Source organism: Candidatus Methanoperedens nitratireducens, from assembly GCF_000685155.1.
Lineage (GTDB): Archaea > Halobacteriota > Methanosarcinia > Methanosarcinales > Methanoperedenaceae > Methanoperedens > Methanoperedens nitratireducens.
In genome coordinates, this window is sequence record NZ_JMIY01000007.1 from 237041 (window position 1) to 294711 (window position 57671).

55 protein-coding genes (1 of these 55 cut by a window edge) are annotated in these 57671 nt (G+C 42.1%); 24 read left to right on the forward strand and 31 right to left on the reverse strand.

Annotated elements, in window-relative coordinates:
• Positions 1 to 255 precede the first annotated feature (255 nt).
• Complete coding sequence (locus ANME2D_RS13185) at positions 256 to 2142, forward strand: DUF2254 family protein (protein WP_048092584.1); 1887 nt, start codon at positions 256 to 258, stop codon at positions 2140 to 2142.
• 25 nt (positions 2143 to 2167) lie between these two features.
• Here ANME2D_RS13185 and ANME2D_RS13190 read toward each other — a convergent pair whose 3' ends face one another.
• The 3 genes from ANME2D_RS13190 to ANME2D_RS13200 form a co-directional block, all read right to left on the reverse strand.
• On the reverse strand, positions 2168 to 2923 hold the full coding sequence (locus ANME2D_RS13190; protein WP_048092587.1) for a 4-phosphopantoate--beta-alanine ligase: 756 nt from the start codon (positions 2921 to 2923) through the stop codon (positions 2168 to 2170).
• Complete coding sequence (locus ANME2D_RS13195; protein WP_048092589.1) at positions 2920 to 3774, reverse strand: pantoate kinase; 855 nt, start codon at positions 3772 to 3774, stop codon at positions 2920 to 2922. The genes ANME2D_RS13190 and ANME2D_RS13195 overlap by 4 nt, the downstream gene beginning before the upstream one ends.
• A 623-nt stretch (positions 3775 to 4397) precedes the next feature.
• Positions 4398 to 5630, reverse strand: a complete 1233-nt coding sequence (locus ANME2D_RS13200) for an aminotransferase class V-fold PLP-dependent enzyme (protein WP_048092591.1) — start codon at positions 5628 to 5630, stop codon at positions 4398 to 4400.
• A 211-nt stretch (positions 5631 to 5841) separates the two neighbouring features.
• Here ANME2D_RS13200 and ANME2D_RS13205 point away from each other — a divergent pair, with 211 nt between their 5' ends.
• Positions 5842 to 6825 (forward strand): glycosyltransferase family protein, encoded by a 984-nt coding sequence (locus tag ANME2D_RS13205; protein WP_048092594.1) that lies wholly within the window; start codon positions 5842 to 5844, stop codon positions 6823 to 6825.
• 12 nt (positions 6826 to 6837) lie between these two features.
• Here the strand turns inward: ANME2D_RS13205 and ANME2D_RS13210 are convergent, their stop codons facing one another.
• The 13 genes from ANME2D_RS13210 to ANME2D_RS13270 form a co-directional block, all read right to left on the reverse strand.
• Complete coding sequence (locus ANME2D_RS13210) at positions 6838 to 8007, reverse strand: RNA ligase (protein ID WP_048092596.1); 1170 nt, start codon at positions 8005 to 8007, stop codon at positions 6838 to 6840.
• Complete coding sequence (locus tag ANME2D_RS13215) at positions 8004 to 8798, reverse strand: CBS domain-containing protein (protein WP_048092598.1); 795 nt, start codon at positions 8796 to 8798, stop codon at positions 8004 to 8006. The genes ANME2D_RS13210 and ANME2D_RS13215 overlap by 4 nt, the downstream gene beginning before the upstream one ends.
• Before the next feature lie 7 nt (positions 8799 to 8805).
• Positions 8806 to 9654: a CBS domain-containing protein gene (locus ANME2D_RS13220; RefSeq protein WP_048092601.1), complete on the reverse strand. Its 849-nt coding sequence runs from the start codon at positions 9652 to 9654 to the stop codon at positions 8806 to 8808.
• Positions 9655 to 9660: 6 nt separating this feature from the next.
• Positions 9661 to 10614 carry a CBS domain-containing protein gene (locus ANME2D_RS13225; protein WP_048092603.1) on the reverse strand — a complete coding sequence of 318 codons (954 nt, stop codon included), beginning with the start codon at positions 10612 to 10614 and terminating at the stop codon, positions 9661 to 9663.
• 10 nt (positions 10615 to 10624) lie between these two features.
• Positions 10625 to 11398, reverse strand: coding sequence for a CBS domain-containing protein (locus ANME2D_RS13230; protein WP_048092605.1), 774 nt, complete (start codon positions 11396 to 11398; stop codon positions 10625 to 10627).
• Between the two features lie 37 nt (positions 11399 to 11435).
• A complete protein-coding gene (locus ANME2D_RS13235; protein WP_048092608.1) occupies positions 11436 to 11990 on the reverse strand; it encodes a CBS domain-containing protein in 555 nt (184 codons plus the stop codon).
• A gap of 181 nt (positions 11991 to 12171) precedes the next feature.
• Positions 12172 to 13443 carry a glutamyl-tRNA reductase gene (gene hemA / locus ANME2D_RS13240; protein ID WP_048092610.1) on the reverse strand — a complete coding sequence of 424 codons (1272 nt, stop codon included), beginning with the start codon at positions 13441 to 13443 and terminating at the stop codon, positions 12172 to 12174.
• Positions 13436 to 14089, reverse strand: a complete 654-nt coding sequence (locus ANME2D_RS13245; protein WP_048092612.1) for a precorrin-2 dehydrogenase/sirohydrochlorin ferrochelatase family protein — start codon at positions 14087 to 14089, stop codon at positions 13436 to 13438. The genes hemA and ANME2D_RS13245 overlap by 8 nt, the downstream gene beginning before the upstream one ends.
• A complete protein-coding gene (ahbB, locus tag ANME2D_RS13250; RefSeq protein WP_048092617.1) occupies positions 14086 to 14544 on the reverse strand; it encodes a siroheme decarboxylase subunit beta in 459 nt (152 codons plus the stop codon). Before ahbB ends, ANME2D_RS13245 begins: the two co-directional genes overlap by 4 nt.
• Before the next feature lie 144 nt (positions 14545 to 14688).
• Positions 14689 to 16101, reverse strand: coding sequence for a hypothetical protein (locus ANME2D_RS13255; RefSeq protein ID WP_048092619.1), 1413 nt, complete (start codon positions 16099 to 16101; stop codon positions 14689 to 14691).
• Between the two features lie 90 nt (positions 16102 to 16191).
• Positions 16192 to 17448 carry an ABC transporter permease gene (locus ANME2D_RS13260; RefSeq protein WP_048092622.1) on the reverse strand — a complete coding sequence of 419 codons (1257 nt, stop codon included), beginning with the start codon at positions 17446 to 17448 and terminating at the stop codon, positions 16192 to 16194.
• A complete protein-coding gene (locus ANME2D_RS13265) occupies positions 17445 to 18707 on the reverse strand; it encodes a COG1361 S-layer family protein (RefSeq protein WP_048092625.1) in 1263 nt (420 codons plus the stop codon). The genes ANME2D_RS13260 and ANME2D_RS13265 overlap by 4 nt, the downstream gene beginning before the upstream one ends.
• Before the next feature lie 12 nt (positions 18708 to 18719).
• A complete protein-coding gene (locus ANME2D_RS13270; protein WP_320408818.1) occupies positions 18720 to 19388 on the reverse strand; it encodes an ABC transporter ATP-binding protein in 669 nt (222 codons plus the stop codon).
• A 331-nt stretch (positions 19389 to 19719) separates the two neighbouring features.
• Between ANME2D_RS13270 and ANME2D_RS13275 the strand changes: the two genes are divergently transcribed.
• The 6 genes from ANME2D_RS13275 to ANME2D_RS13300 all read left to right on the forward strand — a co-directional run bounded on the left by ANME2D_RS13275 (position 19720) and on the right by ANME2D_RS13300 (position 23570).
• Complete coding sequence (locus ANME2D_RS13275; protein ID WP_052368929.1) at positions 19720 to 20178, forward strand: cupredoxin domain-containing protein; 459 nt, start codon at positions 19720 to 19722, stop codon at positions 20176 to 20178.
• A 10-nt stretch (positions 20179 to 20188) separates the two neighbouring features.
• Complete coding sequence (locus tag ANME2D_RS13280; RefSeq protein WP_048092627.1) at positions 20189 to 20884, forward strand: cytochrome c biogenesis CcdA family protein; 696 nt, start codon at positions 20189 to 20191, stop codon at positions 20882 to 20884.
• Positions 20885 to 21006: 122 nt separating this feature from the next.
• Positions 21007 to 21711, forward strand: coding sequence for a DUF1538 domain-containing protein (locus tag ANME2D_RS13285; RefSeq protein WP_048092629.1), 705 nt, complete (start codon positions 21007 to 21009; stop codon positions 21709 to 21711).
• A 1-nt stretch (position 21712) separates the two neighbouring features.
• Complete coding sequence (locus ANME2D_RS13290; protein ID WP_048092632.1) at positions 21713 to 22036, forward strand: P-II family nitrogen regulator; 324 nt, start codon at positions 21713 to 21715, stop codon at positions 22034 to 22036.
• A gap of 61 nt (positions 22037 to 22097) precedes the next feature.
• Positions 22098 to 22682, forward strand: coding sequence for a DUF169 domain-containing protein (locus ANME2D_RS13295; protein ID WP_241763374.1), 585 nt, complete (start codon positions 22098 to 22100; stop codon positions 22680 to 22682).
• A 51-nt stretch (positions 22683 to 22733) separates the two neighbouring features.
• Entirely contained in the window at positions 22734 to 23570 is an 837-nt protein-coding gene (locus ANME2D_RS13300) for a proline dehydrogenase family protein (protein WP_048092638.1), read from the forward strand.
• A gap of 18 nt (positions 23571 to 23588) precedes the next feature.
• Here the strand turns inward: ANME2D_RS13300 and ANME2D_RS13305 are convergent, their stop codons facing one another.
• Positions 23589 to 24845, reverse strand: coding sequence for a M20 family metallopeptidase (locus tag ANME2D_RS13305; RefSeq protein WP_048092642.1), 1257 nt, complete (start codon positions 24843 to 24845; stop codon positions 23589 to 23591).
• 63 nt (positions 24846 to 24908) lie between these two features.
• Between ANME2D_RS13305 and ANME2D_RS13310 the strand changes: the two genes are divergently transcribed.
• Genes ANME2D_RS13310 through ANME2D_RS13320 form a run of 3 tightly spaced genes read left to right on the forward strand, consistent with a single transcriptional unit; the run spans position 24909 to position 26702 of the window.
• Positions 24909 to 26003, forward strand: coding sequence for an OBG GTPase family GTP-binding protein (locus ANME2D_RS13310; protein WP_048092644.1), 1095 nt, complete (start codon positions 24909 to 24911; stop codon positions 26001 to 26003).
• The gene (locus tag ANME2D_RS13315; RefSeq protein ID WP_048092646.1) at positions 26000 to 26449 is read left to right on the forward strand and encodes an NUDIX domain-containing protein; all 450 of its coding nucleotides are present in this window, start codon (positions 26000 to 26002) and stop codon (positions 26447 to 26449) included. The genes ANME2D_RS13310 and ANME2D_RS13315 overlap by 4 nt, the downstream gene beginning before the upstream one ends.
• Positions 26394 to 26702 carry a transcription factor S gene (locus ANME2D_RS13320; protein ID WP_048092648.1) on the forward strand — a complete coding sequence of 103 codons (309 nt, stop codon included), beginning with the start codon at positions 26394 to 26396 and terminating at the stop codon, positions 26700 to 26702. The genes ANME2D_RS13315 and ANME2D_RS13320 overlap by 56 nt, the downstream gene beginning before the upstream one ends.
• A gap of 3 nt (positions 26703 to 26705) precedes the next feature.
• On the opposite strand, the gene mch is transcribed toward ANME2D_RS13320, so the two are convergent.
• Positions 26706 to 27656 carry a methenyltetrahydromethanopterin cyclohydrolase gene (gene mch, locus ANME2D_RS13325; RefSeq protein WP_048092650.1) on the reverse strand — a complete coding sequence of 317 codons (951 nt, stop codon included), beginning with the start codon at positions 27654 to 27656 and terminating at the stop codon, positions 26706 to 26708.
• A gap of 114 nt (positions 27657 to 27770) precedes the next feature.
• On the opposite strand from mch, the gene ANME2D_RS13330 reads away from it, so the two are divergent.
• The gene (locus ANME2D_RS13330; protein WP_048092652.1) at positions 27771 to 28460 is read left to right on the forward strand and encodes a thymidylate synthase family protein; all 690 of its coding nucleotides are present in this window, start codon (positions 27771 to 27773) and stop codon (positions 28458 to 28460) included.
• A gap of 321 nt (positions 28461 to 28781) precedes the next feature.
• Here ANME2D_RS13330 and ANME2D_RS13335 read toward each other — a convergent pair whose 3' ends face one another.
• On the reverse strand, positions 28782 to 28970 hold the full coding sequence (locus tag ANME2D_RS13335) for a CxxC-x17-CxxC domain-containing protein (protein WP_048092654.1): 189 nt from the start codon (positions 28968 to 28970) through the stop codon (positions 28782 to 28784).
• 146 nt (positions 28971 to 29116) lie between these two features.
• Here ANME2D_RS13335 and ANME2D_RS13340 point away from each other — a divergent pair, with 146 nt between their 5' ends.
• Positions 29117 to 29902, forward strand: a complete 786-nt coding sequence (locus ANME2D_RS13340; RefSeq protein WP_081810334.1) for a helix-turn-helix domain-containing protein — start codon at positions 29117 to 29119, stop codon at positions 29900 to 29902.
• A 14-nt stretch (positions 29903 to 29916) separates the two neighbouring features.
• On the opposite strand, the gene ANME2D_RS13345 is transcribed toward ANME2D_RS13340, so the two are convergent.
• The 4 genes from ANME2D_RS13345 to ANME2D_RS13360 form a co-directional block, all read right to left on the reverse strand.
• Positions 29917 to 31341, reverse strand: coding sequence for a (Fe-S)-binding protein (locus ANME2D_RS13345; protein WP_081810287.1), 1425 nt, complete (start codon positions 31339 to 31341; stop codon positions 29917 to 29919).
• A gap of 5 nt (positions 31342 to 31346) precedes the next feature.
• Complete coding sequence (locus ANME2D_RS13350; protein ID WP_048092658.1) at positions 31347 to 32168, reverse strand: respiratory nitrate reductase subunit gamma; 822 nt, start codon at positions 32166 to 32168, stop codon at positions 31347 to 31349.
• Between the two features lie 155 nt (positions 32169 to 32323).
• Positions 32324 to 33673 (reverse strand): (Fe-S)-binding protein, encoded by a 1350-nt coding sequence (locus ANME2D_RS13355; protein WP_081810288.1) that lies wholly within the window; start codon positions 33671 to 33673, stop codon positions 32324 to 32326.
• 62 nt (positions 33674 to 33735) lie between these two features.
• On the reverse strand, positions 33736 to 34554 hold the full coding sequence (locus ANME2D_RS13360) for a hypothetical protein (RefSeq protein WP_052368930.1): 819 nt from the start codon (positions 34552 to 34554) through the stop codon (positions 33736 to 33738).
• A gap of 80 nt (positions 34555 to 34634) precedes the next feature.
• Between ANME2D_RS13360 and ANME2D_RS13365 the strand changes: the two genes are divergently transcribed.
• Genes ANME2D_RS13365 through ANME2D_RS13380 form a run of 4 tightly spaced genes read left to right on the forward strand, consistent with a single transcriptional unit; the run spans position 34635 to position 40226 of the window.
• On the forward strand, positions 34635 to 36185 hold the full coding sequence (locus ANME2D_RS13365) for a hypothetical protein (RefSeq protein ID WP_157834126.1): 1551 nt from the start codon (positions 34635 to 34637) through the stop codon (positions 36183 to 36185).
• 35 nt (positions 36186 to 36220) lie between these two features.
• The gene (locus ANME2D_RS13370) at positions 36221 to 37204 is read left to right on the forward strand and encodes a DUF362 domain-containing protein (RefSeq protein WP_206741777.1); all 984 of its coding nucleotides are present in this window, start codon (positions 36221 to 36223) and stop codon (positions 37202 to 37204) included.
• A gap of 9 nt (positions 37205 to 37213) precedes the next feature.
• Positions 37214 to 38230 (forward strand): Gfo/Idh/MocA family protein, encoded by a 1017-nt coding sequence (locus ANME2D_RS13375; protein WP_048092663.1) that lies wholly within the window; start codon positions 37214 to 37216, stop codon positions 38228 to 38230.
• Positions 38211 to 40226, forward strand: coding sequence for an ArnT family glycosyltransferase (locus ANME2D_RS13380; protein WP_048092665.1), 2016 nt, complete (start codon positions 38211 to 38213; stop codon positions 40224 to 40226). Before ANME2D_RS13375 ends, ANME2D_RS13380 begins: the two co-directional genes overlap by 20 nt.
• Here ANME2D_RS13380 and ANME2D_RS13385 read toward each other — a convergent pair.
• Positions 40203 to 41660 (reverse strand): B12-binding domain-containing radical SAM protein, encoded by a 1458-nt coding sequence (locus ANME2D_RS13385; protein ID WP_048092667.1) that lies wholly within the window; start codon positions 41658 to 41660, stop codon positions 40203 to 40205. The two genes, ANME2D_RS13380 and ANME2D_RS13385, sit on opposite strands and share 24 nt — an antisense overlap.
• 155 nt (positions 41661 to 41815) lie before the next feature.
• Between ANME2D_RS13385 and ANME2D_RS13390 the strand changes: the two genes are divergently transcribed.
• The 3 genes from ANME2D_RS13390 to ANME2D_RS13400 are packed head-to-tail and all read left to right on the forward strand — an operon-like array spanning position 41816 to position 45406.
• Positions 41816 to 43015, forward strand: a complete 1200-nt coding sequence (locus ANME2D_RS13390; RefSeq protein WP_048092669.1) for a COG1361 S-layer family protein — start codon at positions 41816 to 41818, stop codon at positions 43013 to 43015.
• Positions 43016 to 43019: 4 nt separating this feature from the next.
• Positions 43020 to 43838, forward strand: coding sequence for a hypothetical protein (locus ANME2D_RS13395; protein WP_048092671.1), 819 nt, complete (start codon positions 43020 to 43022; stop codon positions 43836 to 43838).
• A gap of 50 nt (positions 43839 to 43888) precedes the next feature.
• Complete coding sequence (locus tag ANME2D_RS13400) at positions 43889 to 45406, forward strand: flippase (protein WP_048092673.1); 1518 nt, start codon at positions 43889 to 43891, stop codon at positions 45404 to 45406.
• A gap of 37 nt (positions 45407 to 45443) precedes the next feature.
• On the opposite strand, the gene ANME2D_RS13405 is transcribed toward ANME2D_RS13400, so the two are convergent.
• The 3 genes from ANME2D_RS13405 to ANME2D_RS13415 are packed head-to-tail and all read right to left on the reverse strand — an operon-like array spanning position 45444 to position 49439.
• Positions 45444 to 47012 carry an alkaline phosphatase family protein gene (locus ANME2D_RS13405; protein ID WP_048092676.1) on the reverse strand — a complete coding sequence of 523 codons (1569 nt, stop codon included), beginning with the start codon at positions 47010 to 47012 and terminating at the stop codon, positions 45444 to 45446.
• Between the two features lie 2 nt (positions 47013 to 47014).
• Positions 47015 to 48319, reverse strand: coding sequence for a hypothetical protein (locus ANME2D_RS13410; protein WP_048092678.1), 1305 nt, complete (start codon positions 48317 to 48319; stop codon positions 47015 to 47017).
• Position 48320: 1 nt separating this feature from the next.
• Complete coding sequence (locus ANME2D_RS13415) at positions 48321 to 49439, reverse strand: NAD(P)/FAD-dependent oxidoreductase (RefSeq protein WP_048092680.1); 1119 nt, start codon at positions 49437 to 49439, stop codon at positions 48321 to 48323.
• 33 nt (positions 49440 to 49472) lie between these two features.
• On the opposite strand from ANME2D_RS13415, the gene ANME2D_RS19100 reads away from it, so the two are divergent.
• Entirely contained in the window at positions 49473 to 49793 is a 321-nt protein-coding gene (locus tag ANME2D_RS19100) for a 4Fe-4S dicluster domain-containing protein (RefSeq protein ID WP_157834127.1), read from the forward strand.
• On the opposite strand, the gene ANME2D_RS13420 is transcribed toward ANME2D_RS19100, so the two are convergent.
• Positions 49769 to 51622: an ArnT family glycosyltransferase gene (locus ANME2D_RS13420; protein WP_048092683.1), complete on the reverse strand. Its 1854-nt coding sequence runs from the start codon at positions 51620 to 51622 to the stop codon at positions 49769 to 49771. The genes ANME2D_RS19100 and ANME2D_RS13420 overlap by 25 nt on opposite strands.
• A gap of 82 nt (positions 51623 to 51704) precedes the next feature.
• Positions 51705 to 52631, reverse strand: coding sequence for a UbiA family prenyltransferase (locus ANME2D_RS13425; RefSeq protein ID WP_157834128.1), 927 nt, complete (start codon positions 52629 to 52631; stop codon positions 51705 to 51707).
• Between the two features lie 236 nt (positions 52632 to 52867).
• On the opposite strand from ANME2D_RS13425, the gene ANME2D_RS13430 reads away from it, so the two are divergent.
• Genes ANME2D_RS13430 through ANME2D_RS13440 form a run of 3 tightly spaced genes read left to right on the forward strand, consistent with a single transcriptional unit; the run spans position 52868 to position 56105 of the window.
• The gene (locus ANME2D_RS13430; protein ID WP_048092687.1) at positions 52868 to 54085 is read left to right on the forward strand and encodes a glycosyltransferase family 4 protein; all 1218 of its coding nucleotides are present in this window, start codon (positions 52868 to 52870) and stop codon (positions 54083 to 54085) included.
• Positions 54082 to 54969 carry a class I SAM-dependent methyltransferase gene (locus tag ANME2D_RS13435; RefSeq protein WP_048092689.1) on the forward strand — a complete coding sequence of 296 codons (888 nt, stop codon included), beginning with the start codon at positions 54082 to 54084 and terminating at the stop codon, positions 54967 to 54969. Before ANME2D_RS13430 ends, ANME2D_RS13435 begins: the two co-directional genes overlap by 4 nt.
• On the forward strand, positions 54966 to 56105 hold the full coding sequence (locus tag ANME2D_RS13440) for a DUF362 domain-containing protein (protein ID WP_048092694.1): 1140 nt from the start codon (positions 54966 to 54968) through the stop codon (positions 56103 to 56105). The genes ANME2D_RS13435 and ANME2D_RS13440 overlap by 4 nt, the downstream gene beginning before the upstream one ends.
• A gap of 15 nt (positions 56106 to 56120) precedes the next feature.
• On the opposite strand, the gene ANME2D_RS13445 is transcribed toward ANME2D_RS13440, so the two are convergent.
• The gene (locus tag ANME2D_RS13445; RefSeq protein WP_048092696.1) at positions 56121 to 57197 is read right to left on the reverse strand and encodes a radical SAM protein; all 1077 of its coding nucleotides are present in this window, start codon (positions 57195 to 57197) and stop codon (positions 56121 to 56123) included.
• 22 nt (positions 57198 to 57219) lie between these two features.
• Positions 57220 to 57671, reverse strand: partial view of a glycosyltransferase gene (locus ANME2D_RS13450; RefSeq protein WP_052368931.1) — the final stretch only. The gene runs 787 nt beyond the window's last position; 452 of the gene's 1239 nt are visible here — the last part of the coding sequence; its start codon lies off the right edge, out of view; the stop codon is at positions 57220 to 57222.

Genomic DNA, 57671 nt, shown 5'->3' on the forward strand with positions numbered 1-57671 from the left:
GTGAAAGTCGCATGTACCGTTCTTAGAAGAGGAAGGGCGGGAAACCGCTCTTTCTTATTCGACTTTTGAGTTCGTTGTTAATTGTCTCTTTCGTGTTCATTTATGAACAGCGTTCATAGCAGACTCAGTGGTTTATATACTGTACATTATTTATAAATAATATATGTAAAAATTGGTTAACATACTTTGCTGTTTTTCCCAAGATAAGATGGGTCCCCATTATATTGAAAAAGAATATACCTTAGTGAATATAATATGAATGACAAAATGGAAGCTAAAAATCATACTGCACAAAATAATGTATTAAAAGATAACCTCAAAAAACAAATTGATAAAGCCTTACATCCATTAAGGTGGGGAGGGAAATGGCGCTGGATTTTTACAGTTTTGCTATACTTGGTAGCTATCGTTATTGCTTATTTTATATTTATTTTTATAATTATCGTTGTTGATTACATAAGTCCAACCCTGTATTTGAATGATATAAGTAATCCCAATAGTGCAAGGTATTTGCTAAGCTCTTTGATTCAAAGCCAAGCCGCAATACTTGCGATCGTAACAACGATTACTTTGATTGCAATTCAACTCGCTGCATCATCTTACTCCCCACGTATAATCGAAATTTTTTTTAAACGTAATATAGATTTTGCAATTCTTCTGTTGATATATGTATCATCTATTTTCTATATGGCTGCAATTTTACGAATCATACCTGAGATTGAAGCAACCTTTCAAAGTCAATTACCACTACAGAGGCGTATTGACGGTGCGCTACTAATTTCTATTTTCGCATTTACACTTTTACTTCCATATTTTTGGAGAACAATTAATTTATTAAAACCTTTGACAATCATCAAAGAATTGTCAAAAGACCTCACAAAAGAAAATATTCTTCAATCGGCTAACTCTGATTATAATTTTAAAATCGAAAATAATCCCTTAGTGCCAATTTTTGAAATTATTCGTGGTTCATGCTTAAGATACGACTTTGAAACAACAAGAAAGGGATTGAAAGAAATTGGAGATAAAGGAATTGGCTTAATAAATAACAATCTTTCAGAATCTGAAACTGATAGCATAATACTATTATTTGCAAATGAACTTGAAGACTTTGGTAAATTGGCTGTAAATAGAGGAGATGATAAAACTGCTAAAGAGACAATTATCGTCCTACGAAGTATAAATAAAGCTTTAGTTGAGAAAAAAAATCAAAAATCTGTTATTCGGATAAACGCTTCATTAGAATTGATAGGAATTGCCGCAATAGAAAATAAATTATTAAAAACATCACAAGAGGCAATAAGTTCTATTTATGAATCTGGGATGACATCTATTAAAACAAATCCAGACGTACTGGAACAATCGGTTTTACTTTTAGGCGACCTTGCTAGAGGTGGAATATATTCTAATCTTGAATATCCCACTTATCGGGCTATTAGATCTATAAGGTCTTTAGGACTCATGGGAGTAAAAGAGAGGTTAGAACGGGCTGCAAGGATGGCATTATGGTCACTTGAACTCATTGGAAAAACTCAACGAATATATGAACTGAGACTAAGGGAAGAAAAATGGGAAGAAATTCCTCAAACTTATGGATGGGAAGGTGAAATATATGAAGAATCTGTCCTTTCTCAAGGAGTTGAGAATGAAATATCTTTGTTCGATGAAATTGTAATAGCTGTGTTTTACGTAGGTAGATCATCTATTAAAGAAAAATTGTACACTGTGTCTTCAGATGCTATACGCACTTTAGAAATTATAGGAGAAACGACTATCAAAAATAGATTTGATGAAAATGGAACTGCAATCTTTTTAGGTCATCTGGGAATAATTGCATTGGAAGCAGACAATAAAGATCTTGTAAAATCATCTGTGGAGGCTTTGAAAACCTTTAGCATAATTGTTGATGCTGATTTAGAGGACACGGTACGAGATACAGCCTGGTCTTTAATCAGAGTGGGCACAGTTGCGCTACAAAAAGATTTAAATGAAATAGCCACTTCGACGGCGCAGATTCTTGTAAATTTTCCAGGCACCAGTCGTAAGAAAATTACAATTGTTAAAAATTCATTTGATGGATCTCTGACAGGTATACAAGAATTTAAAAAAATGTATCTCAGAAAAAAAGTTAGGCTGTTGTAAGGAGTTATCTTACTCAAGATTTTTATTATGGTGGCATCAAATTCCCGTGATTCGATAAATAAGTGATTATTTCTTTTATTGAGTTATTCAGGTTTTTCTTATTATCAAATTCCCGAATTATCCTCAAAAGCTCATCTTTTTCTGAGTCTTTAAGCTCTTCTGCGAATTTTGATATGTTCGGTATTGCACGGGTTATATTATCCACGATTGTTATCCCTGCGCACTGCGCTGTTCTTGATAAAGGATTCAGGTCTATTGCAATAACAGATTTTCCCATCTCAACCAGCGCTTTGCATCTATCCCCATCCTCAAGAGGGACAAGAACAACATCTGCATTGAAAATGCCATCAGTATCCACCTTTGCCCTCTCATGCTCCAGGCCGGGTATTAACCCATCGCTCTTTGTATACATTTTCTTTGCCCCGAGGGAGCGCAGGCATTCGATGATTCTGTTTATCCTTTCCTCGGTCCTGTAGAATAGATTGACCTCAAGAGGAGCATTAACGATATCACTTAACCGAATAATCTCCCCTGGAACAAGGGCGGCAACATTCCCGTTAACTGAGATAACAGGTCTTTTCGCAAGCAGCAGCATTGCTGCTGTGACCCTCTCAGCCTGCAATGCACACGTTGATGTTTTTTCTCCGATTAAGTAATCAAATGCCTCACCGCGCCCCTGTGCAATCAATCCCTGCATGCTTGTTATTCCATTTCTTATACCCTCAACTATCAGTTCCCGCGTCAATAGCGACTCATACCTGGGATGGCTCTCAGGGATCATAATAAATGCACCCCGACATTACTTATCCTGCTTGTATGGACCTCCCCGAATTCCAGAAGCGCTCCCTTATCATTCATGGCAAAAACCGCATCTCCAAGCATGGCCTGACTTGCAAGCCCTCCTTTTGCCTCGACTGCTTCTATGGCATCCTTTACTTTCGGGCTCATTAACTCAATCTCCTTTGCAAAAGCGCTTGATTGCCAGAAAAAATTCTCAAGTGTGGGTTTTTTTAAGAGTTCCTTTAGCCTGAGTTTCCCTGTCTTATTGATCGCTCTCTTTTTCATATCATCAGATAGAACAGATCCTGTCGGGATCTTCCCGAAGCTCACCCATGAGATTGTATTATCTTTGCACGGGATCTTATCAATTACCGCTGTGAAAGGTGCGCCTGCTTTTTTCCTGATAACGATGCCTCCGAACGTCTGGCCTGTAACATCACCAAGTCCTGTCCTGTTGGTCACCTCGGCTATATGTGCAGCCTGGGATAATTCGTTTAAGGTCAGACTCAGGGAAAGCGCATCATTTAATGCCAGCGCTGCACTCAGGGCTCCGGCGCCGCTTGCTCCAAATCCGCAGCCTACAGGAATACTAAGTGCGGTCTCAACTATTACTGGTTGTGATGTCAGGAGCTTTATAGCCGATAGGGTCGTAGCTGCTTCAGTAAAAGCGCCGTTGATACTTATTGTTGTTCCTTCTGTTTCTTCTGCCAGGCGTACTTTAGTGACCGCCCCATCCTCAAGACATACGCCACAGCCTGTTGAACCTGAAAGTCGGGCATCCTTTTTCATGTCGATTATGAAGATACCCGAGATGTGAGCAGGAGCGAATGCGCTCCCAGTTTTCTGTTCCATTAGATTACACTGTATGGACTTGTTTAGCTAAATTATTTACCACAGGATTTCATACTGAATAACAATCATTATATCTCAATAAATAAATTATATTTATCATGCAAATTAAAGTTATGCTACTTAGGACTCTTGAAGTGTTTGATATAACTAACTCCAAAAGTGAGAAGTTAAAATTCATTTAACTTTTTGTTATAGAATCGGTGATTACCAACGCCTGCCCAAAACCATTGGTAATTTATTCATACACCGTAAAGTCGGCTATAAGCTGTGGTTGTTCATAGATAACAATGAAAAAGACGATTAACAACGAACTCAAAACGAACTTAAACGAACTCATCAGCCCGAGTTCGTATCGAGTTCGTACCAGTTCGGTGTTTATATTAACTGAACCACATCCGAGTCTAAAATGCGATATATATTGAACTTTTCCCATGAAAACTTAAATCTATATGTTCAAGCATTACGGTTTTTCATGCTTTACTTAGTAACAAAAATCTTTGCGCTCTTTGCGTGAGAGCACCGTATTCCCGCGGCAGGCAACTGGAGACTAACGCTAATCTATGTTTTAAAAACAGTTAAGTTTAAATGGCTAACTCATGAATTGGTAATCACCGCTATAGCTATTATGAATTAAATAAACTAACCGTCTTTCCAAGCGCATCTATGAATTTTCTGGCTTCCTCTTCGGAATTATACAGGTAAAGAGAAGCACGCACGGCAGCTTCATATTTTCGGTAATTGAACCATGAGTGCACGCAGAATGCGCCTGAGCGTACCGCGATATTCTCGGTCTCATCCAGAATAATCGCAATATCATGGGCATCGCCGCCTTTTGGAAATTCAACTGTGAACGTGGTGATACCGCTCCTCTGGCCCGGGTCCTGCGGCCCTATGATCCTCAATCCAAGCAGATCCTTTATACCATCTGTAATAATCCTTGAGAGTCTCTCCTCATGTCTCTCTATATTCGAGCGCCCGATCTTCTCAAGGTAATCCACGGCTGCTCCAGAGCCTATAATGCCTGCATAGTTCTGAAGCCCTGCTTCGAACTTCTCAGGCGGAGGTAAAAGCCTTGCAGTCTCGAACGTGGTCTCGCTCACGGTATCTCCTCCTACAATGAAAGGTGCCATTTCCTCAAGTAAGTGGTACTTCCCGTATAGCACACCCATGCCTGTTGGCCCGAGCATCTTGTGCACGGAAAGAGCAAAGAAATCAACATCCAGAGCCCCAACATCCACCGGCCTGTGGGGCGCGCTCTGGGCACCGTCGAGCATGACAAGCGCGCCATGATCATGGGCAATCCTGATAATCTCTTTCGCCGGGATGGTGTAGCCGTCAAGGTTTGAGGTGTGAACCATACTCACAAGCCGCACGTTCCTGTTCTTATTCAGTGTTTCCTCAAACCCTGTAAGATCAAAGGTATTATCCGGGTTTGAGTACACAACCATATGCTTTATGCCTCTCTTATGAACCTGCACCTGCCACGGGACAAGGTTTGAGTTATGCTCCCTGTCCGTGGTAAGGACTATATCCCCTCTTTTGAAATCTTTTGAATTGGCAACCAGGTTCAGTCCTTCTGTTGAGTTACGTGTGAATATGATCTCCTCAGGGCGTTTTGCACCGAGGAACCTCTGGAACTTCTCCCTGCTTTCAGATACTTTCTCATCCACTTTCTTTGCCATCTTGTGAAGAGAACGCCCGCCGCATACTGGATATTCGTTATAATATTCATTCATTGCATCTATTACCTGCCCTGGCTTTAAGCTCATGCAGGCGTTGTCAAAATAGATCGGGTACCTGCCGTTCCATTTTTTCGTAAGTGCAGGGAAATCGAGGCGGATCTTCTGGATGTCCATAATGAATACAAAGGTTCTGGATACTATATATTTTGTTGTATGATAGTATTATTATCAGCTAGAGATCAATTTAATCCAAAAGGCTTATGTGTACTGAAATTATAATATCTATAGTAGATTAAAGGTATGCTTATACCTTGATCTGTTGAGGGAGTGTATATATTTGGGAATTATCGGGGCCATGCCCATCGTTGTATAAGTAGCGGGTCAGATGCTATATACAGTTTGCAGTAAATACCATCCTGGCGTTGATACCCATCTTAGAAATGTGGAATCATTAGGCCTGAGTAAACATCTTTACATTGAGGATCTGTCAGAGATACCAGGCGATATCACTACGATTATCTTTGGTGCCTGGCATATATCTTATAAACCAGTACTCAAATTCGCAAAAAGAAGGGGTATAAAGATAGGATTCCTCTGGACATCAAGTCCAACAGAGACTGAACTGCACTCGATAATAATAAGCCAGCACCAGCACGAGATGCTATATCAGTCCTCAAGCCCGACAGAGACAGGGATGCAGGGGGAAATATCGCTTCTAAATCGGATCATTGCAATGAAACAAAACAACGAGATCGATTTCATATGGTTTGCTAAAAAGGACTTCCTCGCCGCTTTTGGAGATGATGGCATCTTCTATGCACCCCATCCTGTACATGATAGAACCAAACGAACATCCATTCCTGATAAAAATAACATAAGCCTGTTCTCATCGCCTGCAATAAAAAAGAACACATTCTCCCAGTATCTTGCTTTTATAGCAGTCAGACGCCGTATCCCGACCCTTCATCTCAAAACCAACCTCTCTTTCAAACCTATGACCTATATAACAGCCCTGGGATGGATGCCGCAGGACATATACGAGCAGGAGATCAACAATACATACGTTGCGCTCCATGTCAGCCTTGCAGAATCATTTGCATACGGGGCATACGAGTTCCTTGGAAGGGGCATACCGTGCCTGGTATCTCCTACTATAGCCAGAAACTTTAACCTGCCCCTTCAGGCTGATATTGTTATCCATAATGTGGATTCTGTAAAAGAGATAGCTGACAGGATACAGTACATAGTGGAATCAGACGAAGAATATTATAAAAAATTAAGTGACACCATATATCAGGCAATGAGAAAGTTAAAAGAACACAATAACACTTCTCTAATCAAAATATTCAGGGAGCAGGATATACTGTGACGTTAAAGAATCCTAGCTCCACAGCTCTCCACGAAGTATTGATTCTGTTTTATCGTTTGTACTCTTGAATAATTTTCTTATTTTTACCAGGTATTCATTACCTATTTTCTCGGGTCTCTCGAAGATAGCATCCACACCCAGCAGTCTTAAGTGCTCTTCAAAGTTCTCGACGGTTCTAAGATCTCTAACCCTTATCTGCACAGTTTCAGTTATTCGCTCCCCTTCTTCTTTCTTTTTGATGGTCTTGATCATAGGGAGTATAATGCTCTCACCGAGCCTCTGGCACCTCTGGGCAATGCTCTCTTCATCCTCGTCCCACTCCACTGACTGGAATGCCTCCCTGCATACCCTCGGGAAGAAAAAGTCCCTGCCATAATCGTTATAGAACTCAAAAGCGTATCTTAAATCAGCGCAGTTGCTCTGAGAGCTTGTGTATTTTACAGGCTGTACCTGCATCTGCGGATCTTTGATGACCACCCCTTCATGCTGTAAACTACCTAACCCTTTTATTATCTTCGTAATCTCGATATGCGCTTCATCCACGTCATATTCTCCAAAAAGCCTGACCGATCTTATCCCGTACTCATCCATGAGCGCTCTTCGCCTCATAACAGGCATGGGTTTTCCAGTTATCTTCTCCATAATATCAAATACAAAAAACTCAAGTGACTCGATATCGTAGATTGTTTTAGGAACATACGGGCTGTCAGGGCCAACCATCTCACCGCACAGGACAAGATCTGGATGATCCAGAAAGAATTCACGGTTGACTAACTCATCCGCCTTCTCTGTCGTATAAGGACACACAAAACCGCCCCGGGTAATCCCTGTGATCCGATCTCCTATAAGCGCCACTCTTGCATTGTAGCCGTTCATCTTCTCTTCGACAATAACCTTCTCGCATGAGGAGAAATGGCTTACAACACCGGGATAAAGCACAAGTGTACGCCTTATTTTAGGAAAACCCCGCACTATATCAAAAGGCTCAAGGAATATAGAGGTACCGCCCTCGATACCTGAGATCGGCTTATCAAACCTGAATAACTCAGGGGGTGAAAAAACATATTGTAATGTTCTTCTCTGTATCGCACCTGCAATCCTGTGCTCAGGTACCTCAAGTAGTCTCGATACTCTCTCAATATCCAGTCTGTTAATAAGTTCAGAGGAGATATCCCGTTTCATTCTCTTTTAGAGTTCATCAAAGCCAGATGCTTTATAATCCCTCTCCTGCTGATAACACCCACTAACTCATCCCTGAGATTCAAAACAGGTACTCCACCAATGTTCTCATTCAGAATCAGAGAGACAACATCGGGTATGGGGGTATTTGTTCTAACATATTTCACATCACGGGTCATGATATCCCCTACAATGAGATTGCGTATCCTCTCAACCTGCTGATTATCAGGTACCAGTGTCCTGAAATGCTTCATTCCTTTTGCAATATCTCTTTCAGTAATGATCCCGACAAGATCGCCATTCTCGATCACAGGAAGTCTTCCTATATCGTTATCCAGCATTATACGCCTTGCATGTGCTACACGGTCATTAGCACCTACTGTTATAGGTTCATTCATTATTTCTGCTGCATAGCCTTTTACAGCACGAATGGTCTTAAGGATCTCATGCGGTGTTACCCAGCCCTGGACCTTACTGTTATCGGTCACAACAACAATCCCGCCTGTTCGATCCATCAATGCTATTGCATCTTCCATACTTGTATCAGGGAGTACCTTTGTGAACGCATCTGTGGTTGCAGTTGCAACGTGCAGCGAGGATGCTGGAAGATTTGATTTCTTCCACGTCCCCAGTTCTCTGGCAATGCTCCTCATCGTAATCACACCCAGAAGCTCGCTTCCGTTGATAACAAGAAGCCTGCGCGTGTCGAGTTTATCCATCAGTTCCATCGCGTGTGAAATCGTATCTGATTTATGCACCAGAATTGGATCTACCATTATGTTTTTTACTTTCATACTCTCCTCACATTGTCAGTATTGATTTTACAATGCTGTCTCCTGTCAGTATCCTTGTAAGCCCGTTGCCCATCACAGGTAATCCTTTGATTCTCTTCTCTATCATTATACGTGCTGCATGTGTTGCAGTATCCTCTTTATCTACAGTGATAAGCGGGCTTGACATTATATCCTCAGCAACCAGAACTACATCTCTTATATACCTGTATTTTTTTATTCCTGCATAGGAATCCTTTCTCGCCATTTTTATGTCTTTCTGGGGCAGTGCATCGGTTTTATCCCTCATCTCTGTAAACGTAAGGTTTGATCTTGTGATTATCCCCACAGGCATTTCATTGTCCTCCATAACAACAGCTCTATCAATTTGATTCGTCTCAAGCTCATGGATTATATGGCTTATCGTATGGTGCCTGTGAACTGTAAGAGCAGGCTCAAGGTCCATATCCTTTACTTTCAGATCCAGGTCCAGCTCTGAGAAATACCTTATCAGGTCCCATTTTGTGACTATCCCTGCCAGTCTATTTTTATTATCAATTACAGGCAATCCGCTTATATTATTCTCAATCATCAGTTCTGCAAGCTGCCTGGGGGTTGCATCAGGAAATATCGTAATCAGGCTCTCTGTCATGACCACTCTGACAGGGATCGCATCGATCGGACGACGGCGCCACTGTGGCTCTGCCTGATCAAGCCTCATGCTGATATCTTTCTTGGTCACTATTCCAATGGGACTGTTGTCCTCTATGATCACCAGTCTCCCGATTCTGTGGCGAAGCATCAGATTCCTTGCTCTGGCCACGGTCTCATTAGACGATACTACGTAAACAGGTGATCGCATTAATTCCTTGATTTTCATGATCTTCTACTCGGCTATTGCCCGAACAAAGTCGCGCTCTGTTATTATCCCTCTCAATTCGCCATCCTCCAGTACCGGGAGTGAGCCTACGTTCTTTGAGAGCATAATACCTGCTGCCTCTCCCAGATCAACATCCGATCTTATAGAAACGATATCCCTTTTTATGAGGGTGCGGACAGGTACCTCGAATACCTCGCTTGCGTTTCCCGTGACAAGTCGGTCGAACATATCGCCGCTGCCAAGAAAACGCAGAATATCAGATGCGGTTATTATACCTATAAGTACGTTGTCGCGAATAATAGGAAGCCTCCTGAAACCATTATTTATCATGGATTTAGCTGCAGTCCCGACAGGCATATCGGGCAGAGCGGTCACCACATTTTTATTCATGTATTCACTTACGGTCTTGCCTGTTATAACACTGGCTATGAGAAAGACAAAATCCCTCTCTGAAATGATGGCCTTCACCCTGTTATTATCATCAACAATCGGAACTCCCCCCACATTCTCCTTTAACATGGTGTCAAGTACATCTTTAAGCGAATCCTTCTCATTCAGGCTCACCACGTTCTCTTCCATAATCTCACCTATGCTCCCGTTGATGGCCGCAAGGAGATTTCCATCATATCTTTTCTTTACAATCAGGTGTCTTAAGCCCCCTCCCAGAAAATCTACGATATCCCGTGAGGTCACTATCCCTTCAAGACGCTTTGTACCTGCATCTGCAACAGGAATCCTCCTGAAACCTTTATTCAGCATGGTTTTAACCGCATCTATTATCGGCATTGTAGGAGGGATAGTCACGACTTCCTTTGATGCTATTGTCATTATCTCTCCTGATCTCTGGGCTATCCTGGTCTTAAACTCAAGAGGCCCGGCATTCCTGACATATGCATCACGGATCTCCTTTAGAGTCCCTGTTGTGAACTTCTGGTTTTTTGCAACAATTTGCCTTTTCATAAAACACCTTTTAAATAAATGCTTTAATTATATCATTTCTATCAACTATACCTGCCAGTTTACCGTTATCGACTACAGAGAGCCTGCCTATATCAAGCCTCATGAGCGACTGGGTTGCTTCTTTTAAAGTAGCATGCGGAGATATGGTATATGCAGGAGAACTCATGACCTTTTCAACAGGTGGAGACATAGTAGATTGAGTCCCATGCTCATCTTCCCTCTCAATCCTTGCATACCCGGCTTTGATAATATTGCGCCTTGTTATCATTCCTACCAGATGATCATCTTTCAACACAGGAAAACCGGATAGACCTGATTCTCTCATACGCAGCCAGACTCTGGCTATACTGTCCTTTGCAGAGCATGTTTTTACATCTCTGGTCATTATTTCTCCTACTTTCCTTTTAGGTATTTTTTCCAGGTCCAGGTTCCTGAAAATATCCGCTGTGCTCAAAATACCAACCAGTGTCTTATCCTGGATGGATCTTATAACTGGAACGCGCCCCAGACCTTCGTTGATCATCAACCTGGCAGCGTGTATCATATCCATATCTGGATATACCTCAGGGAACCCGGATGCTAAACCCTCTACAGTAACGTTTGATTTAGTGGAATATATGCCTAATATACCCCTTTCGGTCAGGATTCCGACAACCCTGTTGTTATTATCCACTACAGGCAGGGTACGCTTATGCCTGTCCCTGATCACCTGACGCGCATGTGTCATAAAATCAGTGTCACGAATAAAAATAGGATCCCTGGTCATTACCTCTTCCACTTTCATAGCAAATACTCTTCTATTATGTATATATATGTTCTATCTAGGTAGTCTCTCTACAGTCCTCACAGAGAATTGCCCCGTCAACCAATTTCAGATCAAGCTTAAAGATTTGGCACCGCTCACAGATGCCCTGCCTGAGACTAAACTGGGAAACTGACTCTGAGGCAATCCTTTCCCTGTGCATTCCGATAAGATCCGAGCATACACTGCCCATCTCTACTGAGGCGGCTATGAGGTCGGTATCTGTTACGATACCAATAAGCCTTGCACCTTCAACAACAGGCAATCGCCGTATCTTCATCTTAACCATCTTGAACATGGCATTTGTAACATCCTCAGTAGCAGGTATGGTTATAAGAGGGCTTGTCATCAGCTCTCTTATGGAGATATCATTCGGCAAAATGTTCTTAGATACGATTTTTCTGACTATATCTCGCTCTGTGACAATCCCTACCGGGCGCTCCCTATCTGTTATTATGATACTGCCAACATCAAGCCCGAGCATTTTTATCGCCAGAGCCTGAACATCGCTCTTTATGTCTATCGTTGCGACATCCCTTGTCATTATGTCTCTTACAGGCATCCTGAATTCCATGTGCGTTCCTCCCTATTGTTTAAGTATGTATTTTGAAGTTTTATATGTTGTGCTTTAATTCAGGTATCTAAGATTATTAAGCTTAAAACAGATATATACTGGAACAGTGGTTATTAAACTTTATGTAGTTCAGCAATATTATTAATAAAATCGGTGTTATTTTTCAAAATGCCTTAGAGTCTCATGGTTTGGAATCAGAGCATTTTTCCCTCGCACCGTTTAATTTAAATAACTCAGCCACGGTGTCCAGAAATAGCTCATCATCATGCTCTGCCGCATCCCTGAGTATCTTTGTGGGTTCTGCAAGGATCTGGTTTGCAAAGGAATGGGTCATGTCATTGAGCACCTCGCACTCGATAGTCCCGATCGTGTGCCGTGCTTTGAGTTTATTTATTGCCTCCTCGCATTCCTTTTTCCTTATATTCTCAACCGTTGAATAAAGAGCCGAGATGATCCTATCAGCCTGCTGACGCTTGTACTGCTTTTTAAGTAATTCAAGTTCTTCTTCGATGAGGAGCTCTGCCTTTTTAGCTTCCTCTTTTCTCCTTGCAATATTTGCTTCGCTTATGCTTTTCAGGCTATCTATGTTATGCAGGCTGATACCGGGGATATCAGCTACACTGCTCTCGACATTTCTGGGATTCCCGATATCTATAAGCATGAGTTCATTTTCCCGATTATCCATTGCCTGGCAGATTATTTCGTGAGTCAAAATAAAATGCGGCGCCGAAGTAGCACTGATCACCGCATCTGATACCGGAATGTATTTCTCCATCGATTCATATGTTATGGCTTTACCATTTAACTCACAGGCCAGAGCCTCAGCCCGCTCAAATGTCCTGTTCGCAACATAGATAACCCTGATATCCTTATTCGCAAGTGCTTTTGCTACAAGCGTTCCCATCTCCCCGGCACCGATGACCATCATGGTCTTTCCGCTTAATCCTCCAAGGCTCTTCTCAGCAAGTTCCACAGCAGCAGAACCGATTGAGACCGAGCCTTTATTAATCCCGGTCTCGTTCCTTATGCGTTTTCCAACCTGTATTGATTTATTGAAAGCAGTATCGAGTATCTTTCCGGTAGTGTTCGCTTTTTTTGCAAGTATGTATAATTCTTTCACCTGGCCGAGAATCTGGTCTTCTCCAACGATCATGGACTCAAGACCGGATGCGAGTCGCAGAAGATGACGGAGCGATTCATCATGATCAAGAAAATCAATAATTCTTGAGGAAACTTTCATATGTTTGGCAAATTCAAGAAGTACCTTGCTTCCTTTTGGCGAAACAACATATACCTCAACACGGTTGCACGTTTTAAGTACAGCGCACTCCTCGACAAGTGGATGCGATTTAAGACGCATCAAAAGCTGGTCAACACCGCCATGCCATGCGGTTTCCATCTCCTCTATGGTCGCTTTGGTATGCGTGATAAGCATGCTTGATATCTCAGACATTATGCTCTCCTATCTCTAGATGTTTTAGAGCTACTTTATATGCCTTTTCATATGATTCTCCAATAGCAGTCCATACCTCATTATCATTGATGACACTCCACAGTATTTCTTTGCGTTTTGTCTGATCTTCTACCTTTGATTTCAGTATTTTGCGAAGATCATTCTGAAGCCGTGACATCTGTGCAAACTCAGGTGTAATGACTTCCTCGATTCTCTTGCGGATATATTTTGAGATAGCAGGACTCTGGCCAAGAGTTGAGATCCCGATCACAATATCCCCCCTTCTGATGACCGATGGTATAATAATATCCCCCAGGTCATCTACTCTGTTAACAAGTATTCCTCTCCTGTCTGCCAGACTGGCGATTTTCTCATTCAGGAGAGCATTGTTTGTAGCCGGGATTATAATAAAAGCATTTTTCATGTACTGTAGCATCTCTTTTTCAGAGATGTCTTCTACCTTAATAGTTTTTATTTTTTTTCTCTCAGACAACTGACCCAGCAGAGGTGTGAAATCTCTGCTTATAACAACCACCCGGGCGCAATCGCAGAAGAGCGAGGCCTTACGTTCACCAACTTCGCCGCCTCCAAAGATGACCACCTCTTTTCCTGCAAGATCAAGCATAAGGGGAAGAAAATTCCTCATAACCTTACACCGGTTTTCTTAAATTCCCTCTCGCTGAAGAGTATGCTGTAATCCTTAATACCCGTGGCAATAGAGATCTCTTTTGCTGTTCTTTCGCATTCATCACGCGAATAGGCATGGATCATGGTAAAGAGGTTGTACTTCCAGTCAGGGAAACGGGGGCGCTCATAACAATGTGTTACTTCTGGAAAGCCTGCCATTATTGCTCCGACTTCTTCTACCCGCTCATCAGGGACGTTCCATGTGCACATGGCATTTGCAGTTATTCCGATAGCCCTGTGGCCGATAGATGCACCAAAGCGCCTGACCACTCCTTCTCTAATCAGATTTTCCAGCCGGTTCAGAACTTCATCCTCTGAGATCCCTAGTTCCATTGCTATTCCTCTAAACGGCTCAGCGATTATCGGGAGCCCATTCTGGGTTAATTTCAACAGGCGTATATCAATCTCATCCATATTACCAGATATGTTTACTAGATAGATATACATATTATAAATTAGTATGGTAAATGTGAACACAGGAATATCTGACGTTTGCACACAACACTCAGCCAGATTAAAAACTCAAAAACGCATTTTGGCGGGCATTTCAATATATTATCACTTTTCATTCTTCCTTCTTAAGTACGCTACAAATATTATCGATGCAATAACAGAGCCAATCACTATGCTCAGGAAGATCAAATTTGGTTTTGTAAAAGAGTCGGTTAGATCATCATTTACTTTTATGCTCCTGCTGAACTCCCAGTTCCTGCCGCTGTATTCCCCATGTGAAAAGTATATATCGCCGGCATCAGTCCCATATTCCCCGTATTTAAATACGGGGTCGTTATACGGGGTTTTTTCAGCCTGCCATACGATATAAATATTATCTCCAGAAATCCCTATCTGTGGATCGTAATGCTTGCCGTTGATATCGTTTACCCTGATGTTCTTACTGAACTCAAGGCTGTTATTCTTTCGGATGCCCTTTGAGAAATAGATATTCGAAGCGCCTTCTCTTTCGTCCTCCCATACTACAAAAATTTCTCCATTCCTAACCGCAACTGAGGGATGCATCTGGCTTGTATTTCCTGTATCGTCGTTTACACGAATGTTTTTATCAAATATCCAGCCGTTATTCTCTAATCTGCCTTTTGAGAAGAATATATCAAAATCTTTATTCCTGTCATCATACCATACAATGTATGCGCTTCCATTTTCAAATGCTATCGAAGGAGTATAATGGGAAGCATTCGTGAGATCATTTACCCTGACATTATTGCTGAACTTCCAGGCTCCGTTTTCTCTTATTCCATGCGAGAAATAGATGTCATAATTGCTGTTTCTCGCATCCAGCCATGCAATACATACGTTGTTTTCATCATCGACTGCAAGTGATGGGGCATAATGCCAGTTGCCCGAAGGGTCATCGTTAACCCGTACCGGTTTACTGAACCTGTAAATGCCGTTAATAGAGTGCCCTTGCGCAAAATCAATATCCCAGTTTTTCTTGTTCATCATTGCGATATACACAGTCCCGTTCACGACCGCGACAGACGGCAGTACCTGACTTCCAGCATCTGCTACAACCGGTATATCCTTTTTGAATTTGATATTATTCTTTGACGAAGTTGAAAAGTAGAGTTCTTCGAAACCGAATCTGTCATCCTCCCACAGCAGATAGAGGTTATTATCATCCACCGCTATTGAGGGAGAGCCGTGTCCCGTGCTTCCTTTTATTTCGTTTATCCTGATGTTCTTATCAAAAACCCATCCGTTCTGAAAGCTTCCCTTCGAAAGATATATGTCCCCTGCCTTGTGGGGCTGGTTGTTCATTATCCGTGTGTAATTGCCGTTCCTCTCATCAGCCCAGACGATATAGACCGCATCGTTATCAGCAGCTAAAGCCGGGAACCACTGGAGGGAATTGCTCTGTACTCCAGAAGAAAATGCATTCCCGCTTATACTAAGATTCAGAGTAATAAATAATATTAGTACAAGCATCAAAATGCTATGTTTTTCTTTTTTCATGAGATTTTGCTTGTTGTACGGTTATCCTATACCATGACATATAGTGCAGCAAAAGAAATAATCCTTATCATCGAATTTCTTTCTGATCCTTCACTGATCATACCGTATAGCATCCACAGGCCTCATCCTGGCTGCATATCGGGCAGGGATGATTCCAGATAATATGCCTATTACAACTGAGAATCCAAGGGCAAAGAGAATTGTTTCTGCAGTGATTGTCGCTCTCATATCTCCTCCAAAGCCAAGTGCCTGTACTCCTAGAAAGGGAATAAGTAAGGAAATAGCAGAGCCGAATACTACACCTATTATTCCTCCCACAAATCCGAACATTCCTGCCTCTATAAGGAAGAGCTTCATGATCTCACGCTCACCCGCGCCCATCGCTTTCAGTAGTCCTATCTGTTTGGTGCGCTCCATGACAGACATGAACATGGTGTTGGCTATGCCTATTGCCCCGACAAGAAGCGAGACCGCAGCGATTGCACTCAAGAACAGAGACAGAGTCTGGGTCACACCACTCATCTGCTCACGGATAAGGGCTGAAGCTATGACCGTAAAATCTTTTGTTCGCGGGTTTACCTGTCTTGAGCTCATAAGCTTCTGATCGATATCATCTTTGATTGATTCCACGAGAGAGGCATCAGAAGCTTTTATAACCATAGATGTGAACTGATTATTTGCTACTTTTTCCGTAATAACCCCTCTTGCCATCTCAGCAGGCATATAAACCGCTGTATCACTGCCGCCTCCAAATCCGCCAGACTGCTTGAGTATACCCACAACCCTGAAATTTTTACCTCCAACTGTAAGGGGACGATTAAGCGTTACAGGTTGAAGGAAAGTCCCATATGCAAGATTATATCCCACCACGATCGAATTAGAATCTCCTGTCTGGAGATATCTTCCTTCATCTATTCCTGTAGTATCCATCAGCCTCCAGACTGAGGTATCTACACCTGTTACAGATACTACTGTCTTCTCATTATCATATACTATGTCGGCTTTGCCAGAGACGATGCCATTTACATACATAACACCAGGTACCTGTTTAACCACCTTATAGTCTTTATCTGTAAGGTTAATTGAAGAGCTTGTACTCACAGATCTATCAGTATGCATCTCGCTGTGTACACCTGTTGCTCTGAAGTAGCCAGGGATTACGGTTATAATATCAGCACCGAAATTTCCAAGCCTCTCCTGCATATTTTCCTGCATCCCCTGTCCTATTGATATAATGGCTACAACAGAGGCGACGCCTATAATAACACCTATGATGGTAAGCCAGCTTCTCATTCTGCTTTTCTTTACATGGGAAAGAGACAACAGGAAAATATCCAGAAGCCTCATTTTCTTCTCTGCCTCTGGAATTTCAACCTCTGGTACATTCCAGAAATGCTCTTTCGCTGCCAGAAGCCAATGATACCGAGTAATACAACCCCAAGATATGGAGCAAAGCTGGCTGCAAGCTTTGAGGTATTCGATCTATTATCGCTGTGCATCGCTTCATGTTGATCGCTGGTAGCTCTGGATGCCGTACCAGCCATCGCACCTGAAAGTTTCACAGGCAGCCTCTTTTCTATCGACCGCCGCATACCGGTAGCATCGGTATACTGTATTCTGATGTTCATATCTGAACCTCCCCTCTGAGCTACCTGGAACGTTGCTGAGGTATAGTCTCCAGCATTCAGATTACCTATAACCTGTGTACTGCTTCCCAGTACGCCAAAACTGTTTTGAGGAGGTATCTCCACGCTTACTGCTTTAGCTGGATTGACCCCTATGTTAGCTACACTGAGCAGAAAACTACTTCCAGATTCCTGGTAGCTTAACTCAAAATCTGTTATTCCTGCAATGCTTATACCAAGGTAATCGGTGGCTGAGTAGTTCATTCCTGATATTTGTAAAGGTATATTGTAAACTCCGGTCTGAGCAAGCGCATCAACCACGAGATTGAATTTGATCTCTGTCTCGTCTCCGGGGCGAAGACTGCCAAGGGAAAAGCCTGTACCTGAACCAACTATTGTAAATACATTTGCCAGGTGCTCGTGGGCAGTATTTATATTAGCATACAGGTTTTTTGCAGTACCTGTTCCCTCATTTTTGAATTTTAATACAACTTCATTTGTAGAGCCTGGGGTAGCAGTCCCGATAGAAGTGTTGATAAGTGTTATCACTGGTATGCCTTTAACGACCAGGGTTTTATCTTTCAGCACTACAGTAGTAGGCTGGCTGCTGCCTGAACCATCCTTCCCTTTCGTAGTTACATAGATATTAAACTCATACTCTCCCTCTACTGCGTTTTGATCTATATGGATTTTAAACTTGGCTGTCCGTATATCGTTCCAGTCTTCAATGCTACCGAGAACCGCCTGATTATCAAGTACGTGTATTGCTTTATCTGTAGCATTGTTTGCCGGAACGAGTCTCACGGTGGTATCAGTCCACCATGTACCATAACCAATATTTTTAATCGGAACCCATACAAAGAGTGTATCCCCGGGATACACAGGCTCATGCTCGGTTATAAGATACTCATTCGATGCCGCCGCAGCCTGTAAAAATAGCAGCGGAATAAGCAAAACAATACATTTTCCTATAGAACTCATATTTACTCCTAATTATGATGCAAGCGCTCCATCTATCATCCTCACGATTTTGTTCGCCCGCTCTGCAATTTTTTCATCGTGAGTGATCATAACCACCGTGACGCCCTGTGCGTTTAGCTGTGCGAAAATATCCAGAACCTCGCCTCCAGCTTCTGTATCAAGATTACCTGTTGGCTCATCTGCCAGAAGTAAAAGTGGATATGTGGACAGGGCTCTTGCAATCGCTACCCTCTGGCTCTGGCCTCCTGAGAGCTGGGAAGGGTAATGATTGGCGCGGTCGGAGAGGCCCACAAGCTGCAGCAACTCCTCTGATCTATCCCATATCTGCACTTCACTGAATTCATGTATTCTCATTGGAAGCTGCACATTTTCAAGGGTGGTTAATGTTGGATAGAGATTATGGGACTGGAAGACAAAACCTATTTTTTTGCCCCTTATCCGGGCGAGTTCTATCTCGCTCAGGGCAGCAATATCCTGTCCTTCAAGTAGTACCCTGCCTTTTGTGGGTATGTCAAGACATCCTATCATGTTCATAGCAGTTGATTTCCCGCTTCCGCTTGGCCCCATAACTGCCACAAATTCTCCCGGCTTTACTTTTAAGCTTAAACCCCGCAGAGCCGGGATCTCGACTTCACCTATCCTGTAGATTTTCCACACATCTTCAAGTTCAATAATGTTCAAAAGAGATCTTCCTCATTTTATTTTTAAACGGGCTATGTTCCGACATCCTACGATCCCTGCAGCATTTTTATAGCCCGTTGGTATCTTAATGACTTTACAAGCAGTGTAAATCTAAGTAGTTTACGCTTTAAAAAATTAAAGTTGATGTATTTTCTTATCTTAATTTTTAAACCATAAATTAGATGAATAACGAAAGAAGAAAGTTAGGTATAAACAAGGAGAAACAAATGACGTCTATAATCGAGCTGGTGGTTTTTTTGATCAACCTGCCCTCTGGATAATAGATGAAATACAAACAGGCTTAAATAAAATCTGATCAGGAGGGTTTGGTTTGTCAAAATCAAAGAAACATAAGGAAAGGGGAAAGAAACAAAATAATAAGACTGCGCTCATGAGCATTTTGTTCGTACTTATAATCATCGCGATTTTTGGCTCTGCTGTGTATATACTAATGAGTAAAACGGCATCTTTGGAGCCTGTGGACAAAGATGCTATTAAAATGACCGTTACCATGGCAGGCTTTGATCCCGGTATAATCAGGGCACAGGCAGGAGAGCCAGTGACCATAAACTTGATAAATCCGGATAATTCGCATCATACCGATGGTGGTGGCTTTCATAACTTCATTCTTACAGCAGGATTATCCAGCGTGAATATTACAGTTCCTCCCCTGAGCCAGAAGGTGTTTACCTTTACTCCTACGCAGCCAGGGGAATACCACTGGTACTGTGACATATGCTGTGGGGGCAAGGAGAACCCCAGCATGCACGGGACACTTATAGTGGCCTGATGGGAGAACGATGGCTATCGACCCCCAGACGCTGACACTTCCCCTTGTAATTACTGCAGGTTTAATTGATGGATTTAACCCGTGTGCTTTCGCTGTACTACTGCTGTTCATAACATTTACCATGGGCATGCTTCAGATGCAAACAAATTACAGGTTCGGGTTGTGGAGGACGGGTTTGATATATATAAGCGGTATATTCATAACCTATGTGCTAATAGGCGTTGGGTTTCTTGGTGCTATATCCTTCTTCTCCACAACACATGCTGTTGGTAAGGCGGCAGCTTTTGTTTCCATGATACTTGGCGTGGTTGTCATGAAGGATTACTTTATACCAGGCGGATTCGGGCTTTCAATACCCAAGAGAATGCACACACCTATAAACAACTGGATAAAGCGCACCTCTGCGCCAGGTGTCTTTGGTGCCGGAGTACTTGTAGGTCTGTGTACCGTACCCTGCAGCGGCGGGATATATCTTGCTGTTCTGGGGCTTCTGGCACTGCAATCAACACTGGCTCAGGGCATACTGTACCTGCTGCTGTACAACCTGATGCTTATCATGCCGCTTGTGGCAGTGCTGCTTGCTTCTTCAAACAGGGTTGTAGTTGATAAGATGGTAGCATGGCAGTCACGGAACAGTACAAGGGTGAAACTGGTAATGGGCTCATTCATGATAGCAATGGGATTTGTGATACTGGTGATAATATAATTAGCGGATATAGATCTCGTGATGCACATGTACACCTTGCCTGTTCCAGCCGCACCAGGTCATCTTACTTTTATAATAGCAGTTGAAATCTATAAATATATTGTAAGGCAAAGGTAAAGATCATGTCACTATCCTGGTTGAGGGATTCAGCAATCGCAGATGTGCTTCTGGCAGTATTATCTGTAGTCATCTTCATGTTTGCTTATCAGTTTCTCATAATTAGAAAGCCTGTTGAGAATCTACCCCAGATACTGATCGGCATTGCGCTATCCACTGCCGGACTTATCCTGTTCTTAGAAGGACTCAAACTTGGATTCTTGCCACTGGGACGTCAGGTAGGTGCAGATCTCTCTGGCACTGGCTCGGCCTACCTTGTAATTATTTTTGGCTCTATTTTCGGATATGTGATTACACTTGCAGAGCCCAATCTGCGTGTACTTATCAACCAGGTTGAAATGGTCTCCTCAGGCGCCATACCGGGAAACCTTGTTATGCATGTTGTAGGCATAGGGGTCGGGATGGCGCTTGGGATATCGATGCTGAGGATACTTCTTGGTATACCCCTCTGGAAGATTATAGTCCCTGGATACATTCTGGCATTTGTGCTCATTTATTTTGCGCCTGTATATATAGTTCCACTGGCATTTGATGCCGGGGCTGTTGTAACAGGTCCCCTGGTTGTACCGTTGATTCTCACCATAGGGGTAGGGCTGATATCGGTTCTGGGCGGAAGGGACCCGCTTATTGAGAGCTTCGGGCTGGTTGCGACCGTAACCCTTGCACCCGTGATCTCGCTTTTAATACTTGGTATCGCAATAGGAGAATGAAATGAAATATCTCACAAATTATAATGTAATATTCACGATTGTTGAGAGAGGAAAAGGTGAAACGATAATTAAGGCAGCGCATGAGGCCGGAGCCGAGGGAGCTACCCTGTTCTTCGGAAGAGGAACAGGGGTTCACGAGCACAAAAAGATCCTTGGAATCCCAATCGAGCCTGAGAAGGAGATCGTGATAACACTGATCGAAAAGGAAAAAACCGATGCAATCCTTGAGGCTATTGTGAGGGCAGGGAAACTGGATGAACCGGGCCATGGCAGGGCATTTGTTTTAAATGTTGAGAAAATGGCAGGTGCGGTGCATCTTGAATAGAAACGCTGGCTTTCAGGATTCGGGGACTTAAAACAATATGCTGCATCGCATCACAGGATTAATGGATAAAGGTATGCCGGTAAGCGTACTATTTACTGAGGAGATGGGTGAGGATACTTCCCTGCTGTACTGTGAGTTAATCCAGAGGGCCAGGTCTGGAGAATCTTTCCTTATCCGAGACCAGGGCTGCAGGGCAGGAGCGTTTGTGCTGGGGGATACGCAGATAAGTCCTGAAGATTATTACTATACATCAAAACGATACAGGGATAGAGATGCAGCAAAAAACGCTGTTTCCAACCTTCACAGGATCGCAAAAAAAGAAGGCTCAATAAGAATAGCCCCGTACTCTGGCAGGGATTTTGATATCCTGATCCTCTTCCTGAAACCTGAGCGGGCGATGCGGCTCGTCCAGGCCTTTACCTATGAGGACGGGAGCGCAGTTGAACTTAAGACAGGCGGCATAGCCTCAGTCTGCAGTGACTGCACAGCCTATCCAATGAAGGGGAAGCTGGGAATATCACCAGGCTGCAAAGGATCAAGGAAACACAGCAGATATCCTGATGACGAACTTGTGGTCGGGATACCCGCTCAATTGGCACGGAGGATCGAGACTGCCCTTGGGAAAATCCCCGGGACTGTTGAGTAAACACAGACCTCAGGTTTAAGTATTAACACGCCTATTTTTTAATTTGAAAAAATGGAATTTTTAATAAGGTTTGCACGTCAGTGGGTCGCAGGCGAGACACTGGATGACGCCATAGTACAGGCACAAAAAAGGAACAGCTCAGATATAGGAGCCATAATAAATTATCTCGGGGAACATGTAAAGGAAGTACCAGAGGCAGAGAGAAACCTGGAAGAGAACCTGAGGATACTTGACAGAACAGAGAGATCAAAAATCAATGCTTCCCTCTCAATAAAGCTCACACAGCTTGGGCTTGATATCGATAAGGGCCTGTGTCTCTTGAATATGGAAAAAATTACAAGCAGCGCAACATCAAAAAACATCTTTATCTGGGTCGATATGGAGAACTCGCCTTATACAGAGGATACTGTTGACATATACCTCGAAATCCTTAAAAAATATAAAAATGTTGGCATTGCAATACAATCCAACATGAGAAGAAGCGAGGATGATGTTAAGAGGATAGCCGCAGCAGGGGGTATAATCCGTCTTGTCAAGGGAGCATACAAAGAGAAAAAGGAGATAGCATACACAAGCGGAAAAGAGACATCGATTAACTTCTCAAAGCTCATGGGCTACCTTTTCTATAAGAGCCCCTTTCTTGCCATCGCCACGCATGATGAGCTGTTGATAAACGAAGCAATCGAGGTGAATAAAGCCCATAAGAGGAGAATAGAATTCCAGATGCTCATGGGAGTGAGGGACGATCTTAAACGCAGGCTTGTAAAGAGTGGTTTTGCAGTAGTAGATTACATCCCCTATGGAACGCACTGGTTCCCTTATACTACACGCAGGTTAAGGGAGAGGAAGAGGAATATACTGCTGATACTGCGGTCTATATTTGAATGATATACTCCCTGACCAGTACTACCCGCATATTAACCTTGCCAGGAACTTCATATACATCACAAGATCTTCCATCCTGATATTCTCATCATCTGCATGGGCATTGCTCTCTGTCCTTCTTCCGATCCCGAAGCAGCATGCGGGCAATCCTGTGACCCTGACCGCGTACGCCACATCCAGGCTTCCCTGCGCCCCTGCAAACCCGATCTCCCTGCCTGCCACTTCACTGGCGGCACTCTGTACTTCCTTTACCCAGGGATGGCTCATATCCGTAAGCATGGGCGCGTATATCTCATCACAGCTCCATTTAAGAACGATGTCCGGGTTATTCTGCCTCGCTCTGGAGATGGCCTCTGACATCTCTTTGCATACATCATCGAATCTCTCTTCCGGGATAAAGCGGCGATCACCCTTCAATGTGCACCTGTCAGGGATTATGTTCTGTTTAACGCCTGCGTTTATAATATTGATATTAAGAACAGGTACGAGGGTTCTGAGACCTGTTCTCCGGGTTATCGCCATGCTTGCCGGCACCTTTGAGCGCCTTTTTTCGATCTCTGCCTTTAGCTTCATCAACTCATTCATGACAGGAATGGATCTCTCTATGGCATTCACGCCAAGAAAACTGCTGCCGCTGTGGTATGATCTTCCAGAGATATCGATCTGCCAGTCCACGTTCCCGTTTGAGGCAATAGTGATATCATCGCTGTCCCCGTCCATGCTAAGGAAATAATCCGCCCCAAGCTTTCCAAGATCTGCAAGGTAGCACAGGCCGGAGTAAGGCCCCATCTCCTCATCTGTTGTCAGGGCGATATTCAGGTTATACTCTGGCTCTATATCCAGTTCCCTCATCGCAGAAAGAACTGTTAGTAGCGCAGCAGGTCCTCCTTTTGAATCTGCTACACCACGTCCGAAGATGCGCCCATCCCTGACCGTGCATTCAAACGGCGGCACGCTCCAGTTTGCACTTGCAGGGACAACATCGAGGTGCGTATTGATCAGGAGTGTTTTCTCGGCGCCGACGTTTCTTATGGCAGACAGGTTCGCCCGCTCCCCGGGAAGGTGCGAGAGGCGTGGGTTTTTCTTCTCAAATAACTCGCGTGGCATGATGAGCTTCTCAACCTTAAAACCAAGGTCTGCGAGTTTTTCAATCATGAGATCCACTGCTCTCTCGTAATTTTCACCTGGTGGAACCTGAGTGGGAATGCGCACAAGTTCATCGAGTGTATCAAGCGCCTGACTGGAGCAGGATTCAAGATAATCAAATAATGCCTTCATCCATGTTCAAGAAGGCTTTTATAACCCAAATCCTTTTTGCCTTATCTACATCTATAAGAGCAGATGGCACTTGAAGAAGATATAAAGGCAGTCGAAGATGAAATCTCCAAAACAAAATACAACAAGGCTACCGAAGGTCATATAGGCCGACTTAAAGCAAAGCTTGCAAGGTTGAGGGAGGAGGTACAGAAAAGGGCATCATCAAAATCAGGCGGTGAAGGATTCTCAGTTAAGAAATCAGGAGATGCATCGGTTGTGCTTGTTGGATTCCCGTCAGTGGGCAAAAGCACGCTGTTAAACAGCCTGACAGGGACGCAGTCGCAGGTCGCAGCATATGAATTTACCACACTGGATGTGGTTCCTGGTTCAATGGAGTATAAGGGGGCCACAATCCAGATACTGGACGTGCCCGGCCTTGTAAAAGGTGCTGCATCAGGGAGAGGACGGGGTAAAGAAGTCATCGCAGTAGTAAGGAACGCTGATCTGGCAGTGATACTGCTGGATGTTTTTCAGCTTGTCCATTATGATGTTCTTGTTGAGGAACTGAACGATGCGGGTATTCGCATCAATTCAAGACCACCTGATGTCACAATCAGGAAAAAACCAAGGGGAGGCATCAGCATCAACAGTACGGTTAATCTTGATCTTGACGGGGACACGATAAGATCGATAATGGGAGAGTACAGGCTCCATAATGCGGATGTAGTGATACGCGAGAATATCGATATAGACCAGTTAATAGATGTGATCCTGGGCAACAGGAAATATATCCCGGCGATAGTGGTTATCAATAAGATCGATCTTGCAGATGAATACACACTGCGGGCATGTAAAGAAAAATTCCCTGATGCACTGCTGGTATCGGCTGATAAAAAGATTCATATCGACGAACTAAAAGAGATACTGTTCAACAGACTTGGATTCATCAGGATATACCTGAAACCACAGGGAAAGCAGCCTGATATGGATGAGCCCCTGATAGTCAGATACGGATCTACCATAGGTGATATATGCGACAGGCTCCACCGTGATTTCAGGAACAGGTTCAGATATGCCCAGGTCTGGGGAAGATCTGCAAAACATAAGGGCCAGCGTGTGGGTCTTGATCATATACTGTACGATAATGATATACTGACGATAATATTGAGGAAGCAATGAAACCACAAACACCACTTCTGACAGTAGATGCGATTATAATCTACAGAGGAAAACTTGTGTTAATTATGCGTAAAAACCCGCCGTATCAGGATCATTTCGCACTTCCTGGCGGGTTTGTAGACGTGGGGGAAACAGTAGAGAGCGCTGTGATCCGTGAGGCAAAGGAGGAGACAGGGCTTGATATTCGACTTATCAAGCTTCTGGGTGTGTATTCTGATCCCTCACGCGATCCGAGAGGACATACCGTTTCCATATGCTACCTTGCAAAAGGAATCGGAACACTTAAGGCAGATTCTGATGCTAAGGATATAGGGCTTTTCGATTTAAACGAAATACCTGAATTGGCATTTGACCATAATAAGATCATAGAAAACGCTAAGAGTGATATCAATGGAGTTTTGTCCAAAATGCAAGAGCATGATGATGCCTGCGAACAAGATTTTTAAATGCAGGAATCCTGATTGCGGGTTCGAAAAAGAAATTAAAGAAAGCTTTGTCTCAAAGTCTGAGCGAAAGGAGCGCGAGGTCTCCGTACTGGAGGGGCGCGCAATGGGAATGCCCACAACCCGGGCCATATGTGAGGAATGCGGCAACGACACAGCATACTGGTGGTTGCGGCAGCTTCGGGCCGCTGATGAGAGTGAGGTACGGTTTTTCAGGTGTACAAAGTGCGGAAATACGTGGAGAGAGTATAGTTAATACTCAAATCCTGTTTATTCCATACGATTCAAGTATTACTTCCCCGTTCAGATGACCTGTGTGATAGGTTTTTCCTGTCTCAAGGTCGTTCACTGTTATCTCAGCAGGCGCGAAGACATTTGCATCTATCTTGAAGAAATCATAACCTGCATCCTTGAATGTCCTGTAGAATGGTTTTCCGTAGTCCCTGGATGTGGATGATGGTACCTGCTTGAATCTCTCCTCATCGATCCCTCTGACCGTCAGGTATACAGAGCCGTAGTATATCACGCTGTCATTGGTACTGCCCATGGCTTTCACATCATCCTTTACAACAGGTGCTATTGGAGCACTTCCTGTGCCGCTTACGATCCTGGTTGTATCATATCCAAGTTCGTTAAGCTTGAATACCGCAGTCTCAACCACGCGTCCTGAGACCTGCACAGAACCAACTATGCTTGCAGTTGGGGCAACTAATGCTATTACATTGGAAGATTCGACATGACATGCGTCTGCGATAGTATCTATGACCTTTTCATCAGGGAGCTGGTTTGATTCAAGGGCAATAACAGCATGATCGTAATCATCTTCATATTTAATGCGTTCATACGTCTTCTTCGGCTTTAGCGCAAGGGCTCTTGCCGGGCCTGAACCCATTGCGAAGTACTTATCTACGCTGATCCTCCAGCCTGCTTTCTGGGCACCGAGGCAGGATATTGCAGGATGATCTGTAGTAATATCTATAAAAGCAAACGGGATATCATTTACTTTATGCACTGTGATCGAACTTGATCCAAATCCTCCCATACAGATATCAGTAAACAGCAAGCCCGCCTCATAGCTTCCGTCTACGTTTATCCCGCAATCTATGATCCTGCTTCCGTTTTTAAGTTCGATCGCCTTTACTTTTAGCTCATCTGACCAATCAATCATTTCCTCTGCAATTTCCATTGCTTTTTCATTGACACTTAACAAAATAATTCACCACACAGTACACATAGTAGGTAGAATACATTAATAAGGGTTTTGAAACTATCAAAACCAGAACATCAATAACCTTTAATCCTATGTACTCAAGAATAGGCATTCATGAGATATCCTCCAACCAACCTCATTCAGGCCATCAGTCTTGCCGATGCATGGGCGCAGGCAGTGAATTTTGTCATGAAATACGGTATGGAGATAAAGACAGAATACGGTCCAATGTCAAAGGATATATGTTCTGTTATTGAAATCCAGAAGCCTTATATGGAACCCATGCTGCACCCCCAGTTTCCCACAAAGGAGATGCATGTAAAGGAATATTTGAAGCAGTGGGAGCGGGATTATGACTGGAAAAAGCAGGGTTTTGAGTATAACTACATGGACCGGCTGGTAAACTATCCATCACGTGACATGGATGTGGATCAGTTAAAAGCAATAAGAGATTTTCTTTCTCAGGGTGTCTCACGCAGACGGCAGGCGATCACATGGATACCCCAGCGCGATCTTTTTGTGAAAGAAGACCAGCCCTGCCTTCAGCGGCTCTGGTTTAGGGATCTTAATAATGGGAACGCTGAGATGCACTGTATGTGGCGCTCACGCGATTTATATGCAGCATGGAATAGCAACATGGTCGGCCTCCTTACGATGGTAAGAAGAGAGATCCTTGAGCCTAATAATCTAAAACTTGTTAAGGTCGTGGATTTCTGCAATTCACTGCATATCTATGAAGCAGACTGGGAAGCCGCATCAGCGGTAAAGCCCCTGCCGATTAGCCCGCAGATGATGCGGTTTTAGGCCATAACTGGAGCATTGAAGTTTAATTTCAGTGATTACAACAGTATTTTGTTTTCTTCAAATAATCACATGTATAGTCAAGAAAGCCCCTGCGGGGGCAAAATTATTAACAACGAACTTATACTAACTCAAAACGAACTCTTGGAGTTCGTTCCAGTTCGTTTATGTTCGTTGTTTTTAGACTATCAGATTTCAAGATGAGGAGGAAGAAATGCGTTTATACTTTCCTATACGTTAAAAAAAGTTAGCGGGCAGCAATATTGTTATATTAGCGCCCATTTTGTCCTAAAATAGGAATCTAATCTATTCTATTATATAAATTTAATATTTTCTTGGTTTGTGGTTCTGGTAGCATTCTCTGCAGTATACCGGTCTGTCACCTGATGGTACAAAGGGTACTTCTGTCTCTTCATGACAGTCTGCACAAGTTGCTTTGTGCATCTCCCTCGGACCGCTCGGTCTGAAACCGCCTCTTCCACTGCGGAAGCCGCCTCTTCTTTCGTTACTCATATATATCTCCGTAGTTATAATCAATCAACCTAAAATAAGCACACACAGACGGGATAACCCCGGGCTCTATACCTTACCTAATAAGCCAACTGATATAGTGTCAATAACAACACGTTCATATATAAACTCTTTGTAATATGTATAACATGACTGAAAAGACATCTATTACTTCCACACTCTCCTCTTCTCCTCCTGGTATTAACAGTCATTATCAGGTTATCAGGAACAAATTAGCTGAAAAAATGGCCGGGGAGATCACACTTTCAGATAAACCGGGAGAGGTATTAAAAAAATGGCGCACAAGTTTTGATATTTCCCAGTCCGATCTTGCTTCATTTCTGAAAATCTCTCCTTCTGTGATAAGCGACTATGAGTGTGGAAGAAGAAAATCTCCGGGTATTTTTATCATAAGCAGAATTGTGGATGCTATCCTCCATATTGATATGGGGCGAGGGGGAGCGAAAATACATTCCTATGAGAGCATGCTACGAGAAGGTTTTAGTGCAGATACAATTTATGTTATTCATGAGTACCTCTCACCCATATCTGTTAGAGAATTTACAAAACTGATCATGGGAGAAGTTGTATACAATCCAGGCAGTGAGCATATAAAACCATTATATGGATACACTATAGTTGATAGTTTAAGGGCTATTCTCCAGCTCTCCAGCAACGAGTTTATGAAGCTATACGGATTGAGTTCTGACAGGGCTATGATTTTCACAGGAGTATCCACAGGCAGATCGCCTCTGGTAGCCATCAGAGTGACCAACTTAAAACCTGCTTTAATTGTAATTCACGGAATCCGTGCATCTCAGGTTGATAAAATAGCAGCCAAAATCGCTGAGATAGAACATATACCGCTAATTACTACAGCCATGCAGACTGCCGATCTTGTTCGTGCACTTCAGTCGCATGACATAAATAGTTAGAAGCAGGCTTACGCCTACTTCTTCTCAGCCTCTTTTTTGGTCTCATTGGAGGCCTCTTTCTGCGCTTTCTCTGTGGCCTCCTTGGGTGATTCCTTGGGTGCTTCTTTTGGAGCTTCTTTCTTTGGCTCTGCAGGCGGCTTGGGAGGTATGGTCTGCGTCCTGAACAGGTCGCTTATTGTTTCTTTTGGCGCACCTGGTGCTGGAGATTTAATATCTGTTGAGAGCCCCATCAGATGTGCTGACAGCACCACAAGGTCATCCACTCTCATCTCAAGCTTGAGTTCATCCCTTCCGTCAATGAGGTTTCGTCTGCAGAACGGGCATGTACTGATCAGTACCTCTGCTCCTGTTGCCCTGGCATCATTCACACGATCCTTGGCAATATTCAGCGCAAGGTCGGGTATTCCTGCCTTAACACCTCCACCCGCACCGCAGCATCTCTGCTCATGTCTGTTTCTCTCCATTTCGATAAGCTTCACGCCAGGCATGCTCTTCAAAACTTTCCTTGGCTCTTCGAACACACCAACATGCCTTCCAAGGTGGCACGGGTCATGGTAGGTAACAGTCTTATCAAAGCTCTTTTCCCATTTTATCTTCCCTGCATCAAGCTGCTCTGCCAGCAACTGGGACATGTGGATTGTCTCAAATGGCAGTGCTTTCCCATATGCCCGCGGCCAGTCTATCTTTGCAGCCCTGAAGCATCCTGCACATGCAAACACTACTCTTTTTGCGCCTCTGGCTTTAAGTGCCTCGATATTGTGCAGTGCAGTCTGTTTTGGTACATCACCGAGGTGCTGCTGCCCTGTTCTTATGAGCGCTGAGGCACAGCACCACTCATCCTCACCAAGAACCATAAAAGGAACATCGAGCTTATTCAGTATCCGTGCCGTGTTGACGCACAGAACCTGCTGGTTATATCCTGCCGTGCACCCGATGAAATACGCAAGATCGGATTTCTCTGCGATCTTGATATCAGGCGTCATCCAGACAAGACGGTCTTTTTGCTGTTTGAGATACGGGTTGTGTCCATCTCCTATGAGCTTGGGGAAGAGACTCTGCTTGCCGTATGGGCCTGTTCCGTGCTTCACAAGGTTTGCACGTGTGGATTCCCACAGTTCTATCGTGTCTATGCCCGCACAGCATACTGTGCCGCACATCCCGCATGTGGTGCAGTTGTAGAGATCATCCGTGAACTTCTTGATCTCCTCCTCAGGGATCGAAGCAGGCCCGAAGAGCTTTGCCCTCCAGCCGTAGCTTCTGGTTACAAAGTCCCTCCACCGCAGGATCTTATCCCTTGGCTCAATGGCCTGATCCTTATCTCTTGCATTGTATGCCGGACAGTACTTAACACACTCGCCGCATCGTGTGCATGCGTCGTATTCCATAAGCTGTATGGGTGTGAGATTCTCAAGTGAAATCGCGGGTTTATTTTTTGTCATTTTTATCACTCCTGAGGATTGACCTCTGCATAGCCGCCTTTATTGATCATTATTACAAGCGGAGTAACAAACATGTGGAATAACTTACTGAAGGGTAGATAAGCAATGAATAGAAGGGAGAATACCTCATGGAACAGCACTAAAGGATTATTGAAAAATCCAGGTGCTACTGTCTCATATGCGCTTACCAGCATTCTTTCCTCAACACCATAACTCACACGCAGACCCTGCGCCCAGAAGCCTGTAATTATAATTATGCTTAATCCTGCAAGAGCTATCCAGTCAACACTTGTATCTCTTGCTGAAGGTACGTCCGCAAAGGCAACTCTCCTCACTATTGCGATCACTATTCCCGCAAGGAGTATGTAGCCAAACACATTATTAGGGAGTTCTAGTGTTCTCCAGAAGTCTGCAAAGAATTGAAAATCAGTGCCTTTCACAAACGGACCGTAGAACTCAGCACCAGCCGCCGCTACTGTAAGTATGAATAACCCCATCCATCCCCAGAAAATGAGCATATGCATCAACCATTCTGTCTTTCTCCTGCGCCATATCCTGCGCTGTAGAAATACGTCCAGAGCAATAATCCCGAGGGCGGGTCCTATACCTTTTTCAAAGGTTTTTTGGAACATTAATTTAAGGGTACCCCATGCACCTACCGGTTTTGTGGCACCTTCAGGGACTCCTCGTCCCCATTTATCCAGTTGCATATATATTCCGACAAGGAACAAGATTATCGAAATGATCGCTACAACAACCATTATTCTGTAATCTATAAAGAGTGCATCAAATACTGTCTTACCAAATATCTCAAGGCCTTCTGTCATTTTTATCCTCCGTATCTGCCTGAATGGCTTTTCTTCTCCTAAGAATCACTTTTATATTAAGCTTTCGTTGTAAACGGCTGTGGGGTTATAAACAAATACGACAGGATTAACTCACCATATAATAACTTCCTTAACAATTTTATTTATAATCAGATCTATTTCTTCTCTTCCTTTGGCGCTTCTTTCTTTGGCTCAGCAGGCGGTTTGGGAGGGATGGTCTGCGTCCTGAACAGGTCGCTTATCGTTTCTTTTGGCGCACCCGGAGCTGGAGACTTAATATCTGTTGAGAGCCCCATCAGATGTGCCGATAATACCACAAGGTCATCCACTCTCATCTCAAGCTTGAGTTCATCCCTTCCATCAATGAGGTTGCGCCTGCAGAACGGACACGCGCTGATCAGTGCCTCGGCGCCTGTTGCCCTGGCATCATTCACGCGGTCCTTGGCGACATTCAGCGCAAGGTCGGGTATACCTGCCTTCACGCCTCCACCCGCACCGCAGCATCTCTGCTCATGTCTATTCCTCTCCATTTCGATAAGCTTCACGCCAGGCATGCTCTTCAAAACTTTCCTTGGCTCTTCGAACACACCAACATGCCTTCCAAGGTGGCACGGGTCATGGTAGGTAATAGTTTTATCAAAGCTCTTTTCCCATTTTATCTTCCCTGCATCAAGCTGCTCTGCCAGCAACTGGGACATGTGGATTGTCTCAAATGGCAGTGCTTTCCCATATGCCCGCGGCCAGTCTATCTTTGCAGCCCTGAAGCATCCTGCACATGCAAACACTACTCTTTTTGCGCCTCTGGCTTTAAGTGCCTCGATATTGTGCAGTGCAGCCTGTTTTGGTACATCACCGAGGTGCTGCTGCCCTGTTCTTATGAGCGCCGAGGCACAGCACCACTCATCCTCTCCAAGAACCATAAAAGGAACATCGAGCTTATTCAGGATCCTTGCCGTGCTGACGCACAGAACCTGCTGGTTATATCCAGCCGTGCACCCGATGAAATACGCAAGATCGGATTTCTCTGCGATCTTGATATCAGGCGTCATCCAGACAAGACGGTCTTTTTGCTGCTTAAGATACGGGTTATGCCCATCTCCTATGAGCTTGGGGAAGAGACTCTGTTTTCCATACGGGCCTGTTCCGTGTTTCACAAGGTTTGCACGTGTGGATTCCCACAGTTCTATCGTGTCTATGCCCGCACAGCATACTGTGCCACACATCCCGCATGTGGTGCAGTTGTAGAGATCATCCGTGAACTTCTTGATCTCCTCCTCAGGGATCGAAGCAGGCCCGAAGAGCTTTGCCCTCCAGCCGTAGCTTCTGGTTACAAAGTCCCTCCACCGCAGGATCTTATCCCTTGGCTCAATGGCCTGATCCTTATCTCTTGCGTTGTATGTAGGGCAGTATTTAACACACTCGCCGCATCGTGTACACGCATCGAATTCCATAAGCTGTATGGGTGTGAGATTCTCAAGTGAGATCGCGGGTTTATTTTTTGCCATCTGTATCTCTTCTGTTTATATAGATTATATTGTTCGATAGGTTGCTAACTATTTAATATCTTCTACGGATTTACCTCTACATAGCCGCCTTTGTTTATCATTATTACAAGCGGGGTCACAAACATATGGAAGAGCTTGCTGAAGGGTAGATAGGCAACGCAGAACAGCAGCGTAAATACCTCATGGAACAATACTACAGGATTATTGAAAAACCCTGGTGCTACTGTTTCGTATGCGCTTACCAGCATCCTTTCCTCAATACCCAGATTCATCCGAAGACCCTGCGCCCAGAAGCCTGTAATTATAACGATGCTTAATCCTGCAAGAGCTATCCAGTCAACACTTGTGAATCTTGCAGGCGGAACGTCTGCTAAGAAAATTCTCCTCACTATTGCAATAGCTATTCCACCCACAAGCATATAACTGAATATATTATTGGGAAGTTCAAGTGTTTTCCAGAAGTCTGCAAAGAATTGAAAATCAGTGCCTTTCACAAACGGACCGTAGAACTCAGCACCAGCCGCTGCTACTGTAAGTATGAATAATCCTACCCATCCCCAGAAAATGAGCATATGCATCAACCATTCTGTCTTTCTCCTGCGCCATATCCTGCGCTGTAGAAATACGTCCAGAACAATAATCCCGAGTGCGGGTCCTATACCTTTTTCAAAGGTTTTTTGGAACATTAATTTAAGGGTACCCCATGCACCTGCCGGTTTTGTGGCACCTTCAGGGACTCCTCGTCCCCATTTATCCAGTTGCATATATATTCCTGCAAGGAACAAGATTATCGAAATGATCGCTACAACAACCATTATTCTGTAATCTATAAAGAGTACATCAAATACTGTCTTACCAAATATCTCAAGGCCTTCTGTCATTTTTAGTCTCCGTATCTGCCTGAATGACTCTTCTTCTCCTAAGAATCGCTTTTATATTAGGCTTTCGTTGTAAACTACTCATGGCTAAAACCCTGAGTTCCCTGAGATTTATCATGCTACCGGAAAGATGGGTTGATATTATCACTAATAGATTCCTGATCTATATATTTGTATTGATCATACTAAGTATTTACATAACTGGCAGCCCTCATTTTAATTACAGGTTCCCATTTCATGCAGATGAATGGCATAATATAAAAATCGCCCAGGAGATATTAAAAGAGGAAAAAATAATCCTGTATAATCCATTTCTCGCCGGGAATCCATATTATATCAATTTCAATGAAGAAGCACACGGGGTTACAAATACCAACTCTGCTATGTGGCAGATTAACTACAATCTCCTTGTTGCGTTATCAAGTCTCTTCACAGGAATCCCTGCCCTGGAGATGGGACTGATCCTTCCCACACTCTTTACCTTTATAATGTCTTTTAATACCTTTATCCTGGTGCGGTATCTTACAAAGAACGATCTTCCTGCATTTATGTCGGGTGTTTTTGTCATGACCCTTAAAAGTAATGTAACTTTTCTTGGCCCGTGGTTCCTGGTGGCATCCTCTTTCGGCCTTGCATTTATACCCTTAATTCTCTACCTTTTTCTAAAATCACTGGTCTCAGGTAAATATCTTCCGATACTTCTGTTTGTCTTTGCAGCCACTACGTTAGCGCATCCAGCCTCAGCGATCATATTCATTCCGATATTTGGCCTCTACATGATATTTAATCCCAGGATAGTCAAACATAATAAAAACAGATTCCTCATCTCCATTGCCATATTACTTATTTTGCTGCTTGTGATCGTCCCTTTTGAGGGTTCTGTTATAAGCTATATTGTAAAGATACTTAAGGTACTGATCTTCCCGCGCTCAGACCCGATCAATGGGTTCGTCGCTGTAATGCAGTTCCCGGCGTACATGGGAATAATAGCCTTCGTACTCTCAATTTTCGGCCTCTTTAAAACAATGACGGAGGATGAGGCAAAAATACTTCCTTTGTCGGTGGATGCGCTTCTTCCCCTTATACTGGCGTACATCTACCTTGGATATGCCTTCTTAGCCCCGTATGAGCGGGTGGTTCTGTATATCTCTGAGATCCTGATGATCCTGGCCGGGATCGGGCTGTACCACATATATCGATCAATCGGGAATAAAAGAACTGCTGTAATACTTATTGTTATGATCTTAATTCTTCAGATCAGTTCAATACCTGCTTACAGGGATGATATACCGCTGATAATGGGACCGGAGGAATACGGGGCGATCCTGTGGTTAAGAGATAATGCTCCACCAGATGCGGTTGTCCTGGCAGCTCCGGGAAGCTCTGAAGCAATCGGTGTGATCGGTGGCCAGAAGGTAATATCCATTATGCGGGGAAGGCTGGGATCAAGTGAAGAGAGTATTAATAAGAGCATGGGATTTTTCAGAGGAAATACTGAGATGAAAGAGAAAATCCTGTTAGAGCTAAAACCTGATTATGTGTACAGCAGGGAAGAGATAAGTCTGGAATCCCTGGAATTAGTACATAGCGAGAATAAGATATATATCTACAAGGTAAGATGGCAGAGCTATTAAAAAGCTTAATTACATCTGACTCTTATTATTATCGCATGGGAACCGGGACTCCATCAGTAATCATCGGAAGGACATCAGAAGAGGTGATGGCAGCAGCTTTTAAAAACCTTCCTGAAGTTAATAACTATGCTATCAAAGTAAATCTCTGCACAATAGCATCTTCTCCAGTAACAACGAGCGTTGAATCCGTGAGGGATGTGATAACGCGCATACTGGAGATCAACCCGGATGCCAGGATAAAGGTTGTTGAATCCGATGCCACAGCTCTGAATGCTGATATCGCTTTTAAGCGTCTTGGATACACAGAGCTCGAACACACGGAGGTTGTAAACCTATCAAAGGATGATTCGGTAAAGGCGGATATAGATGGTCTGATTATTGGCACGCTTAATATTCCCCTCACACTGTACGAATGCGAATGCCTGATTAATATGGCACGATTGAAGACCCATGTTTTTACAAAGGTGAGCCTGGGAGCAAAGAATCTTTTTGGCCTGATCACAAGGAAGGATAAGGAGAGCCTTCATCCTTTTCTTGATAGCATTATTGTTGATCTCATAGGATTCTATAGACCGGATCTTACCATTATTGAGGGGAATATGGGCATTGAGGGCAGAGGACCTGTGGATGGGCTGCTCAGGCAGGATAACGTTTTTATAGCAGGAGATGATGTTCTATCTACAGACCTCGTTGCAGCGGCTTACATGGGAATAAAAAAAGTACCTCATCTTGAACTGGCAAAGAAGGTTCTTGGTAAAAGAGACATACAGATCACAGGCAAAGCAGAACTCCTTAATAACCCGTATCCATATAAAACGATGGGGTTTCTGCCCTGCAGCACTACAGGGCTTGGTTTTTATGTCGCATCCATCGGGAGGCGTCTTGAGATGCTCGGGAACTCGATTGCGTTTGTCGGTGATGTCCTTGGAGCAGTAGACAGGGAGATGCTGAAGCAGAAGATATCATATCGTGATGCTGCCTCAATGCTGCTTCGCAGAGCGACTAAAATTGATATATAGGATGGAAAAATGAAGATCAACATAGGGATCATTGGCTGCGGAAACATAGCACAAAGTGTTCATCTTCCGATTCTCATCAAAAACCCAGATATAAAATCTATCTTTGTCTCGGATACCGATATGAGAGCCCTGGAGAACACCTGCAAGCGCTTTGGTATTAAGGCATGCAGAAGCTTCCAGGATTACAGGAAATTCCTTGACCAGGTGGATGCTGTTTTTATACTGACCCCTCCCCATACCCATCATGCCCTGGTAATAGATTGCCTGAAGTACGGCAGGCATGTGTTTGTTGAAAAACCACTATGTATGACGGCAGAAGAGGCAGTTGATATTAAAAAATTAGCAGAGGATACCGGCCTTATTGTCGAGACAGGCTATAATCTCAGATTCATGCCGCAGTTAAGATTAGCCAAGAAACTCTTGAAGAGGGGACATATCGGCAGGGTTATCACAGTGAACGGGTATTATCTTGCCGAAGCAGCCTATATGCGGGAGAACAAAACATTCTATCTGGATCCGGATAAAGGAGGCGGTGTGCTAATGGACGGCTTATGCCACCTGATCGATATAAGTTCCTGGTTCATGGACAGCACTATCGTGGAGGCCTATGGATTCACAGGTATATACGATGATCTGCCTGTTGATAATATCGCCAATATCTCTATAAGATTTGAGAACGGCATTACAGGTCACCTGCAGGCCATATGGGCACCGCTTTCAGAGTACCTGCATACGGGTGATCTCAAGACAATTAAGATTGTAGGCGACCAGGGGGTTCTTGCTCCTGAAATATACAGCGGCAGGATAAAGGAATACAGGACAAGGAAAGGAACCCATACCATTTATCCAAAGAATATGGATCTCAGGAATCCCATGTGGGCTCTGGGCAGATCCTATCTGGACCAGGATACGGATTTTATTAATCGTATTAAAAAAGGATCAAATAATTTAAATAAGCTTAAAGAATCTGCACGCATAGTAGAGATACTGGATTCGATTAAAAAATATGGAGCATTTAAAAAATAGATTCATCGTATCTCTTGTGCTGCTATTTGCATTCACTGTACGGATCATCGGTATAGGTGATCGTTCATTTGTTTTTGATGAAGCCATTTATGTAAAGATCGTAAAGGACATGGTAGCAAACGGTTACGACTGGCAGAGCATGAGGATGCTGGGTACAGCCCATCCTCCAGTTTATTTTATACTGATGGCTGTTATCTATAAGATTTTTAATTTTATGAGCGATGAGTTTTTATTCCGCTCAGTAACGGTATTGATATCAGTAATCGTTACTTACTCTGTCTATAAATTAGGCTCGGAATACAGTACTCTTACAGGGATTATAGCCTCGTTTATTTTTGCTCTTAATCCTTACTTTGTGGCTTATTCCAGGTTTGCGACCCTTGATATGCTTACGGTCCTTTTCATAACATCGGGTATTTACTTTTATTCAAAGTACATATCATCTGATAGATTATATCTCCTGCAGATAGCAGGGGTCATGTTTGGCCTTGCGACATTCACCAAGGTCTATGCCGGTGTTTTTCTGCTTATAACCATTATCCACCTGTTGATAATAAACCAGAAACCCCGGAGGATAATCCAGTTCATGATTCCGTACGCTGCTGTAATACTCCTGATATCCCTTCTCCTCGGGCAGAGCATCTATTTTCCGTGGGTTATCCTCAAAACTTCTTATGGATGGAGTGTAGGGCAAAAAATTGCTTTTAACTGGGCACTGATAACTGTAAGCACTCATATAGGGTTCATATCCTTTGTTATCTCTATGATTGGGCTCGGATTGCTGACCGAGAAGGCTCTTCATGAGCGGCATTACCTGAGCGCTTTTTACGTGCTGGCTTTTATATTAAATATAATTATCTTCACAACTTTCTCCGGGACGTATTTCGCACGCTATCTTCTGATCCTCATGCCATCTATTTGCATATTTTTCGGATATTCAATGGAGAAGATAATTTATAAAATAAAAACCTTCAGAAGGTATACCGCAGTCATATTGATAGTATTCCTGCTGGCAGGATTATCCTCTGATTACAGCAGCACTGTTGATGGCTCTATCTATTCTGCTGCTCTTATCGATGACTGGTGGCATATAGATTCCTTAAAAGATGTGGCAGGATATATCTCAAACAATAATACCCCTTATTATATCACAGATAATAAAGACTTAAGCAGAGGCGGAGAATTCTTTATTACAAATGCCCATTACCCTGTTCTTGAGGCCTACAGCGGTATAAAAGGCGCGTTCTATATGGGCAATACACAGGACAACATCTATCTCTACTGGCTCGGGTATAAGGGCAGTGCACTTGGAACATTTCCACTCGATTCCCGGAGTGAGCTAAACGCTACCTATATCGTACTTGTGGATAAATACACGAAAGTTGCTCCTGAATATGTGCTCTACACCACCGATATCTCCTTCTCCTGGTCTATGAATGACTTCCTGAATGAATATCTTGTATATTATGAGAACGAGGGAAAATTCACAGATCGGTACGGTATCTCTTCCTATCTGTTCAAACGACATTCAAATAACACCTTTGCCAGAATGGAGGAACCAGCGATATTCATAGGTGAACCGGCAGATAACTGGACCAAAAGTAATAATGGATGGATATATGGAGAAGCATGGAGCGAGGCAAAAAACCATTCAAGATATATCCAGAACCCCGGATCCGGGGGAATAGTTTTAACGATCCCTGATTCAGACTATGATTCCATGTTTGAGATCACGCTGCAGGATGTGGGCTATGATACCCTGGTTTTTGAGGTTGTCAGGGGTAGAATGAATATAACCCTTGGAGAGCTAAAACTTAATAATACAAAAAAGATAATCCAGCCAGAGTTCAGAGTCCCTGAAAAGGTATACTCGGATGCATATCATACCAGGGACGGGGTTCAGCAGCAGTTCCTCATATGGAAAAAGGGCAATACCAGCGCAATTCCTGTATTTAAGGTATCGATATCCAGACTACCATATCCCGGCCAGCCTTGAGAATTTTCCGGTTAAAAATCGAAGATCAGATATAGATCTAATGTTCCTGGCTCTTCTCAGTATGTTATTCGGTTTTATCTCTTCACAGAAGCGGAATTTATAGAAATCTCTTATTAACCTTCTCTGAATACTTACAATCTCATCTTGCGTGAAATTACCTGTACCTGTTATTGAATCCATATTCCTTAATCTTGAGAAATCATCAATCCTTATACCTTCTTTAGTCAGAAGATTATGGAGTTCCGTGCCAGGAAAAGGAGTGGCAATAGAAAAAAAGGCAGAATCAAGCCCGGAATTCCGGGCAAAATCAAGGGTATCAATGATCATCCCATCCGTCTCGCCAGGAAGACCTATAACAAAAAAACCATGCGTCCATATACCCGCATCTCTTGCATACCTGATAACATCCCTTGTCCCTGATAAAGAAAGCGGTTTACGTATTATCCTGCGCAGAACATGCTCATTCCCGGACTCGATCCCGAAGGCAAGCTGATAGCAGCCGCTCTTTTTCATCCTGTATAAAAGATCCCTGGACAGGGTTGCTACCGAAACGCCGTTGGGTGTTGTCCAGGAGATATCCAGGTCACGCTCGATGATCAGATCGCAGATCCTTGCCATTCGCTTCTTATTCAGCGAGATATTATCATCTACAAAATGGATCTCTTTGATTCTATATTTGTTTACAAGCTCCTCGATCTCCCGAACTACGTTCTCAGGACTTCTTGACCTCCATCTCTGTCCCCATACTGTTTTTATAGAGCAGAAGATACAATCATTAGGACAGCCCCGGCTTGTAAGCATGGTGGTGAAGCGGCGGTTCTTCTGGCTTCCAGGGGCCTTTCCCATACGAATATACATCTCCATATGTACCAGGTGCCGTGCAGGGAAGGGAATTGAGTCAAGGTCCTGGATATGTGGTCTTGGCGGGTTTAAAACTGCTGAGGCTTTATCTTTAAAAGCCAGCCCCTGTATCTGTGAGAAATCCGGGTCTGAATACGAATTGACAAGCTCTAAAAAAGTCTCTTCCCCTTCACCGATAACCACACAATCTGCATCAGAGTTCTTTAAACAATCATAAGGAAGAGAAGAGGGATGGGAGCCGCCGAGCACCTGAAGGGTATCTGGCATAACACACCTTAATATTGCTGATAATTTAGCAACATCGTCCCACATCAAGCTATATGCGCAGCCTATCCCTACGATATCAGGATTAGAATCTGATATTCTGGAGGCTAATCCCTCAACAGTCATCCCGATGTGCCTGAGCCCGTCCTCATCATGGGTTCCTTCTTCCACCATACCATCGATTATATTAACAATGTGACCTTCTTTCTCCAGGACCGCTGCTATGTAACACAGGCCGAGGGGAGGGGCAACCCCGTAGAACTCCTTTCTCCCAACCTTAATGGAGGGCTGAACAAGCGTTACTCTCATTTTTAAATTCCTTAGTAGCTTTTATTGTCTTCCATATATCAATACCTTCGCCAATAGAAAGCTTATTATCTACCAAAGCCCTTATCCGCATAATTATGCTATATAGATATATTGTTATCATTATTATTTTATTAATCTCTAGCATTCAACCGACCATGGCCCTGTTTGAGCCCGGTGAGGTTGAGCCTGCTAAATACCATCAATTTGTAATAACAAGCGTTTCACCTGTTGAGTTCTATCCATCAGATGTCAGAACGATCAATATAACTATACAAAATATTTATGGATATCCAGCATTCGGTGTCACGACATTGACCGATAAGAATAAGGCAGATCCAATAAAATTTACACATGAATTGAAGAAATACGTTGCTGACGAAATAGGCCCGAACCAGAACTTTACGGTTCAATATGAGGTCTACATCCAGGACACAGTTCCAAGAGGCACATACTACATTCCTCTCACGGTTTTCTGGTCAACAGTAAAGGATGGAACAGTAAAACGCCAGGAAGATCTATATATCGGGATTAAAATAATCGAGAACCCGGAAGTAATTAAAATTGGTATTGTAAATATTACCACAATTCCAGAGAATATAAAACCTGGGGATACATTTGGACTAAAGGTTACACTGAGAAATATAGGCAATAGTAAACTTAACCAGATAAGAGCTTTACTTGATGTACGGATGCCGTTCTCAAGCGTTGGATCAAGTACTGAACAATATATTTCTTTACTGGAGCCAGGCCAGAGCGAAGAGGTTTTATTTAATCTGCTGGTGGATAAACAAACGCCCAGCCGGTTATATAATTTCAATTTTACACTTGAGTACAGGGATTATACAAACAGATTGCAATCACAGCATAGCAGCTTCGGGATCAATGTGGAGGAGGTATCAGAAGCATACATTCAGGATGTGATCCTTAGTCCCACTACTCTCAACCCGGGAAGTGAAGGGATTATTATGGTCAAGGTCGCCAATGCCGGGACAAATGTAATTAAAAATGTAAGGGTTACTGTCTTCGGGGGGGAGAAGATATTGACCCAGACCCAGAACTTTATAGGGATTATACGTCCCGGGACATCAGCATTAGAGACCACATCTTTTGGAGTACGCGTGGACCCTGAGATAGAGGTGGGGAATTACGGATTAAATATCAATATAAATTACGATGATGTGAACGGTGAGCACCGCTCCAGGTCAAACCTGTATATTATTAAAATTAGTGAAAAAAATTCAATAATTCCTGTGTCCAGTGAGATATTGGATTACATGCTCTACACATTTATATTTATGGCGATGAGTTATGGGATTTTCCTTATGGTTGGCTTCCAGATAAAGAGAAAGAAGTGAAAAAATGTCGAAAACCAAAAAACTAATATCAATTTTAATAATAATTATCTATCTAATTTCACTTGTTCCTTTTATAATCGCTTCAAATGCCGGAGAGGCAGGCATTGTTATAGGCAATCAAAATATTGATGTGAACTCTTTACCCGATGATATCCAGGACATTCTGATATATAAGAAAGGCTCGTATAATGCTATTTTAATAGAAGATCCTATCACAGAGGTAAACAAACTAAAAGGTCAGGTAGCAAAAGAAAGGAAATTAGTCCTATCTAAAGAAACCCAGGATAAGGGCAGTTTTGTCAGTATAGCAGATATAGAAATGATTGTATATGTAACATCATACAACATAATAGACCAGCCATTTGAAAAACTAATTGTAGGAGATGTAAAGAAACCAGAGTTCGGAGACATAATAGAGACTATAAATACTAAAATAGGGCAGATAAATAACTATATTTCAAGCACTGTTTTAACTCTCCCTCTAGTTCTGTCCATCTCCAAAGTAGCTTTCCTTGCAGGCGGACTGCTTGTGGTGCTTATACTGACCTTCTTACTCAACAGTATGGTTGCTCTATGGAATATACCTGCTATTATAGTGTTATATTCTTTCCAATCTTTCCTTGCAAATCTGGTTGCATTTCTGAACAATCTGGATGTTGATAGTACGAGTCTTATGTTTGGGCTTCTGTTTATAGTTGCTCTGCCCCTTACATTCTGGATACAGAGGTATGAGAGATCTGAAGAAGGCAGGCAAAAAATACATGAATTATATGAAAAAAATAATCAAATATTATCAAAGATAAAAAGTAAATTTGGGATGTAGTTTAAATAAGGATTGTATAACAGGGTGGCTGCGGGAAATATGTCGGGATTATGAGCGGATCTTTAGGAAAAATCGCAAAGGGGGCAGCGATTGCATTTATTGGAATGCTAGCCTTCACTTTTTTTGAGTTTGTCACCAGGGTGATCATTGCCAGATATACGACCCAGAGCGAGTACGGCGCCTTCAGTATCGGGTTTGCGCTGCTGAATATCTTTGTTATTATATCCTGTCTGGGACTGCATGGAGGAACTACACGGTGCATTGCGTATTTCAGAGGGAAGGGTGAGAATGAAAAAGTTGCCGGGATAGTGTATTCATCTCTGCAGCTTTCTGTTGCAGCAGGACTGTTTTTCTTTCTGGTTGTTTTCTTTTCATCTGATTTTCTAAATGGGATATTCAATCTGGAACAGTCGATTGTACTGAAGCTGTTTGCAATAGCAATCCCGTTTCTTACGGTTATCGAAATCCTGTCATACGTTTTTATTGGATATGATAGAATAAAAGAAAAAGTTTATTTTAGAGATATCCTGATGTACCTGTTAAGGGTTTCCGGTATTATACTTGCCTTTGTTTTAGGATTTGGTTTTTTTGGCATGATGTATGCATATCTGCTTCCGACCGTGATCGTTGCAGTGGTATTTGTCTGGTATACTGTCAGGAAAATATCTCTATATAAGCCAGATGATAATGCACCTGTAAGAAAAGAATTACTCCGCTTCTCCATACCATTGCTTGTTACATCCTTATCCACACTGATAATGTTGCGGACAGACACGCTAATGCTCGGGTATTTTAAGACCTCGGAGGTTGTAGGCCTGTACAATGCCGCCTACCCTGTTGCGCAGCTCATCCCCATTTTTTTATTTTCAATGATTATTATATATGTCCCAATCTCTTCACAATTGTATTCAAGGAATCGTACCGAAGAGATGCGAAGAAACTATGTAGTGTTAACAAAATGGATACTTGCTGCAACGCTTCCATTTTTCTTTGTGATATTTCTCTTTCCTGAAGCCGTGCTGTCTGCTATCTTCGGTTCTTCTTATGCGCATGCGGGCGATGTGCTGCGAATACTTGCAGCAGGGGGGTTCGTTCAGGCTTTCCTTGGACCGAATTCAGCTACGCTGGTGGTGATCGGGAAGACGAAGCTTAACATGATCGATGATGTGACCGGCGCGATCATGAACGTATCTCTTAACGTGTTACTTATACCCGCGATGGGCATTATCGGCGCTGCTATTGCATCGACAGTATCTTTTAGCATGGTCGCTGTGCTGAAATCTGTACAGATTTTTAGCTCTCACAGGCTGCATCCGTTCAGGGGAAATTATTTGAAACCTGTGATGACATCAACTGTTCTTATATCTATTATCTATCTATTCGTCAATCCAGTAAACCTGATATGGATGCTGATTTTGCTTTTCTTTTTATTTATTGCTGTATATGGCATAAGTCTGGTTATTACAAGAAGTCTTGATAATGAGGATATATTGATGTTTCTGGAAATCGAAAAGATGACAGGTATAGATGCTTCGAGTATGAAACGGATATTGAAAAGGTTTATCTGAGTCGCAGGTGAAATTTGTTATGATTTCAGGGTATTATTTATATTTTTACTTTTGATTTTAGAATTCTTATTCCACTCCTTATTCTTTCTCTTTCATCTACCTGTTTATATTGTATCTTTCTTTTCATTAGCAGTGAATCTACACTAAAAATCTCCTTCAAAACCCTGCCATCCATATCTTTTGGAACCGGCATATCGAACATATGCAAAATAGTTGGCGTTACATCACATATTTTCGCATCTATTTCACTTTTCTCCTTTATATCGGGTCCTCGGGCAATGAAAGTTCCATTGATCCTGTGCGATCCACCCTGCCATTCTACGAATTCGCTACCATAACCAACTTTCGCAGTAATAGAGTTCACATAATCATCCGTATCAAGAATAATATCCGGTGCCAGATTTAAATATTTCCCATGATACAGTTCTTCTCTTCTATATGCCCTCACAGATATCTTTTCCAGTCCATCTATAATCTCACTTCTCAGTTTTTCATAATCTTCTTCTTTAACAATTCCCTGCGGCTCCCTGCCGGCTAAATTTATGTAAATAGTACCCCATGTAGCATAGCTAAAAGCCTTTGTTCTATCCCAGCATATAGGAGTTCTTCCGGTTTGCCGGGTTACACTTCGATACAGGCGCCTTGAAAAAGATAAGTTGAATAATGGGGTAAGCATTTTCAGGATGATGGGCTTTCTGAGGACTGAAACCAGTGCCTTGATAATCTCCAGGGTTGGTATTCTTTTTATATCTAAGAGACCCTTATTTATCAGGTACTCATTTACAAGGAAGGCCCTCTTATTTGGCCCAAACCCATGATCCGATACTATGAATATATTAGGTTTATCACCGTTCTGCTCGATTTTATTGATTATCTGATCTAATTTACTATCTATATTTTGATAATGACTCAAAAGAATGTCTTTTTTATCCCAGAACTGATGTTGTACCCTGTCAAGCTCTGTAAAGACAAAAAAACCAAAGTCCCAGTTACTATCTAAGAACTTAAAAAGGACTTTACAATGTTTCTCAGTTATCTCCTTATGCCTTCTTGAAAATTCTTTATCATTAAGGCACCCAAAGATATCCGGATCTGTCATGTCCATTTCATAATTTAGATTATGCAGATCTTCACTCAATTCTTTTGGATATGTCAACCTGTCATCAGATGTACACAGGCTCCCTGCGACCATATGCCCGTTGATCCTGTATGCGCTAAGAATGTTTGGTGCGTTTAAGACAAAAACTTTGTTCCCGCTATCACTTAAGATATCCCATATATCTTTCTCTTTCTCAACTGTCTGGGGAAATACCCTAAAGTCATAACTTCCAGAAGCTTTCTGTATAAAGCTGAAGCAACCTATCCTGCCCGGGTTCTTACCTGTTGCAAGACTGTTCCATGCAGGGATTGTAATCGCTGGCCTGGTGCTTTCCAGATCTCCATAACAACCTTCTGACATCAATCTCTGAAACGTTGGCAGTTTACCTTCACTTGCCCAGGGTTTTATCAAATCCATTGTTGCGCCATCCAGCCCTATAACAAGTACTTTCAATTTTATGCGCTCCTGAGATGCGGGAACTAATGTTATATCAGGTGTCAGGTTCATGGTTATTCACTGCTTGAAATTTCATTAATGGTGTTAAAAGTTTCAAATTGTGGTGCAACACTGTCGTAAACTTTAGAATTGCCAAACGAGAGCACCCTTGCATTGTTACCCATAAAACCTCCATGGAGTGGAAGAACAAATGTCATTCCCTCGCTTTTGAAAAATTTGTGCATCTCAGCCAGCATTTCCTTCTGTTCCGTTTTACTTAATTTCTGACTGAATGTCACCAGGGGTGAGTCATCGTTTGCCCAATCGATAAACACGAAGATTTTAACATCTCCCAGTTCTTCTCTGATTCTGGCTTTCCTACTGGACCATTCTGCCATATTGAGGTTTTTACGTGCAATCATATCTGAAGTAGGGCTCAGGGTAACAAAATCCAGTTTCGGCTGAGGATACGGAAGATTTATGCTGTCTGTCCAGCTTCCGACATAGATATATTTTCCTTTTGAGTCTCCATAATCATGTATATCATCTACTATCTTTGAAGAAGCTTCAAAAGACTCTTTTACCGCAGGATGATCCGGGTCTTTGGTATATCTCTCCATGATTACTGCTTGCGTGAACAGCATATCAATCCAGATTGCATCTGCTCCGGAGTCTATTTGTTTTTTTGCCATATCAACAAGGAATTTCTGGTAGTTCGGATTTGTTATGTCAGGATAATATGCATCACCTTCACTCCATCCCAGAGCCTCACCGAGCTTTTTTTGTGCATCTTTTTTTGAAACAGCAATACCCCATTTCTCAGGGTCTAATGCCATTTCCAGGGTTTTATCCCTGTCTAAAATCTCACCTGTCAGGTCATTTTTATCTATCCCGTTAATTCTTTGGGCAGGTATGGCTCCAACAAATATAACGTCCGGCATTTCCTGTTTAATTCCTGCTATGGCATTTTTCAAATCTTCATAAGTATAATTGTAATCCAGAACTGCTTGTAGATCCGTCTGAGTCCCACCTAATTTTAAAACTTCTTCCGGGGCTGATTCCCTGGTATCCGGGACCGGCCTCCATCTCCAGAAGCCCCTGAATATAAGATCTGTTTTTGTTTTCTTAAGCAGTTTGATTACGTCATCATTGCTTCTTCCGTATAATGCCCCATCGGTTATTCGTTCATAAAGAACAGCCACTTTAACTTCAAAGAGGTCTGATCCAGCGTTTTCATTCCAGTCAGACACAGTTATATCTGTCGGGGTTAGAGCTCCTGGTGCTTCTTCTTCGCTGTTCGAACGCTTAAAGCACCCGCTGACCAGAATTAACCCGACTATCAACAAAGCAATTATAACCGTTTTTTTGCCTTTGTCCATATCAGGTTCTCTGGTGTTTTATATTTGTTAATAATTTTCCAATTCCTTCCCGTGTTATCGCTGCAAGTTTTGGATATGCATTCCTGTCAAATCTGGAAAGGTATAGAAAAACATTTGAAGCTAAAAACTTATGGTAAATCCAGGAATAATCGATCGTCTTATGCCACATGCGCTGGTATTGAGATAAGAATCTGGCTGAGAAGTCCTCTTCCTCTAAAGATAAGGCACATATTTTTCCAGCAAGCTTGCCTCCATTAATAGCATGAATGATTCCACCCCCGGTTACTGGATCAACCATTCCGGCAGCATCTCCCACAACCAGTGTGCGCTCACCAAAGGTTCTCTTTGCTGGAGCCGCTGGTATCAATGCTGAGCTTCTCTGTAAAATTTCCTTTTCTTTAAACTTCTCACCAGTTAATGGATAATTCCCAAGCATATAATTCATTGAATCTATCAGGTTTGAACTAAGCTTACTATAAAGACATCCTACGCCCACATTAACCGTATTTTTCCTCGGGAATACCCAGCCATATCCCCACGGGACGATATTTTCTCCGTAGTGGAATTCGCATTGATCAAAAGGATTGTTCTCCCATTTCACCTCACATGTCACTGATACGAATGTATTGTCTGACTCAGGTTTGAAACCAATACCAAACTTTCTATATACTAATGTGTTTGGTCCATCAGCAAAGACAACAAGCTTTGATTGTATAATATTTTTTTCAGAAAACAGGTGCACCCCGTCATTTTTAACAGAAACATCCTTAATTTGATGATTCTTCAGCATCGTTGCACCCTTCTCTACTGCCTTTTCTGCCAGGCATCTATCAAATACATGCCTGTAGACCGTGACTAAATCATCGGTTTCAATGATATTTTCTCCCCAGGGGAAATAGTACTTTTCTGCCTGGATTTCTTTTTCAATGATATCTGAACTTAACCCTGCATCTACAATTGCGGATTTTATCGTACCTCCTGCACAAACATTATTTAGTCCAGGAAATTCATCCTTCTCTACTAATATGACATCAAAGCCATGCTCAGCAATCACTCTTGCAGTAGTGGAGCCAGCAGGCCCCGCCCCAATTACAGCTACATCAGATTTTAGATTCAACATAAACTTATATATATAGATTGAGTACCTATGCCCATGAAATGCGTCAGATGTATTAATATATGTCCCTCGAATTGTCTGGATATAGACAATGGTATGTCGTGTGTGAGGTTTGAGGGGAGATCCGCGTTAAAGATGGATAAGGAAAAATGCACTGAATGTAATATGTGCATGGAAGTTTGTCCGATCGGAGACCTCGCTCTATCCGTATATGATTGTTCAAACTGTATTGTCTGTAAAAACAGACCTGGTTGCATTGATACACCATCTACTGACAGGGCTTCTTTTCTAAATTCCATCAATTCTATCACTCATTTCATAGTGTCGAAAATCTATTTTTCAATAAGATATACATAACCTGTGGAGGAGTCTATCTTTTTATAAGCTCCAGTTTCCTCAGATCTGGCATAAAGGTCAACCGTTATCGGAAGCTTCCCTCTGTATTCCTGATAAGGGGCTATTTTAAACTTTAACATGTTAATTGAACCTTTATTAAGGGTTATATTACGCCATTCATCATCCACAGATATTATATAACCATTAGAATGAACATGGACGTCGAACTTTATGGTTGTGTTTCCCGTATTCTTCACTTCAACTAACAGCGTATACACCTCTCCGACCTTCATTACCATTGGCACACTTTTATTAAACATATCCCTGGATATTTCCCCATTCTCACCATCTGTTATCAATGAAAAACCGTCCTGCTGCTTATTTATCTTTTTAAAAACGATACTTCCGTATGGATAGGTGGGTGAATGAAAAACGATAGTGTAGTTTTTAAAAATTTCCTCTGTAACATAAGGAGTGAAATAAAAAGGATATTTATCTTTATCAATTATTAAATAATCTGGTTTTAGTATATCTACTCTCTCAAGGTCTACCTCTGCAATTTTACTTGAGTACTTTTCCCCTATCTTAAGGATAGTAAATGATTGCGCATTAAGGCCGCCAAGATATATGGCGTTCTCCACGATCCCGGATAATGTTATCTTTCCTATTAGAATCTCTCCTTCAAAACCATCCCTTATAACATCATTTTTTATATACTCCACACTGCTTTTAGCCCAGGAGTACTCACCTTCATCCCAGTATGAGGATGTTGCACCGCTGACAATGTAAGAAAGTAGCACTACTGTCGTGAGAGAAAGCATGAGTATCCTGAAAACATTCGTGTAGCTGTTCTCTTTTCGAAGATGCTCAAACGAAGTTACTGCCAGATTGGATAGCATTATAAAGTAAAAAGGGAGCAGGTATAGTAGATAATGTTTATATGCGGCAGATAAAAGTAGTAATATAGATACCATAATAAGAGAAATAACAAGAAAGCTGTCTTTTTTTTCCCGGTATATGAAGCCGTGCAGGTAATAGAACAATGTAATTATAAATAACAAAATCGCAGATATAGAGAAAATATCTTTCCAGGGAGAAGTCATTGTGACTGCGCCCCATGATAATACCTCCTGTATTTTTTCACCTGTTTTTATAATTAAGTCAGCTATCGGTATACTCAGCGCTCGATTGCTAGTTGATGTTTGTTTTTCGAACCTGCCTTCGACATAATAGGATATCCCATGAAAGCCCACGTTTGTATAAAATAAACTAAAAAGTAAAGGCAAAACAAACAAAAAAGCGAAGAGATATATTAAAAGTACCTTTTTATTAATTAGCGCTTTAAAATTAAACTTATTCGTCCACAAAATATATGCTGGGACAGCAGGAACTAAAAATCCTGCCATGTATTTAGCATCAAAGGATAAACCCATCATTGCTCCGGCAACGGCTGCGTAAATCATGCCTTTTGTCCCGTGCTCGCAGCGCTGGCTAAGCCAGAAAAAGTACAAGAAAGCAGTAATAAAAAATATTGTAGGCGTTTCCAGCATGATCGTCCGGCTGTATAAGATATGATACGATGAAAAAGTAAGAAATATGGCGGCCAATAATCCTGTCTTTCTATTATACATTGTTTTTCCAAATAGGTATAAGAAGGGTATCGTTAAACTCCCAAAAATTACGGAAACCATCCTGAGCGTGTTCAATTCCCCTCCAAAAAGTAAAGTAACCCCTGCCTCGATATATTGAAGAAATGGGGGATTATAGTTAAATACTTCCGCAACCGGAACCCAGTTATTAACTAATATCTTATTCACTTTCCAGTGATACTGACCCTCATCAGGATACATACCGACGTTCGACACATCCGACGCACGTATCAAGAGTGCGATCAAGAACAGGCCCAGTATAATTAGAATATCTTTTAAATTGCTATGTCCCATCTTGCAGCTCTGTATCTATAAAAATTTCTGTGTGCGGCATAACTTTCTCCTTAACGGCTTTAAAGCGGGATTTTACTATATAATATTGTGATGAAACAGCTATTATGAGAAAAACAAGATTTGGATATGATTTAAGAGTCAGAACAAACGCGAGAAACGGAGGAAATGCGTTAAGAATTAAAAAGAACAGGCATGACATATAGAGCGGGAATACCTTTTCACCCCTATTGAATTTACCTTTATAAATTGATAAAAATGCTCCCGCATAAATCATAAAAACTAATGCAGCAATAAGACCTGCATAGGGGACCTTCAGGATTATAAGGAAAAGCAAGATAATCATAATGACCCCGGAAAGTGGATTTATCAAATTATTAAATAAATTTAATGTTTTATCAATGCCTGTATTGACGGCAAAAGTGCGTACATCGCTTTGCGAATCGGATTCGTAATCATATATCTGATGCACTACAATATCAACAATCCCGATGGAAAACGAAGCTATTAAAAATACGAGCGTGTCGATCTCGAAATGGTTGAAAAACGTAAATACCGCCAGAACAGGCAGCATTTTTTCGATAAGCCCGTTTACAATAATTCCAGAAAACGCCCTGCCTTTGAATTTTATCGGTGGAGCAGAATATAGAGTCGCAAGTACGTATGAGACAATGTAAATGGCAATGTAGAGAGAATTACCAAGATATAGCAGGTGCAGAGCGCTTATAAAAACGACACCAAGAATTATTCCTATGAATTTCATTTTAGGAAGTTGCTGGATCGTTCTTTTTTTACCTGCCGCAATATCATACGACATGTCGAAAAAATCATTTATCAAAAACCCATACATAAAGTAAAACCCGAGAGAGGAAATTAGAACTAAAGAATCTAACGGCCTGAAAATATTATCAGTTATCAAAATATATAAAAGTGCTAAGAGGGATATATGCATATCGTAACTCATCCATACTTTCCAGCCTCTGTAGCCCAGTAATCTTCTAAGTTGAATCTATATCACCTTTCTTTACCACAGGTATTACACGCATATAACTAAGCAAAATATATAGCTATTGCTAACAGGAAAGACCTGCATAATATGTTATCATGTGAATGAAAACGTTGCTATCTGACCCGGAGCTGGTGAGGAGTAAAAAAATGAAAGTCTGTTATATCTCAAGTTTCTACCCACCACTTGTATTTGGAGGCGCTGAGATATATGTTCAAAGGATCTCTGAAAAACTGGTCCAGCAGGATCATGAGGTTGTAGTAGTTACAACGAACTCGAAGATATCTGTTAAACCGGTAATAGAGAAGAGAAACGGTGTGAAAATTTATAGAATCCATCCGATAAATATCTATTCAATCTATAATACCCTTTCTAAGCCAGATATAATAAAACCAATCTGGTATATGATCGATCTATTGAATATACACTCTTATATTATTATAAAAAATATTTTAATGAAAGAAAAGCCTGATATCGTACATGTTCACAACTTCAAAGGTTTTTCATTTGCTTTCGATGCAGTAAAGAGCCATAATTTGCCATTAATGTTTACAATGCATGATTATTTTTTAGAATGCATCAAAGAAAATTTATTCAGAAGCTGTTATACTATCTGCCAGAGCCCACCGCTATTATGCCGGTCTTACATCGAGCTCCAGAGGTACCTGAAAGATAACAAACCTGATATAGTCACCGCACCCTGCCAGTTTGTTATCGACAAATTAAAGAATGATGGATTTTTTGAAAAGACCAGAACAACAAAGCTGCCATTAGGTATTGAGCTTGGTAATAACAAAAAAATTGAGAAAGAGTATGAGATAATCGACATCCTGTTTGCAGGGAGATTGAACATATATAAGGGAGTTCATATACTGATTAACGCCTTCAGACAAATAAAATACAAAAATATCCATCTTCATATTGTAGGGGAAGGCAAGGAGATGGAAGAATTAAAAAAAATTGCTGAGCATAATCCAGATATAACCTTTTATGGCTTTGTGAGTGAGAATATGCTCATAGAATTATACAAAAAAGCAAACATTGCAGTAGTTCCATCTATCTGGTATGAGACCTTCGGGATAGTTATCATTGAAAGTTTTAAATTCTCAACTCCAGTTATAGCAAGCAATATCGGAGGGTTTCCTGAATTGGTAGAAAACGGTTATAACGGTTTCTTGTTCGAGGCTGGAAATACTGATGAGTTGAAGAAAATACTTGAGAATTTAATAGAGAATCCGCAAGAATTAAAAAGACTAAACGATAACGCTTTTGAATCTGTGAAAAAGTACAGCATGGAAGAACATACAAAGAAGCTAATGCGCCTGTATGAGGAACTATTAAAGCAAAAATCAAAAGGAGTACAATGAAAAAAACAGATAGCATTAAAGACCTGCAGCAATATTACCCGCTCTTCAACGAGGGCTACGGCACAGAATACGAGCGCTTTGCTCTGAATAAATTCATACCCCGCATGGTCAACAAATACAGCATCTCAACAGTGCTCGAAATGCCTGCCAATGGCGTCATGGGTATACCAGGTATAAAAAGCCTGGGATTTGCAAAAATCGGATGTGATGTCACCGTGTCCCACCCTTCACAGACATTTTTAGATACTGCCAGGAAGGTATGGGATGCTTTTGGTCTTGAGGCTAAATTTATCAAATCATGCTGGATAGGCTCTAAGTTCAAAGATGATTCATTTGATCTTGTCTGGAACTTCTGCGTCTATGAGCATTTTGATAATCCTGGAGAGGTCATACAAGAGATGCTGCGTGTGACGCACAGATATATTTTTCTTGAAATCCAGAATGCATTGAATATAGGTTTTCCTGTTCATCGATTATACCATTTTTTAAAAAGGGATGCATGGGATCATGGAAACCTTGACCAGATGAAGCTATCCAGTATAAGAGAGATCGTTAATAAAAATAACGCCCTGATAGTTGAAACAGGCGCAACCGATATGCCTCCATGGCCTGATATTAACATCAGGTTAAAGGAAATGGCGTCTAAAAAGAACAATGACCAGAGGATAGATAAGAACCCTGCGGATAAATTAAGACCCGCAGCCGGGCTAAAAGATGTGAGTGAGGTTATCAATGAAATTCGTTTATTTCAAAAATCATCAACGAAGAACGAGATTGTATTTCATCTCTTTAACCTCTGGCATCTTCTGATCGAAAGTAGTACGCCGGCACCGCTTAAAAAATTCTATGCCCACCATCCGTATGTAATAGCAGAGAAAATATGACCGTAAAAATTGTTAAAGCCAAAAAATATGATGTAAAATCTCTGGAGAGTCTGATCCGGGATGCAATTAAGGACATCGGATCGGACTTAAAGAACAAGAAAACCGTACTCCTTAAACCCAATATAGTCATAGCCGCAAAACCGGGCTCAGCAATAATAACCCATCCTGCTGTCGTGGAAGCCCTGATAAACGTGCTTGAAGAGAATGGTTTCGAAGATATTATCATTGGGGAAGGGCCAGGCGTGGGTGCCGACGAGGCTAAAGCGTTTGAGGTATCAGGCTACAGCAAACTCGCTGCAAAAAAGAATGTGAAGCTTATAAATCTCAATAAAGCCGAACGCACCGAATTAAAATGGAAATACGGTATCATAAAAATCCCGAAAATCGTCCTTGAGGCTGACCTGTATATCAATCTGCCAAAGATGAAAACCCACGGTCAGACAGCAGTAACCCTTGCCATGAAGAACCAGAAAGGGCTTTTATCCCGCGCCGACAAGCAAAAGTTCCACAAGCTCGGTCTTCATGAACCGCTGGTTGAATTAGCCAGAGTAATAAAACCGCATCTAACTATTGTCGATGCCATCGAAGGTATGGAAGGGGAAGGGCCGCTCAACGGGAAAAAGAAAAAGGTAGGCGCTCTGGTGATCGGTACGGATCAGGTAGAAACAGACGCGATATGCTGCGACATTATGGGCATAGACCCTGAAAAGGTAGGGCATATAATAGAAGGGATAAAACAGAATATCGGCCCTGAAGTACCTGATTTAATAGGCGATGACATAAAAGAAGTCAGAGCGAAATTCAAACAGGCAAATGAAAAATATGGAAAATTCCTGAACGTTTATTCCTGGAGAAATCCCTATGCATGTTCCATGTGCATAGACTCGTTTTCCCTTGCTGTGAGATCCTCGATATGGAGCCCGAAATACTGGCTGACGTTCCTGCCAAGATTTACATACTACGCTGTGCTGAAGCATCTATACATAATCCAGGGTAAGCACGCTAAAATACCCGATATGAAAGGAAAAGTGATATGTCTTGGGGATTGCACCAGAGAGATCGCAGAAAAGAACAACCTCAGACACATAAAAGGCTGCCCGCCGAATTCCAGAGAAATTCTTGATAATCTTCGTTGAGTACGTATTCCGTTATCAAACCGCCCTCATCCCGACCCTGACCAGGGTTCCAAGATTACATAGCATATTTGTATAATGTGCATTGGCCATAGGACAGTAGCATTCCTTATTTTTTATGCTTTTCCTCTGTTTATAAGCATTACTATTAAACCAGACCTTTTTGAAATCATAATCTACTTCTCTCACATTTCCGATCGGGTCTGCCTTTATACAGCATGTCCAGACATCCCCATCCGGGGCAATGTGAGCAGAAGCGAAACCTGCATAGCATGGGAGAATCTGTTGCTTTTTTCTCAGGGTCGCTTTTACATGATTATAATACTCAAGGCGAAAAGCCTGCATCACCTTTGGGATTCCGGAGTACATCCCCTGTTCAACTTGATTGATGAGGAAATCTATTGATTTTGTGTAATCCTCTACTGAAGGCGTAATTCCAGTTCCAACTGTATCCAGCTCTACTCTTTCCTCTGCAATCTCTGTTATATATGAATCAGGGCTTTTATCTATAAAATAATTATATATCTGTGAAATATCGCTCACATTATAGTTTGATATAACAGTATGTATACCTAAACTGAAATCAGGGTAATCAAGAGCACGCAATGCTTCATATGTTCTCAAAGCCTTTTTGAAGTTGTTCTTTACATTTCTGATATAATCATGCCTCTCTCCTATTCCATCTATTGAAAGATTGATAATAATCTTTGTTCCTGTGCAGCTTTTAATTATTTCTTCGACCTTACCGGGAATAGTATTATACAGAATTCCATTTGTTGGTATATTGATAATTCCAGGCTTAAAATGATTATACGCACTATGACAGATCTCTACAATATCATCTCTTAAAAATGGTTCTCCACCGCTGATGGTTAGCCAGTATGGCGATCTACCGATTGATTTAAACGTTTTATCAAATTCATCTGTTGTAAATTCATCGGTTCTCTTCTTCCAGACATTGCATGTCTTACATCTGGAATTGCAATGATATGTTATACTCACAGTTAAATTGAGAGGGAGAATTCTTGGATAATTATACTCTCTGAAAAGCTTATACTGCGGTATTTTTGAAATTACTTCATACGTTTTTTTCATTTTTCAGCGATACCTACCAGTATTATAAATAAATATATAAAAATTTAAATAATTTTTCGGGCAACCCATTTCCTAGTATTATTACAAGAGGTACCAGGGGCACCAGCTTCATCAATATCTTATGTTGTTTTTTCAATTCTTGTGTCTTTTCTTTAGTTGGGTACTGTTGGGAATTAGATTCTATAGAAGTTTTGGATAGAATAGTCTCTGGTTTAACCAGGATTGAGGTGGATGTATCTACCATAAATGATGATTCTAATTGTATTTGCGATTTTGAAAAAGACGCAGTCTGCTGGTTTATTAGGGACCATAATTTTATTCTATCTACAATAGGAGTGGTAAGATATGTACCCGGATTATAATCTTTAGTTATTTCTGGAACAACCCCTTTTGTCGTTTCTGCCATGTCCCATATAAAAGGATTCTCATTTTTTATATTAAAATCATACAAACCGAGTGCTCTTCCATAAAGTT

Coding starts and splice junctions, on each gene's coding strand:
- ANME2D_RS13185 (WP_048092584.1), top strand. CDS start 256: ATGAATGACAAAATGGAAGCTAAAAATCATACTGCACAAAATAATGTA.
- ANME2D_RS13190 (WP_048092587.1), bottom strand. CDS start 2,923: ATGATCCCTGAGAGCCATCCCAGGTATGAGTCGCTATTGACGCGGGAA.
- ANME2D_RS13195 (WP_048092589.1), bottom strand. CDS start 3,774: ATGGAACAGAAAACTGGGAGCGCATTCGCTCCTGCTCACATCTCGGGT.
- ANME2D_RS13200 (WP_048092591.1), bottom strand. CDS start 5,630: ATGGACATCCAGAAGATCCGCCTCGATTTCCCTGCACTTACGAAAAAA.
- ANME2D_RS13205 (WP_048092594.1), top strand. CDS start 5,842: ATGCTATATACAGTTTGCAGTAAATACCATCCTGGCGTTGATACCCAT.
- ANME2D_RS13210 (WP_048092596.1), bottom strand. CDS start 8,007: ATGAAACGGGATATCTCCTCTGAACTTATTAACAGACTGGATATTGAG.
- ANME2D_RS13215 (WP_048092598.1), bottom strand. CDS start 8,798: ATGAAAGTAAAAAACATAATGGTAGATCCAATTCTGGTGCATAAATCA.
- ANME2D_RS13220 (WP_048092601.1), bottom strand. CDS start 9,654: ATGAAAATCAAGGAATTAATGCGATCACCTGTTTACGTAGTATCGTCT.
- ANME2D_RS13225 (WP_048092603.1), bottom strand. CDS start 10,614: ATGAAAAGGCAAATTGTTGCAAAAAACCAGAAGTTCACAACAGGGACT.
- ANME2D_RS13230 (WP_048092605.1), bottom strand. CDS start 11,398: ATGAAAGTGGAAGAGGTAATGACCAGGGATCCTATTTTTATTCGTGAC.
- ANME2D_RS13235 (WP_048092608.1), bottom strand. CDS start 11,990: ATGGAATTCAGGATGCCTGTAAGAGACATAATGACAAGGGATGTCGCA.
- hemA (WP_048092610.1), bottom strand. CDS start 13,443: ATGTCTGAGATATCAAGCATGCTTATCACGCATACCAAAGCGACCATA.
- ANME2D_RS13245 (WP_048092612.1), bottom strand. CDS start 14,089: ATGAGGAATTTTCTTCCCCTTATGCTTGATCTTGCAGGAAAAGAGGTG.
- ahbB (WP_048092617.1), bottom strand. CDS start 14,544: ATGGATGAGATTGATATACGCCTGTTGAAATTAACCCAGAATGGGCTC.
- ANME2D_RS13255 (WP_048092619.1), bottom strand. CDS start 16,101: ATGAAAAAAGAAAAACATAGCATTTTGATGCTTGTACTAATATTATTT.
- ANME2D_RS13260 (WP_048092622.1), bottom strand. CDS start 17,448: ATGAGGCTTCTGGATATTTTCCTGTTGTCTCTTTCCCATGTAAAGAAA.
- ANME2D_RS13265 (WP_048092625.1), bottom strand. CDS start 18,707: ATGAGTTCTATAGGAAAATGTATTGTTTTGCTTATTCCGCTGCTATTT.
- ANME2D_RS13280 (WP_048092627.1), top strand. CDS start 20,189: ATGGCTATCGACCCCCAGACGCTGACACTTCCCCTTGTAATTACTGCA.
- ANME2D_RS13285 (WP_048092629.1), top strand. CDS start 21,007: ATGTCACTATCCTGGTTGAGGGATTCAGCAATCGCAGATGTGCTTCTG.
- ANME2D_RS13290 (WP_048092632.1), top strand. CDS start 21,713: ATGAAATATCTCACAAATTATAATGTAATATTCACGATTGTTGAGAGA.
- ANME2D_RS13295 (WP_241763374.1), top strand. CDS start 22,098: ATGGATAAAGGTATGCCGGTAAGCGTACTATTTACTGAGGAGATGGGT.
- ANME2D_RS13300 (WP_048092638.1), top strand. CDS start 22,734: ATGGAATTTTTAATAAGGTTTGCACGTCAGTGGGTCGCAGGCGAGACA.
- ANME2D_RS13305 (WP_048092642.1), bottom strand. CDS start 24,845: ATGAAGGCATTATTTGATTATCTTGAATCCTGCTCCAGTCAGGCGCTT.
- ANME2D_RS13310 (WP_048092644.1), top strand. CDS start 24,909: ATGGCACTTGAAGAAGATATAAAGGCAGTCGAAGATGAAATCTCCAAA.
- ANME2D_RS13315 (WP_048092646.1), top strand. CDS start 26,000: ATGAAACCACAAACACCACTTCTGACAGTAGATGCGATTATAATCTAC.
- ANME2D_RS13320 (WP_048092648.1), top strand. CDS start 26,394: ATGGAGTTTTGTCCAAAATGCAAGAGCATGATGATGCCTGCGAACAAG.
- ANME2D_RS13330 (WP_048092652.1), top strand. CDS start 27,771: ATGAGATATCCTCCAACCAACCTCATTCAGGCCATCAGTCTTGCCGAT.
- ANME2D_RS13335 (WP_048092654.1), bottom strand. CDS start 28,970: ATGAGTAACGAAAGAAGAGGCGGCTTCCGCAGTGGAAGAGGCGGTTTC.
- ANME2D_RS13340 (WP_081810334.1), top strand. CDS start 29,117: ATGACTGAAAAGACATCTATTACTTCCACACTCTCCTCTTCTCCTCCT.
- ANME2D_RS13345 (WP_081810287.1), bottom strand. CDS start 31,341: ATGACAAAAAATAAACCCGCGATTTCACTTGAGAATCTCACACCCATA.
- ANME2D_RS13350 (WP_048092658.1), bottom strand. CDS start 32,168: ATGACAGAAGGCCTTGAGATATTTGGTAAGACAGTATTTGATGCACTC.
- ANME2D_RS13355 (WP_081810288.1), bottom strand. CDS start 33,673: ATGGCAAAAAATAAACCCGCGATCTCACTTGAGAATCTCACACCCATA.
- ANME2D_RS13360 (WP_052368930.1), bottom strand. CDS start 34,554: ATGACAGAAGGCCTTGAGATATTTGGTAAGACAGTATTTGATGTACTC.
- ANME2D_RS13365 (WP_157834126.1), top strand. CDS start 34,635: ATGGCTAAAACCCTGAGTTCCCTGAGATTTATCATGCTACCGGAAAGA.
- ANME2D_RS13370 (WP_206741777.1), top strand. CDS start 36,221: ATGGGAACCGGGACTCCATCAGTAATCATCGGAAGGACATCAGAAGAG.
- ANME2D_RS13375 (WP_048092663.1), top strand. CDS start 37,214: ATGAAGATCAACATAGGGATCATTGGCTGCGGAAACATAGCACAAAGT.
- ANME2D_RS13380 (WP_048092665.1), top strand. CDS start 38,211: ATGGAGCATTTAAAAAATAGATTCATCGTATCTCTTGTGCTGCTATTT.
- ANME2D_RS13385 (WP_048092667.1), bottom strand. CDS start 41,660: ATGAGAGTAACGCTTGTTCAGCCCTCCATTAAGGTTGGGAGAAAGGAG.
- ANME2D_RS13390 (WP_048092669.1), top strand. CDS start 41,816: ATGGCCCTGTTTGAGCCCGGTGAGGTTGAGCCTGCTAAATACCATCAA.
- ANME2D_RS13395 (WP_048092671.1), top strand. CDS start 43,020: ATGTCGAAAACCAAAAAACTAATATCAATTTTAATAATAATTATCTAT.
- ANME2D_RS13400 (WP_048092673.1), top strand. CDS start 43,889: ATGAGCGGATCTTTAGGAAAAATCGCAAAGGGGGCAGCGATTGCATTT.
- ANME2D_RS13405 (WP_048092676.1), bottom strand. CDS start 47,012: ATGAACCTGACACCTGATATAACATTAGTTCCCGCATCTCAGGAGCGC.
- ANME2D_RS13410 (WP_048092678.1), bottom strand. CDS start 48,319: ATGGACAAAGGCAAAAAAACGGTTATAATTGCTTTGTTGATAGTCGGG.
- ANME2D_RS13415 (WP_048092680.1), bottom strand. CDS start 49,439: ATGTTGAATCTAAAATCTGATGTAGCTGTAATTGGGGCGGGGCCTGCT.
- ANME2D_RS19100 (WP_157834127.1), top strand. CDS start 49,473: ATGAAATGCGTCAGATGTATTAATATATGTCCCTCGAATTGTCTGGAT.
- ANME2D_RS13420 (WP_048092683.1), bottom strand. CDS start 51,622: ATGTATCCTGATGAGGGTCAGTATCACTGGAAAGTGAATAAGATATTA.
- ANME2D_RS13430 (WP_048092687.1), top strand. CDS start 52,868: ATGAAAGTCTGTTATATCTCAAGTTTCTACCCACCACTTGTATTTGGA.
- ANME2D_RS13435 (WP_048092689.1), top strand. CDS start 54,082: ATGAAAAAAACAGATAGCATTAAAGACCTGCAGCAATATTACCCGCTC.
- ANME2D_RS13440 (WP_048092694.1), top strand. CDS start 54,966: ATGACCGTAAAAATTGTTAAAGCCAAAAAATATGATGTAAAATCTCTG.
- ANME2D_RS13445 (WP_048092696.1), bottom strand. CDS start 57,197: ATGAAAAAAACGTATGAAGTAATTTCAAAAATACCGCAGTATAAGCTT.